Source organism: Pseudomonas sp. RW10S2 (assembly GCF_014268985.1).
Classification (GTDB): Bacteria; Pseudomonadota; Gammaproteobacteria; order Pseudomonadales; family Pseudomonadaceae; genus Aquipseudomonas; species Aquipseudomonas wayambapalatensis.
Window position 1 is genome coordinate 1 of record NZ_JABWRO010000032.1, and the last position, 44,785, is coordinate 44,785.

General features: G+C 63.2%; 21 protein-coding genes. 10 read left to right on the forward strand and 11 right to left on the reverse strand.

What is annotated here, in order from left to right; all coding sequences use genetic code 11:
- Nucleotides 1-64: 64 nt before the first annotated feature.
- Together zwf and gnd are read right to left on the reverse strand one after the other, a co-directional pair.
- Nucleotides 65-1,570, reverse strand: a complete 1,506-nt coding sequence (gene zwf, locus HU729_RS09570; RefSeq protein ID WP_186709722.1) for a glucose-6-phosphate dehydrogenase — start codon at nucleotides 1,568-1,570, stop codon at nucleotides 65-67.
- The gene (gnd, locus tag HU729_RS09575; RefSeq protein WP_288375576.1) at nucleotides 1,567-2,574 is read right to left on the reverse strand and encodes a phosphogluconate dehydrogenase (NAD(+)-dependent, decarboxylating); all 1,008 of its coding nucleotides are present in this window, start codon (nucleotides 2,572-2,574) and stop codon (nucleotides 1,567-1,569) included. The genes zwf and gnd overlap by 4 nt, the downstream gene beginning before the upstream one ends.
- Nucleotides 2,575-2,754: 180 nt before the next feature.
- Here gnd and HU729_RS09580 point away from each other — a divergent pair, with 180 nt between their 5' ends.
- The 8 genes from HU729_RS09580 (at nucleotide 2,755) to glgX (ending at nucleotide 14,795) form a co-directional block, all read left to right on the forward strand.
- Nucleotides 2,755-2,922, forward strand: coding sequence for a DUF6026 family protein (locus tag HU729_RS09580; RefSeq protein WP_186669448.1), 168 nt, complete (start codon nucleotides 2,755-2,757; stop codon nucleotides 2,920-2,922).
- 178 nt (nucleotides 2,923-3,100) lie between these two features.
- On the forward strand, nucleotides 3,101-3,559 hold the full coding sequence (locus HU729_RS09585; protein ID WP_186669457.1) for an SgcJ/EcaC family oxidoreductase: 459 nt from the start codon (nucleotides 3,101-3,103) through the stop codon (nucleotides 3,557-3,559).
- 445 nt (nucleotides 3,560-4,004) lie between these two features.
- Entirely contained in the window at nucleotides 4,005-5,564 is a 1,560-nt protein-coding gene (gene glgA / locus HU729_RS09590) for a glycogen synthase GlgA (RefSeq protein WP_186669459.1), read from the forward strand.
- 15 nt (nucleotides 5,565-5,579) lie between these two features.
- On the forward strand, nucleotides 5,580-7,322 hold the full coding sequence (treZ, locus tag HU729_RS09595) for a malto-oligosyltrehalose trehalohydrolase (RefSeq protein ID WP_186709730.1): 1,743 nt from the start codon (nucleotides 5,580-5,582) through the stop codon (nucleotides 7,320-7,322).
- Nucleotides 7,319-9,388 (forward strand): 4-alpha-glucanotransferase, encoded by a 2,070-nt coding sequence (gene malQ, locus HU729_RS09600; RefSeq protein WP_186709732.1) that lies wholly within the window; start codon nucleotides 7,319-7,321, stop codon nucleotides 9,386-9,388. The genes treZ and malQ overlap by 4 nt, the downstream gene beginning before the upstream one ends.
- On the forward strand, nucleotides 9,385-12,159 hold the full coding sequence (locus tag HU729_RS09605) for a malto-oligosyltrehalose synthase (RefSeq protein WP_186709734.1): 2,775 nt from the start codon (nucleotides 9,385-9,387) through the stop codon (nucleotides 12,157-12,159). The genes malQ and HU729_RS09605 overlap by 4 nt, the downstream gene beginning before the upstream one ends.
- A gap of 17 nt (nucleotides 12,160-12,176) precedes the next feature.
- A complete protein-coding gene (locus HU729_RS09610; protein WP_186669466.1) occupies nucleotides 12,177-12,440 on the forward strand; it encodes a DUF2934 domain-containing protein in 264 nt (87 codons plus the stop codon).
- 201 nt (nucleotides 12,441-12,641) lie between these two features.
- The gene (glgX, locus tag HU729_RS09615; RefSeq protein ID WP_186709735.1) at nucleotides 12,642-14,795 is read left to right on the forward strand and encodes a glycogen debranching protein GlgX; all 2,154 of its coding nucleotides are present in this window, start codon (nucleotides 12,642-12,644) and stop codon (nucleotides 14,793-14,795) included.
- A 105-nt stretch (nucleotides 14,796-14,900) separates the two neighbouring features.
- On the opposite strand, the gene HU729_RS09620 is transcribed toward glgX, so the two are convergent.
- The 5 genes from HU729_RS09620 to HU729_RS09640 all read right to left on the reverse strand — a co-directional run bounded on the left by HU729_RS09620 (nucleotide 14,901) and on the right by HU729_RS09640 (nucleotide 33,116).
- Complete coding sequence (locus tag HU729_RS09620) at nucleotides 14,901-20,051, reverse strand: SpvB/TcaC N-terminal domain-containing protein (RefSeq protein ID WP_186709736.1); 5,151 nt, start codon at nucleotides 20,049-20,051, stop codon at nucleotides 14,901-14,903.
- 217 nt (nucleotides 20,052-20,268) lie between these two features.
- On the reverse strand, nucleotides 20,269-23,379 hold the full coding sequence (locus tag HU729_RS09625; RefSeq protein WP_186709737.1) for a hypothetical protein: 3,111 nt from the start codon (nucleotides 23,377-23,379) through the stop codon (nucleotides 20,269-20,271).
- Between the two features lie 130 nt (nucleotides 23,380-23,509).
- Nucleotides 23,510-23,872, reverse strand: coding sequence for a hypothetical protein (locus HU729_RS09630; RefSeq protein ID WP_186709738.1), 363 nt, complete (start codon nucleotides 23,870-23,872; stop codon nucleotides 23,510-23,512).
- On the reverse strand, nucleotides 23,862-28,460 hold the full coding sequence (locus HU729_RS09635; protein ID WP_186709739.1) for a neuraminidase-like domain-containing protein: 4,599 nt from the start codon (nucleotides 28,458-28,460) through the stop codon (nucleotides 23,862-23,864). Before HU729_RS09635 ends, HU729_RS09630 begins: the two co-directional genes overlap by 11 nt.
- A 42-nt stretch (nucleotides 28,461-28,502) precedes the next feature.
- Nucleotides 28,503-33,116, reverse strand: coding sequence for an Ig-like domain-containing protein (locus tag HU729_RS09640; protein WP_186709740.1), 4,614 nt, complete (start codon nucleotides 33,114-33,116; stop codon nucleotides 28,503-28,505).
- A 486-nt stretch (nucleotides 33,117-33,602) separates the two neighbouring features.
- Between HU729_RS09640 and HU729_RS09645 the strand changes: the two genes are divergently transcribed.
- A complete protein-coding gene (locus HU729_RS09645; protein ID WP_186709741.1) occupies nucleotides 33,603-34,679 on the forward strand; it encodes an autotransporter outer membrane beta-barrel domain-containing protein in 1,077 nt (358 codons plus the stop codon).
- 45 nt (nucleotides 34,680-34,724) lie between these two features.
- Here HU729_RS09645 and glgB read toward each other — a convergent pair whose 3' ends face one another.
- From glgB to HU729_RS09660, 3 genes are all read right to left on the reverse strand, one after another.
- Nucleotides 34,725-36,935, reverse strand: coding sequence for a 1,4-alpha-glucan branching protein GlgB (gene glgB / locus HU729_RS09650; RefSeq protein ID WP_186709742.1), 2,211 nt, complete (start codon nucleotides 36,933-36,935; stop codon nucleotides 34,725-34,727).
- 193 nt (nucleotides 36,936-37,128) lie between these two features.
- A complete protein-coding gene (gene treS / locus HU729_RS09655; RefSeq protein ID WP_186669480.1) occupies nucleotides 37,129-40,440 on the reverse strand; it encodes a maltose alpha-D-glucosyltransferase in 3,312 nt (1,103 codons plus the stop codon).
- A gap of 146 nt (nucleotides 40,441-40,586) precedes the next feature.
- Nucleotides 40,587-42,620 (reverse strand): alpha-1,4-glucan--maltose-1-phosphate maltosyltransferase, encoded by a 2,034-nt coding sequence (locus HU729_RS09660; RefSeq protein WP_186709743.1) that lies wholly within the window; start codon nucleotides 42,618-42,620, stop codon nucleotides 40,587-40,589.
- 139 nt (nucleotides 42,621-42,759) lie between these two features.
- Between HU729_RS09660 and HU729_RS09665 the strand changes: the two genes are divergently transcribed.
- Nucleotides 42,760-42,921 carry a hypothetical protein gene (locus HU729_RS09665; RefSeq protein ID WP_186709744.1) on the forward strand — a complete coding sequence of 54 codons (162 nt, stop codon included), beginning with the start codon at nucleotides 42,760-42,762 and terminating at the stop codon, nucleotides 42,919-42,921.
- Between the two features lie 54 nt (nucleotides 42,922-42,975).
- Here HU729_RS09665 and HU729_RS09670 read toward each other — a convergent pair whose 3' ends face one another.
- The gene (locus HU729_RS09670; protein ID WP_186709745.1) at nucleotides 42,976-44,637 is read right to left on the reverse strand and encodes an AMP-binding protein; all 1,662 of its coding nucleotides are present in this window, start codon (nucleotides 44,635-44,637) and stop codon (nucleotides 42,976-42,978) included.
- Nucleotides 44,638-44,785 lie beyond the last annotated feature (148 nt).

The following is a 44,785-nucleotide window of genomic DNA, read 5'->3' on the forward strand; positions in this document are numbered from 1 at the left end:
GCCAGCCCGCTCCCACAGGGATTGGGCTGGCCTCTAGATTGTGAACAAGACGCTCAGCCGTCTTTCAGCCCAGGCGGTGCCACTCGCGCTTGTCCCGGCTCAGCAATTCATTGCCCTCCTCGGGCCCATCCTCACCCGCCTCGTACTCGTGCACTTCGCCCCCCTTGGCCCAGGCGTCGAGAAATGGCTGTACCGCACGCCAACCATTCTCGATATTGTCGGCCCGCTGGAACAGCGTCTGGTCACCGGTCAGGCAGTCGTAGATCAAGGTTTCGTAACCGGTCGCCGGGGTCATCTTGAAGAAGTCCTTGTAGGCAAAACCCAGCTCGACGTTCTCCATCACCAGTTCAGGCCCGGGGCGCTTGGCCTGTAGGTCGAACCACATGCCTTCATTGGGCTGAATCTGAATCTTCAGGTAGTTGGGCTTGGGTCGCTCCAGCTCCGACTCGCGGAACTGCGCGTAAGGTGCAGGCTTGAAGCAGATGGCGATTTCGGTGTCGCGCACGCTCATGCGCTTGCCGGTACGCAGGTAGAACGGCACACCCGCCCAGCGCCAGTTGTCGATCATCACCCTGAGCGCGACGTAGGTTTCAGTGCGGCTTTGCGTGTCGACATTGTTTTCCTCGCGATAACCGGCCAGCCGCTTGCGCCCCTGTTTGCCCGCCACGTACTGCCCCCGCACCGAGTTCTTCAGCGCCATCTTCTGCGACCAGGGGCGGATGGCACCGATCACCTTGGCCTTCTCGCCGCGAACGGCGTCGGCGCCGAAGGCTGCCGGTGGCTCCATGGCGACCATCGCCAGCAACTGGAACAGGTGATTGGGCACCATGTCACGCAAGGCACCGGTATTGTCGTAGAACGCGCCACGCGTCTCGACACCGACCGTCTCGGCGGCGGTAATCTGCACGTGGTCGATGTAGTGGTTGTTCCAGAACGACTCGAACAGGCCATTGGAGAAGCGGCTGACCAGAATGTTCTGCACCGTCTCCTTGCCCAGGTAATGGTCGATGCGATAGATCTGCCGCTCGCTCATCACCTTGAGCAGGCAGGCGTTGAGCGCCTCGGCACTGGCAAGATCGGTACCGAACGGCTTCTCCACCACCACCCGGCGAAAACCGCCCGCAGACTCGTCGAGCAAGCCAGCCTCGCCCAGGCGCTGGGCCACCTCTGGGAAGAAACGCGGCGAAGTGGCCAGGTAGAAGATAGCGTTGCCGTGACGGGTCTTGGCGATGCGCTTGCCGATCGCCGAATAGGTCGCAGGGTCCAGGAAGTCGCCGGTCTGGTAGTCCAGGCGCTTGGCCAGGCGCGACCACAGCCCTTCGTCCAGACACTTGCCCGCCCCCTCGCCGCCTTTGTCGCGCTCGATCATGAAGTCGTGCAGGCGCTCGGCGAACTGCTCGGCGCTGGCGTGATTATGGTCGACCCCGACAATCCGCAGGTTGCGGTCCAGCAAACCGTCACGGCTGAGGTTGTACAGTGCCGGCATCAGCAGGCGCTTGACCAGGTCGCCATTGGCGCCGAACAGAAACAGCGTGCAAGGCGGCGCTGCGGGAATCGTCTGTTTGCTCATGAACCCTTCTTCTCGACATGGCCGCCAAAGCCCAGGCGCATGGCAGACAACACCTTGTCGCCGAAGGTGCCTTGCTGCTGGCGTGAGCGGAAACGGGCAAACAGCGCGCTGGACAACACCGGCACCGGCACCGCCTGCTCGACCGCCGCATCGATGGTCCAGCGCCCTTCACCGCTGTCGGACACCGAACCGCTGAACTGGGCCAGGTGCGGATCGGCAACCAGCGCATCGGCGGTGAGGTCGAGCAGCCAGGAAGTGACCACACTGCCACGCCGCCAGACTTCGGCGATCTCTGCCACATTCAGGTCGAAACGCTGGTCCTCGGGCAGCTCGGGGCCGCCCTTGCTGCGCAGCAGGTCGAAACCTTCGGCATAAGCCTGCATCAGGCCGTACTCGATACCGTTGTGCACCATCTTCACATAGTGCCCGGCACCGGGCGGGCCGGCGTGAATGTAGCCATGCTCGGCACGCCCAGGCTCGCCCGTGCGCCCCTGCGTACGCGCAATGTCACCCACACCCGGGGCCAGCGCCTTGAACAACGGCTCCAGCCGCTCGAACACACCCTTCTCGCCGCCAATCATCATGCAATAGCCGCGCTCCAGGCCCCAGACCCCACCGGAGGTGCCTACGTCCAGATAGTGCAGGCCACGCGTTGACAGGTGAGCAGCGCGGCGCACGTCATCCTTGTAGAAGGTGTTGCCGCCATCGATGATCGCGTCGCCCGGCTCCAGCAGCTCGGCGAGCTGGGTGATGGTCTGCTCGGTGGGCTCACCCGCCGGCAGCATGATCCAAACGGCCCGAGGCGCCTTGAGTTTCTGTACCAGCGCGCCCAGGTCGTGGGCGCCAAGGGCACCCTCGTCGCTCAAGGCGCTGATGGCCTCACGGTTGCGATCATGTACCACGGTCTGGTGGCCTGCGCGCATCAGCCGTCTTGCGATATTACCGCCCATGCGGCCCAGCCCGACGATTCCCAGTTGCATGTGCCGATGCTCCCCTTGCGAAATGGATGACGAACGCGATTCAGGTGTTCAGGTTAGTCCAGCGTACCGCACGAGGGTTCACCGACGAACGGCGTGACCACCATAAACAAAAAAGTTCCCAAGGGCGGGGAAAGAATTCAGAATGCGCGCCGCACGAAGCGTCTACGCTTGTCACTGTCACCAGCCAAACTGCGAGGTGTGCTCATGGGTACCTACATGCCTGCCACTCCCCCCCAGACCCTCTATGTCACCGTGCGCCGCGACGAACTGCGCCAACTGAAGGACGAGCGCGACCAACTGCGGCAACAGGTGGCCGAGCTGAACCTGTTGCTCGAACAGGCCCGCCTGGGCAACAAGGCTGCCGGACGCTGACCTTTCGCCGCACCGCGCAGCCCCTGCGCACGCGACGCCCTGTCGTACCCCGCCTCCTTAACCAGCGAAAATGCCTTCAAAGATAGTCGCCTGTTCCTATATAGGTCTCATCTCAGGCTACCTAGATTGAGCGACGCCGCGGGCCCATTCCGGTGCCTGCTTCGCGTGGAAAACACCCATGAACAAACTGACGTACTGGCTCCCGCTCGTTTTGCTGGGAAGCCTCAGCCTGCACGCGCACGCCGCGCCGCAGCCGTGCCAGCAGCTCGACGAGAAACAAGCCCTGGCGCTGTTCGAACGCTGGAACGACAGCCTGCGCAGCGGCGATCCACAGCAAGTGGCCAAACTGTACGAAAACGATGCGGTGTTGCTGCCGACGGTCTCCAGAACCCCACGCCTGACCACCGTCGAGCGCCTCGACTACTTCAAGCACTTCCTCGCCGACCAGCCCTCCGGCAAGCTCGACACTCATCACCTGAGCCAGACCTGCAACAAAGCCACACTGGCCGGGTTGTACACCTTCGACTTCGCCAAGACCGGGCAACAGGTCGCTGCGCGCTACACCTTCACCTACCGCTGGGATGGCCAGCAGTGGCTGATCCACCACCACCATTCCTCGCTGCTGCCGACCACCTGACACTGCCCGCATTCCCCGCCCAACGGATGCCTGTTGCGCCGCAGCAACGCAATGTCGCTGCGGCTTTGGTGCGCCAACGTTTGCGCAGATCAACGGTCATGCAAATTGTGACCAGCGGGTCATCCTGCCTACCTTTCGTCCCCTACACTGCGGATTCGGCCCGTGTTTTGCTCCGAAAACCAGTGACGCAATCAAGTCGAACTTTCCGAAACACGGGCAGGTCAGGAAGTAAGTAGGCCACGCAAAGGGACTTCCTCACGCGTCAGCCCGCCCACCCCACACTGTCCAGGCGCCTGTTCGGCCGGAATGCCGCTCGCGCTGTGCCTGCGCGCACGACCATGGGGCAAGGAATGCACTACGAAGATGCTGAAAGCCAAAGCGAGAACAGATACGAGATAAACGTAACGGGTGCCAGCACCCGCATGAACAAGGGACGGAGAGAAGTATGATCAGTGCCGCTGTCGAGCCTCACGCAGAATCATTCAACCTGGAAAATCGCGAGCCTGTTGCACCTGGCTTCGCCACGACAGGCAAGGCACCCGCTACCACGCGCCGCAACAACCCGCACAAGCGCAAGGTGCTGTTCGTCACCTCCGAAATCGCCGACCTGGTCAAGACGGGGGGCCTGGGCGATGTTTCCGCCGCCCTGCCCCGGGCGCTGTCACACCTGCACGATGTGCGTGTGCTGATCCCCGGCTACCCGCAAGTGGTCGATAGCGACAACCCCATTCACATCGTTGGCGAACTCGGTGGCCATGCTGCGCTTCCGCCGTGCAAGATCGGGCGCATGGACCTGCCGGATGGCCTGGTCATCTACGTGCTGATCTGCCCCGAGTTGTATGAGCGCGAAGGCACCCCATACGGTGCCAACAATGGCCGTGACTGGCCGGACAACCACATCCGTTTCGCCCGCCTGGGCCTGGCCGCCGCAGAGATCGCCGCAGGCGATGCAATGGCGCACTGGCGCCCCGATCTGGTGCACGCCCATGACTGGCCAGCCGGTCTGGCGCCTGCCTACATGCACTGGCGCGGCCTGAATACACCGACTTTGTTCACCATCCACAACCTGGCGTACCAAGGTGTCTACAGCCGAGGCTGCAGCCCGGAGCTGGCCATTCCCGACCATGCCATGCAGCAGGAAGGCATGGAATTCTACGGCAAGCTGTCGTTCCTCAAGGCCGGGCTGGCCTACTCGAGCCACATCACCACGGTCAGTGCCACCTACGCCCGAGAGATCACCACGCCCGAGTTCGGTTGCGGCCTCGACGGCTTTCTCGCCAGCAAGGCCCAGCAAGGCCTGCTGGGCGGCATCCCCAATGGCATCGACGAGAGCTGGGATTCGGCCACCGACACCCATCTGCTGCACAACTTCAGCATCAACGACTGGGAAGGCAAGGCGCGCAATGCCGAGCAGGTCCGCGAGCTGTTCGGCCTGGAGCCGTCCGAAGGGCCGCTGTTCGCCGTGGTCTCGCGCCTGGTCTACCAGAAAGGCCTGGACCTGACGTTGAGCGTGGCCGCCGACATCGTCCAGCAAGGCGGTCAGATCGCGATCATCGGCCGCGGCGAGCCGGAAGAGGAACAGGCCATGCGCGATCTGGCCCTGCGCCATCCTGGTCGCATCGGCGTGCGCATCGGCTTCAACGAAACCGATGCCCGGCGCATGTTCGCCGGCAGCGATTTCCTGCTGATGCCCTCGCGCTACGAGCCCTGCGGATTGAGCCAGATGTACGCACAGCGTTTCGGCTCACTGCCGGTGGCACGCAATACCGGTGGGCTGGCCGACACCATCGAAGATGGCGTCACGGGTTTCCTGTTCAACGAGTCGAGCGCCGAGAGCTACCGCGAAGCCTTGAACCGCGCCTTCTACGTACACGGCAAGAAAGACCTGCTCAATGCCATGCGCTGCCTGTCGATGACCCAACCGTTCAACTGGTGCCAGGCGGTGGAACCCTACGCTCGCCTCTACGAGGAACTGGTCTGCCAGGCACGCAGCCGCCACTACTGAACGAGGGCTACGAAGATGCACAGGCATGGCGCACAGCAACTGGACGCCACGTCGGCGCGCTTCGCCCTCTGGGCGCCGGATGCGCGCAACGTGAGCGTGGAAATCGAGCGGCAGCCGTCTGTCGAGCTGCTGTCCGAGGGAGATGGCTGGTTCAGCGGTATCGCTCCCTGCCAGGCGGGTGATCGCTACCATTTCAGGATCGACGGCCACCTGAAGGTGGCCGACCCGGCGTCGCGCTACCAGCCCGACGGCGTGCACGGTCCCAGTGAAGTCGTCGATCTCCAGCGTTACGGCTGGCAGCACCCTTGGCGCGGCCGCCCATGGCACGAGGCGGTGATCCAGGAACTGCACGTGGGCCTGCTCGGCGGCTATGCAGGTGTTTCCCAGCAGCTGCCACGCCTGGCAGAACTGGGTATCACCGCCATCGAGCTGATGCCGATCAACCAGTTCCCCGGCGAGCGAAACTGGGGCTACGACGGCGCCCTGCCCTTCGCCCCGCACAACGCTTACGGCAGCCCGGATCAATTGTGCGCACTAATCGACCAGGCCCATGGCCACGGGCTGATGGTGATGCTCGATGTGGTCTACAACCACTTTGGCCCTGACGGCAATTACCTGCCGCAGTACGCCAGCCGGTTCTTCCGTGAAGACCGCCAGACCCCCTGGGGCGCCGCCATCGACTTTCGCCGTGCAGAAGTACGCGAGTTCTTCATCCAGAACGCCCTGATGTGGCTGTGCGACTACCGCTTCGATGGGCTGCGCCTGGACGCCGTGCACGCCATCGACCAGCCGGACTTTCTCGTCGAACTGGCCCGCCGCGTGCGCGCCGCTGTCGAGCCGGGCCGCGAAGTGTGGCTGGTGCTGGAGAACGAACACAACCAAGCGGCGCTGCTTGAGCAAGGCTTCGACGCGCAGTGGAACGATGACGGCCACAACGCCCTGCACGTGCTGCTCACGGGCGAGACCGAAGGCTACTACGCCGACTACAAGCACCGCCCGATCGAGCAACTGGCCCGCTGCCTGAGCGAAGGCTTCGTGTTTCAGGGCGAGCCCAATCGCCATGGCACACCCCGTGGCGAGCCCAGCGCTCACTTGCCACCGAGTGCCTTCGTGCTGTTCTTGCAGAACCACGACCAGATCGGCAACCGCGCCCTTGGCGAGCGTCTCAGCCGCCTGTGCCCGCCCCCGGCGCTGCGGGCCGCCACCGGCCTGTTGCTGCTGGCGCCGATGATCCCGCTGCTGTTCATGGGTGACGAAGAAGGCAGCTGCCAGCCGTTCCTGTTCTTCACCGATTTCCACGATGAGCTGGCCGATGCCGTGCGCGAAGGTCGGCGCGGCGAGTTCGCCCACTTCGCAGCCTTCGCCGACCCCGAGAAGCGCGCGCACATACCCGACCCCAACGCCCTGCAAACCTTCGAAGCGTCACGCCCGGTCAACACACAAGTGCTCGCTGGCTGGCACGGCCTCTATCACCAACTGCTGGATATCCGCCATCGCCAGATCGTCCCGCGCCTGGTGGGCAGCCGCGCACTGGGCGTCGAAGTGCTCGGCGACAAAGCCCTCAGCGCCCGCTGGCGACTGGGCGACGGCTGCGAGCTGCGCATCGATTTGAACCTTGGCGCATCTGCGCAGCCCATTACTTTGCCAGGCATAGATACACGCCTGTTCGACAGCAGTGACAACGCCCATCCAGACTCCACCCTGGCCGCGTACAGCTGCGTGGTCAGCCTGCTTCCCTCTCGCCTGGAGACGCCATGAGCGAAATGCCCCTGCACCGTCTCGCCGCCCGCGCGGGCCTTGCCCGCGACTGGATAGACGCGAACGATCGTCCCCAGCAGGTATCTGACGAGGCTCTGCGCCGGGTTCTGCAAGGGCTTGGCCATCCCGCCGAGGATGACGCTGCCATCGCGCGCAGCCTGGCCGCCCTGGAGCAGCTCGAGGACAGCGAGCATCTGCCGCCACTGCTCACCGCCGACCTTGGCCAGCCGCTGGCCCTGGCACGCTGGTTCAGCCCAAACAGCCCGGTACGTTGCACCCAGGAAGACGGCAGCGTGCACGCGCTGACCCTCGACCCACTGGCACAACTGCCCGGCGAACTGCCTATCGGCTACCACCGCCTGGAAATCGATGACCGACAGGTCACCATCGCCGTCGCGCCGCCGCGTTGCCACAGCCTGCAGGACGGCACCGAGCAACACCCTCCGCGTTGCTGGGGCCTGGCCGTGCAACTCTACAGCCTGCGCCGCCCTGGTGACGGTGGCTATGGCGACTGCCTGGCCCTGGAGCAACTGGCGCGCAGTGCGGCAGAGCGAGGCGCCGATGCGCTGGCGATCAGCCCGATCCATGCGTTGTCGATGTACGACCAACAGCACTTCAGCCCCTACTCACCATCCAGCCGCCTGTTGCTCAACACCCTCTACGCCAGCCCCTCGGTACTGCTCGGCGAGCGCGAGGTGCGCACGGCGGCCAAAGCTGCGGGCCTGACCCAGAGCCTCGAAGACCTGGAGCAGACGTCGCTGGTCGACTGGCCGCGCGCGGCCGATGTGCGGCACAAGCTGCTCAAGGCGCTGTATGCAGATTTCAGCCAGAGGGAACACCCCCTGCGCCCGGACTTCGACAGCTTTCGCCAGTCCGCTGGCCAAGCCCTGGAGCACCATTGCCATTTCGAAGTGCTGCAGGCCGAAGCCGTGGAGCAAGGCCTGGGCGCCGACTGGCGCGCATGGCCGGACGCCTGGCGCAGCCCCGAGGAGCCGGAAGTGCAGGCCATGGCTGCGGCCTACCCGGCGCTGGTGGAGTTTCATGCCTTCTGCCAATGGCTCACCGAGCGCAGCCTGCAACGCGCCCAGGATGCCGCGCGCAGCAACGGCATGGGCATCGGCTTGATCGCTGACCTGGCGGTGGGTGCCGACGGTGCCGGCAGCCAGGCCTGGAGCCGCCAGGACGAACTGCTGGCCGACCTCAAGGTCGGCGCGCCGCCCGACATTCTCAATCGTTCGGGCCAGGACTGGGGCATCTGCGCCTTCTCGCCCGACGGCCTCAAGCGCAACGGCTATCGTGCCTTCATCGAAATGCTGCGAGCCAATCTCGCCCACGCCGGCGGCCTGCGCATCGACCACGTGATGGGGCTGCGCCGCCTGTGGCTGATCCCGCGCGGCGCCAAGCCGAGCGAGGGGGCGTATCTGAACTACCCCGTCGAAGACCTGCTGCGCCTGCTGGCGCTCGAATCGACACGCCATCAGGCGGTGATCCTCGGCGAAGATCTCGGCACCGTACCGCCCGGGCTGCGTGAGCAACTGGCGGACAAGGGCGTGCTGGGCATGCGCGTGCTGCCGTTCGAGCAGACCTCGCCCGGCCACTTCAAACCGATCCTCGACTGGCCCGATACCGCCCTGGCCACCACCGGCACCCACGACCTCGCCCCGTTGGCCGGCTGGCTGCGAGCACGGGACATCGACTGGAACCACCGCCTGCAACTGATCGACGCCGCCACCGAACTGCACTGGAGGCATGAGCGCGAGCAGGAGATTCACGGCCTGCGCCGCAGCCTGGAAGCGAACTATGGCCCTTTGAAGGATAACGACGCCTTGATCGACACCGCCATCCGTTATGTCGGCCACACCCGCGCACCGCTCGTGCTGGTCCCACTCGAAGACCTGCTCGGCAGCGACGAACAACCCAACCTGCCCGGCACCACCGACGGCCACCCCAACTGGCGTCGACGCTTCGCCCTGCCCGTCAGCAAACTGCTCGACGACGAGGATGCCGCACGTCGCCTGGAACTGCTGGCGCAGGCCCGCGAACAAGCCTGGGAGCGCGACCGATGAAGCCCTTGACCGCCACCCAGCGCCTGCAGTTTCACAGCGACTTCACCCTCGACGATGCCGTGCCACTGGTGCCCTACTTCGCCCGGCTGGGCATCAGCCACCTGTACGCCTCGCCCATACTCAAGGCCCGCGCCGGCTCCCGGCACGGCTACGACGTGGTCGATCCGACCCAGGTCAATCCCGAGCTGGGCGGCGAAGCGGCGCTGCAGCGGCTGGTGGCCGCGCTGCGCCAGCACGGCATGGGGCTGATCCTCGACACCGTGTCCAATCACATGGCCGTGGGCGGTGCCGACAACCCCTGGTGGCAGAGCCTCCTGGCCTGGGGGCGGCGCAGCCCCTACGCCGAATTCTTCGATATCCAGTGGCACTCCAGCGACCCGCTGCTGGCTGGCCAGTTGCTGCTGCCGTTCCTGGGCAACGACTATGGCATCGCCCTGCAGAATGGCGAGATTCCGCTGACCTTCGACGCTGAGCACGGGGTGCTGCAGATCGAGCACTACGAGCACCGTTTCCCGATCTGTCCGCTGGATTACGGACGGATCCTCAGCCAGAGCGATGCCCCCTCGCTGCAGGCGCTGGGCATGCGCTTCGGCGCCTTGGGCGACTCCACCGACCCACTGACCGAGAGCCTGCCATTGCACGCGGAACTGGCCCACCTGGTACGCGAGGGCGCCCACCTGGAGCAGGCCCTGGCCGCCTTCGACAGCCACAGCGAAGCGGGCTTCAAGCGCCTGCACCTGCTGCTCGAGCGCCAGACCTATCGCCTGGCCAGTTGGCGCACCGCCGCCGACGACATCAACTGGCGACGTTTCTTCGACATCAACGAACTCGGCGGCCTGCGTGTGGAGCGAGCGACGGTGTTCGAAGCGACCCACGCAAAGCTGTTCGAGCTGATCGCTCGCGGCCTGGTCGATGGCCTGCGCATCGACCATATCGACGGCCTGGCCGACCCTCGCCGCTACTGCCGCAACCTGCGCCGCCGTGTCGATCACTTGCTGGTCCTGCGTCCACCAGAAGCGGCACTCGAGCATTTCCCGATCTACGTGGAAAAGATCCTCGGTGCCGACGAGCACCTGCACCAGGACTGGCTCACCGACGGCACCACCGGCTACGAGTTCATGAACCAGGTCTCGCTGCTTCAGCACGACCCGTCCGGCGAAGTGCCGTTGACCGACCTCTGGCGCAACGTCAGCGAGCGCCCCGAGTTCGACGAGGAAGTGCGCATCGCAAGACGTCTGGTACTCAATGCCAGCCTGGCCGGTGACTGCGAGTCGGTGGCCCAGGCGCTGTTGCAGGTCGCCCGCGACGATCTGATGACCCGCGACCTCACCCTCGGCGCAATCCGTCGTGCCCTGCAGGCGCTGGTCGAGCACTACCCGGTGTACCGCACCTACATCAATGCCTGTGGCCGTCCCCAGCAGGATGAGGCGTTCTTCCAGCGCGCCCTGGAAGGTGCCCGGCAATCGCTCGGCGAAGCCGACTGGCCATTGCTCGAACACTTCGAGCGCTGGCTCGGCGGACAGCCCTGGCGTCAGTTGCCTGTCGGCCGTGCCCGCAAGCACCTGCGCCATGCGTGCGTGCGCTTCCAGCAACTGACCGCACCCAGCGCCGCCAAGGCGGTCGAGGACACCGCGTTCTACCGCAGCGCCCGCCTGCTCTCGCGCAACGACGTGGGCTTCGAGGCCGAGCGGTTCAGCACCACACCTGCGCAGTTCCACAACGAAGCGCAACGCCGCCTGCGTGACTTCCCGGATAACCTGCTGGCCACTGCCACCCACGACCACAAGCGCGGCGAAGACTGTCGCGCGCGCCTGGCGGTGCTCAGTGAACACAGCCAGTGGCTCGCCAGCCGCGTCGAGCACTGGCGCGAACTGGCCGAGCCGCTGCGTGAAACCCTCGAAGACGGCCCGGCACCCAGCCCCGGCGATGAGTTGCTGCTGTTCCAGACCCTGCTCGCCAGTTGGCCCATGGAGCTGGGCCGTGACGACCCGAAAGGGCTCGAGCAGTTTGCCGAGCGCGTGCACCAGTGGCAGCAGAAAGCCCTGCGCGAAGCCAAGCTGCGCAGCAGCTGGGCTGCCCCCAACGAGCGCTACGAACAGGCCTGCGCCCGCTACCTCGATGGCCTCTTGCTCGACAGCGAAAACCAGCAACTGCGCCACTCGCTCGCCGACGCCGCCGCGCGCATCGCCTGCCCCGGTGCGCTCAATGGCCTGGTCCAGTGCCTGCTGCGCATGACCACGCCGGGTGTTCCCGACCTGTACCAGGGCAACGAATACTGGGACTTGAGCCTGGTTGACCCGGACAACCGCCGCCCAGTGGACTACCCGGCAAGACGCGCCAGCCTCGACGCCAGCCTGCCCGAGGCCGAGCTGCTTGAACACTGGCGCGACGGACGCATCAAGCAGGCCTTGATCGCCCGCGTGCTGGACCTGCGCCAAGCGCATCCCGAGCTGTTCCTGCGCGGCGCCTACCTGCCGCTCAACGCCCAGGGTCGCCACGCCGACAAGGTGCTGGCCTTCGCCCGCCTCGGTGAGGGCGAGCGTGCCATCGTCATCGTGCCACGGCTGGCCAGCAGCTTGCTGGACGCGGCCCCGATCCCCCTGATCCCAGCACAGAACTGGGACGATACCCGGCTGATCCTGCCGTTTGCCTTGTCGCCTGCCACTTGCACGGGACTTTTCGCACACACCGCTGTCAGCCCTTCTAGGGAGCTGATGCTGAGCAATGTGCTGTCGGAATTTCCGCTCAACCTGTTGATTGAACATGCATGAACTTCAGGAGCGTCGAAATGAGTGTCGATGAAAAGCGTATCCGCGAATTCGCCTACCAGATCTGGGAGTCGGAGGGTAAACCGGTAGGCCAGGAAGAGCGCCACTGGGAGATGGCCCACAAGCTGGCCGAAGCCGAGGCCCTGGCGCCCAAGGCCGCACCACGCAAGAAGGCCCCGGCCAAGCCCAAGGCACCTGCCGAACCCAAGGCCGCCGCGCTGCCGGCGGGCAAGCCTGTGGCCGAGAAGAAACCACGGGCGCCACGCAAGCCCGCCGCCGGCTGATATCCGCCTGCAGCTCAACCCATGACCTGTGGGAGCGGCTGTCTTGTTAAACATCCAAAGGCCAGCCCCTCCCTGTGGGAGCGGGCTTGCCGGCGAACACGGGCGTAGCCCGTGCCAGGCAGCGCAGTGTCTTTTTCGCGGGCCAGCCCGCTCCCACAGCGCACTGCCGAATTTAATTCACCTGGCCCGACGAGGACTGCCATGAACCCACGCACGCCGAAGAAAACCCGTTCCGTCGCGCCCACCCGGATTCGCGAGGGCCTGCCCTTCCCGCTCGGCGCCACCTGGGACGGACTGGGCGTCAATTTCGCGCTGTTCTCCGCCAACGCCACCAAGGTCGAGCTGTGCATCTTCGACGCGACCGGCGAAAACGAGCTCGAGCGCATCGAGCTGCCCGAATACACCGACGAGATCTACCACGGTTACCTGCCCGACGCGCATCCGGGGCTGGTCTATGGTTATCGCGTGCAGGGCCCCTACGAGCCCCAGAACGGTCACCGCTTCAACGCCAACAAACTGCTGATCGACCCCTACGCCAAGCAACTGGTGGGCGAGCTGAAATGGTCCGAGGCGCTGTTCGGCTACACCCTGGGGCACCCCGACGACGACCTGTCGTTCGATGAACGCGACAGCGCCCCCTTCGTGCCCAAGTGCAAGGTCGTCGACCCGGCCTTCACCTGGGGTCGCGACCAGCGGGTACAGATTCCCTGGGAGCAGACCGTCATCTACGAAGCCCACGCCCGTGGCATCAGCATGCGCCATCCGGCAGTGCCCGAGCATCTGCGCGGCACTTTCGCGGGGCTTGCCAACGACGCGCTGCTGGCCCACATCAAGGACCTGGGCGTTTCCAGCATCGAGCTACTGCCCGTGCACGCCTTCGTCAACGACCAGCACCTGCTGGACAAGGGCCTGAACAACTACTGGGGCTACAACACCCTGGCCTTCTTCGCCCCCCATCCCAAATACCTGGCCAGTGGCAAGATCGCCGAGTTCAAGGAGATGGTCGCGCACGTCCACGAGAAGGGCCTGGAAGTGATCCTCGATGTGGTCTACAACCACACCGCCGAGGGCAACGAGCGTGGCCCGACCCTGTCCATGCGCGGTATCGACAACGCCTCCTACTACCGCCTGATGCCTGACGACAAACGCTTCTACATCAACGATTCGGGCACCGGCAATACCCTCGACCTGAGCCATCCCTGCGTACTGCAACTGGTCACCGACTCACTGCGCTATTGGGCAGGCGAGATGCATGTGGACGGTTTCCGCTTCGACCTGGCGACCATCCTGGGCCGCTATCACGACGGCTACAGCGAACGTCACAGCTTCCTCGTCGCCTGCCGCCAGGACCCGCTGCTGCGCAGCGTCAAGCTGATCGCCGAGCCCTGGGACTGCGGCCCCGGCGGCTACCAGGTGGGCAACTTCGCCCCCGGCTGGGCGGAATGGAATGACCGCTTCCGCGATACGGCTCGCGCCTTCTGGAAAGGTGACGAGGGCCAACTGGCCGATTTTGCCGCGCGCCTGACAGGCTCCGGCGACATGTTCAACAACCGCGGCCGGCGCCCTTACGCCTCCGTCAATTTCATCACCGCCCACGATGGTTTCACCCTGCGCGACCTGGTCTCGTACAACGAGAAGCACAACGAGGACAACGACGAGAACAACCAGGACGGCACCAGCAACAACCTGTCCTGGAACTGCGGCGTCGAAGGCCCCACCGACGACCCGCAGATCAATGCCTTGCGCATGCGCCAGATGCGCAATTTCTTCGCCACGCTGCTGCTGTCCCAAGGCACGCCGATGATCGTCGCGGGTGATGAATTCAGCCGCACCCAGCATGGCAACAACAACGCCTACTGCCAGGACAGCGAGATCGGCTGGGTCAACTGGGACCTGGACGAGGACGGCACGCAACTGCTGGCCTTCGTCAAGCGTCTGACCCGGCTCAGGCTACAGTACCCGGTGCTGCGCCGTACGAGCTTCCTGGTCGGCGACTACAACGAGGCGATCGGAGTCAAGGACGTCACCTGGCTCGCTCCCGACGGCAGCGAGATGAGTGTGGAACAGTGGGAAGACCCGCACGGGCGTTGCCTGGGCATGCTGATCGACGGCCGCGCGCAAGTCAGCGGCATTGCCCGGCCAGGAGCGGAAGCGACGGTGCTGCTGATCGTCAATGCGCACCATGACGTGGTGCCGTTCAAGCTGCCGAGCGTACCTGAAGGCGAACACTGGAGTTGCCTGGTCGATACCGATCGGCCGCAGTTGCGCAAGGCACAGCACCTGGCGTTCGAGAGCCTGTTCGAGGTACAGGGCCGCTCGGTGCTGTTGCTGGTGTTGCAGCGCGAAGAGGAATGACCAGCCAGCGATACCCGCCCCCGCCCGCGTGACCATTGCCGATGGGCTGCCCGGCAGCCCATCGGCACGTTGCTCGAGCCACATCGATGGCCCGAGGCCGGCGCCTCAATGCAAAGTACTGCGCGCCTTGAGCCGTGCCCGCTCGATGACCTCCTGCCAGGTATCGTTTTCGTCTTCCGATACCTTGAACCAGGGGTATACCTGCACGCGCTGCTCGTAGTTCGCCCACTCGCCTTCGACATCCTCGCCATTGGCGCGCACGATCCTGCATTGGCGGCCCAACGCATCGTAAAAGTGCGTGTCGGCATAGATGCCTTCACGCGCACTGTCGTCGCTGACCCAGCGCCAGTCGTCGAGGTAGAACGGCAACCACATTCGAACCGCCTGCCCTTTGTTGTCGAACTCGGTCTTGCCGGTGACCGCCCAGCGCACCTCGGTGTGAGCCGACACCGCGTGCCCATCCTGATCCTGGGCAAGGCCTCCTTCCTCGGTACGCACGAACGCCTCGCCGCCCGGATTGAGGATGGCGACCTGCAACAACTGCGAGCCGCCTGTCAGCGACACCTGCACGCGCACCTGTTGCTCGGGATCGTTGTCATAACGGTCGGGCTGGATCTGGATCACATGGGGTGGCGTGCGCCCGGCCATGAACAGCTCGCCAGACACCTCTATGCCATCCCGACGCAAACGCTGCGCATCCCGCTGCCAGGCCAATGCACCGCAACGGCGGGTGCCCACGACACGACCATCGGCCTGCAGCGCCAAAGGCATCCAGCTGTCGACCACGGTGGTGAATGCCATGGCCACCGGCACCCCTTTGCTCTCGTTGAGGGCCACGGCCTGCTCGACCGTGCGAGGGGGCGTGAAGGCAGCATCGGGGGAGAAGCCGCTCATGACGGCTTCATCGCTGCCTGCCGGGGTTTCAGTACCATAGAAACGGGTATGCATCACCCGCCCCAGAGCATCGAGGCTGCTGGTGTGGGTGTTGTCATTGGCGTCCTTGATCTGCACTGGCTGCATGAAGCGCCAGTCATACACCTCGACAGTGGAGGTCAGACCGGCAGCATCGGTCACTTTGCACACGGCGATGTCATGGGCGCTGTACTGCAGTTGGCTGGGGCCAGTCACCGTGCTTTCCTGGACGGTGTCGGGCATCCAGAAATGCTCGGCGCCACGATACTCCGAAATGCCGTGGTGGCCGCAGTACGCCTCTTCGACTGGCGGCGACCACGGAATCGACGGCGCGCCTGTATCGGAGGGATCGTGCGGCTCGGCCAGTTCCTCGGCATCCTCCGGTCGGCTCATGGCGACATAGCCGCCACGCTTGAGCAGCTCGGTCAGGGATTCGGCCTGCACCCGGGTGTCCAGCAAGTGCTGGACGTCTACCAACCATGCCTGGAGCTGGACTGGGTGGGATGGATCACCACCGCGCATCGCAAGGTTGGCCAGCACGACTCGCCAGAACACGCTGTCAGCACCGGTCACGGCCAGTCCGTCCGCCACTGCGCCATGCAGGCGCTGCAGATCCGCACTGCCTTGCGCCTGGCCGGCGAACCATGCCACCACCGCTGGCAGGGCCGCATCGGCCACACGGCTCTGCTTGCGCAACGCCGCCTGCAAGCCCTCCGGCAACACCGCAGCGTCGGCCTGGTACAGCCGCTCGCGCAAGGCATCCACCGAAATCACGGTCTTGAGCGCCGCGCGCAGCATCCCGAGCGCCTGCTCGTCCTGGGGCGAGCACTGCAGATAAGCCATCAGCAGTGAGTACGAGGTCGCAACCGCCGTCACGTGCGGCAGGCGATCGCGCACCCGGCGCAGCACTGCCGGGTCGGCATTCGGGTTGGCCAGCGCCTGCTCCACCAGATTGCCCAAGGTCTGCTCGAAGGTCGGCCGCAGGACATCCAGTGAAGCCTTGTCGAGCATCGCCGTGCGGGTATAGGCCAGCAGTGCCTGACGCGAAGGGACCGTCGCGGCGCCTGAGCCATCGGCTTTCCGCCAGATCGCCTTCTCGTAGCCGACCAGCGTCGTCCTCTGCGGATCGGCCATCAGCAGTTCATCCACTGCCAGGTTCTCTACACTGAAACCGTCCATGGGCACGTCGCTGGCCGCCAGCTTGATCACATCCCGGCGCGTGCCATCCGCCAGACCGATGACAAAGTCATCGCCACGGACCAGATTGTGCACGCGGGAGCGGGTCAGATTGACCCAACAGTCGTACTGCTGCTCATCGCAACTTGCCTCGATCAAGCCCGCCGGCAAGCTGTCGGGATAGATCTGCCGCTCACTCTCATCCTTGACCAGGTCCGCCTCGCGCAACTGACGCGGATAGTTGACGACAGCGCTTTGCAGCACGTTGCCATACAAGTCCTGGGCGAGAACGAGCGTCTGGGCGACCACCGGGTCCTGCGGCACCCGTTCGCAGCTGAATGCCAGCTGCTGGATTGGCGTCACCAGCGCGCTCGGTCGCTGAGGATCGGCACTGGCCAAGGCCCGGATCTGCAGGCGCGAGCGCTCGAGGCTGTAGGGGTTGCCGGCACGCGGATGGCCGTCTTCCCCGTACACCTCACTGCGCATGACCTGGCCACGGACCGCGCGGTACAACCAGGCGCGCAGCGCCCCCGTTACCTCGAGCGCCTCCTCTGCATCGTCACGCCATTGGGTGAAACGCGGTGGGGCCTGAGGGAATCGGGCATCCATGTCGACAAAGGCGTCGTCAGCCACCGCATCGAGCGCCTCCACCCCAGTGTAGAACCAGGTGCAGGTACGCGAGGGCGGCGACAGATGGGCGGCCATCGACCGGACCATGTCATGGGTGTCGGTCTGGATCAGGCGCCTGAACCCGGCAAATTCACGTTCGCGGCCATCCCACACGCCGCCGAGATAGGTGGTCTCGCGACCCATGCACAAACCGGTAATTTCATTGATCGTCGTGATCCGGCTCACGGTATGGACCGGGAACGGCAAGTAGCTGACCGGCGTCTGGCCGCGGGCCAGTTGCTCGGCCTTTTCGTCGAGCCAGGCCTGGGCCGAGCTGCGGTACTGCAACTCGGTGCGGTTGCCGATGTTGTCGACGATGGTCGACAGCAACCACGGCCGGTGGTCGTTGAAGCGGTACAGCCAACTGCGGGGTGTTTTTTCAGGGCCATGGCCCGGCACCGTCACCAGCAAGTCGGCAGTCCCCTGGCCACGGATGTCGGCCACCTGCAGCTGGGCTTCATTGTCCAACGTCACCCCCTGCGGCATCTCGATCGCAGGCCCCTCGACGAAACGGTTGCCGCACTGGCTGATGAACACACGGATACGGGCGGGTTCCAGGTAAAGGATATCGGTGGTGCCCGCACCGTCGGTATCGGCGAGGAACACCCGCGAGGCGTTGAAATCCTCCACCTTGAAACCCGGGATACTGATGGCCTCGTCGAACCGGCCATAGCCCAGGGACGGCCAGAGCGTCACACTGTCGCCAGTGATGCGCAGCAGGTGCGACTGGCCACTGCCGGCAGGATCGGCGAAGGCGACCAGTTGCCGGTCGGCCCCATCCAGTGATGGCAGCGCTTCGCGCCCCGCGTACTCTGCAGTGACCGCCGCCAGCCAGCCGTCGGCGCCTGCGGAGGGATATAGCCGTACGCTCCGTGGGCCGAGGGCGCGCAGCATGACCACATCGGAGCGGCCATCGCCGGTGAGATCAGTCATCTGCGCAGCCTGATGGCCATACTCGCTGGGCAAGCCCAACAGCGGTTTCCACGCCCCCCAGATACCGTCGGGCGCCAGCGTGAAACTGCCACGCATTCCCGATTCGGTGATCAACCACTCGGGGCGGCCATCGCCATCCAGGTCGGTCAGGCTGCCGGTGCTATCGGCCGGACGCTTGGGCAAGAGCTGCGGCGCCCCCCAGATGATCGCATCCTGCGCCGCGCCTCGGGCCTTGTCCGGGCGCATCGGCGGCCGGTAATGCCAGGCGCCTCGATCCCGGTACAACAGCCCTGGCACGCCTTCACCCTGCAAGTCGGCCATCTGCCATGCAGGGGCCCAGAAGCCGTCGAGCGCTGGCACCGCTTCCCAACCGGGCGTAGCTCTGCCAGGTCGGGTCAGCTCGAACTCCATCGGCGGCAAGCGACAGTCGGATACGCTCGACAGTTGTTGCACCGACACCAGAATGCTGCAGACCGGGCCGCTGTCGTACTGCAGGTGCAGCCGTGCCACCAGCTCTGGCGTGTCGTCGGCCTCGCCGTTCATGCGTGCGGTGCGGTGCCAGAGCAGCACATCGCGGCACAGCCGGCGGATGCGCACGTTGAACCCATAGCGCCAGAACGAATGGCAGTCGTCGCGCACCGGCCAATCCTGCTCCGGCGCAAGCCCAGGCACCCGCTCGGGGTCGGCGCCGCGCTCGCCATAGTCGAATTGGGTGAAGGTGAGAAAATCCGTCTCGTCGAAGCCGTCCTGGGGAATCAGCAGCGCCTGCGAAGGCGTGGCGTTCATGGCATAGACAGTATCGGCATAGAGGTTGGCGACCTGCGGGTGGGCCTTGAGCTCCTGGTCGCTGCAGCCTTTGTCGTCTTCGGCGCGATAGCGGTACACCAGGTGCTCGCCACGGGCCGAAACGCGCTCCTCCAGGTACCAGCCCGCCACACGTTCAGGGGCTGCGGGATCGCGCAGACGTGCAGAGGCCGACCAGCCGAACAACGAAAGGCTGCCATCGGGCTGCCAGTGCAGCCAGAAACCAGGGTCAGCCGCAGCGCCTTTGACGACCCAATGCTCAAGACGCTGCGATGGCGCGCCGCTGCGCAGGCACCAAGGGGTGACGCTGTAGGTCTCACCACCAGAGGCCTCGGCGAACGGCAAGGCTGTGCGGTCATGGGGTGCACCGGCCTTGAGGATTTCCTCCCCGGACGGGCCGACCATTCGGTCGTTGCCGTCGTATTTAGGGAAACCGAAGCGGGTCATGCAGAAGATCGCCGGCAGGTCGCAATCCCAGCCGGCGCCGAAGGCGCTGTTACCGCCGCCAGAGGAGTAGTACAACGCCAGTTCCGCCGACAGCGCACGACCAGCCGGCGATGGCAGGGGCATTTGCCAACCCGCCGCACCGTCCGGGCCACCCGCCGAGAGCATGCCGCCACCGACCGAGACCGTGCCACCGCCCTTGGGCAGGGCTGGGGGGGTGTAGAAGGGAGCGCCGCCCTCTTCCCTCGCGGACGCGGGGGCCTGACCCGAAGCAGCAGCCTGGTTTTCGTGTGAATACCCATCCAATGAGTCGGGCATGAGCCCCTCCTGTGACCAGTTCCAATCTACTTATGTATGACGCGCAGCATTAAACTGCACAGTCACTTCAGAACTCCCGACCGCCCATAACCCAAAGGCGAGCTGTTTAGCAATGCCTACAAAACATCACGTAACCAGGACAACAATACGGCATCGAGCGCTCGTCACGTGTCAAAACACTCAGGGCGGCTTTTGCAAAGACACCTTAAGCGAATCGTTATAACGGTACGCCATATGGCACGTTAACCGGGCATGGGAAGTCGTCTCCTCCAACGGTCAGCACCGAGACCGTTCTCGAAATAGGGCCCAGGTTCCACAATAGAGCTGAGGCACCTTTCAGCTCCCTAGCCACTTTGAATCCTGGATCTGGCACGAACCCTGGATCTGACTTGTTAGTCCACAACGATAATGAATACGACTTATCGGCAACGGGACTACCCTTAACAGCGGTGACAATAAGAATCATGTCCCCTTCGGATGACGCGATTCTAATTCTTAACTCTTTCGCACCGGTGTTGGACAGCATCAAAGACGGCACGAGCGTTATCGGGGTATCGAAGCCGTCGACATAAACTTTCAAGTTGAAATAACCACTGGCCTCCCGGCCTCGCGTGTTCCAACTCACCCCTGCCTCTGAAAGTCTAATTTTTGAGCCGAACTCGGGCACTGACCCCATGTCGCCCTCTTTCAGCGTCTGCGGAATAAATTCCATGCTCGCCGATAGCCTGGCAGCAACCAACGGACTTCCCGCCTTGGCCTTCAATGTGAATGACAGATACTCCTCGCGATAGACTACCGTGGGGTCAGGCAGGAAATGAGGTGTATAAGTCACCTCCGCTTCATCTGCCAACTTGCTGGATAACAACACACATGTCGGAATTGTCAGAACGGTCGAAAAACCCGCGATATGAAAAGCCAAGCCGAATTTCCCACTGAGGTCGCCCCCGGTCACCTCCCACTCCAGCCCCTCTGCAGGCATCACTCTTGACACACCAAAATCGGGAGCGGCCGATACATCCCCTTCCTTCACAGTGTCAGCGGAGAGTGTCATCCGTACCTCTTGCTTCAGGTTTGCCAGAGGGCTATCAGGCTTGGGCGCGATCCTGACGGTCTGGCTCACCAAACGCCGAAACACCAACAGGTCGAAGATCAGGTGGCCGCCTACCCTCACATCCACTTCATCTCTCAGGTCTTGCGACAAAGCAATGCCCAACTTCACCGTCAGGGGTGTTGGAAACGCGTCTGTATGAATGGTCAAGCCGAATGTGCCAGAGACTTTGGCGGACAAAGTCCAGGCCAGTCCTGGAATGGATATCGGTCGTTTTTCTTTGTAAGTCGGAAGCGAAATCAGTTGCGCCTGGGGCAAACTGCCTTCGACGTACTCGATCCACGCTTCGCTCAGAAATTCGCGTTCTAGCGGACTGCCCATTTTCGGCACGATAGCCAGCTTGTGCTCTGCGTTGGAGAGAATAGCCAGCGGCTCAACCAGAGGCACCAGATCCAGCAACACGTCGAACTCATCCTCCATACGTAGCGACAGCAGCCAGCAACTGCCCGTGATCAAGGGCGTCGAGAAACCCGGCACTTGGATGGCCAACCCGAACACACCGCTTGCCTGCTTGCCCATCATCTCCCATCGCAACGCCCCCTCCGAGAAGCCCTGCTCAACCTCGTAATTCGGGTGGGCCTCCATGTCCTCCGGCACCAGGTCATCGCCCACAAACGTCAACTTGGCCTTCAAACCGCTTTCAGCCAAGGGACTTCCGGCTTTTGGCTTGACCTCGACGTAGGACGGCACCATGCGCCGGAATATCCAGGTCGATTCGTCCGATCCACGCTCATCGTCATAGACCAGCTCGGCTTCGTCGGTCAGTGCTCGCGACATCAGCAAGCACGTGTCGACGACCATCGGTTCGTCAAAGCCCTGCATGTGCACCTGCACCCCAAAGGTGCCACTCACCTGCGCACCGGTCAGTGTCCAGCTCAACCCGTCTTCCAACATCGCCCGCCGCTCACCGTAATTGGGCGCGGCAACGACACTGGCCGGTTTCAGGCTGCCGTCGGTGAAGGTCAGCCAGGCTTCTGTTTTCATCTTCGCCAGCGGGCTGCCGGGCTTCAGGGTGACCTTCAGCGTCTGCGCATCGTCTCGCCAGAACAGCGCAGGGCTTACCGGCACAGCGTCTGCAAGCGTCAGCTCGATCTCTTCCTCGAGGTTGGGCGATAGGCGCAAGCCTTTGAGTGACAGGGGCAAAGTCAGCGTCGGCGTGACGACTTCGAGCGTGAAATGATCCCGCTCTACACCAGGCATGATGGTCCAACTGACACCAGCAGCAGTCATTTCCTGCGGTTCGCTCGGGCTGAAGGTGATGTCCAGCTGTGGTGTGCCTCCTGGCCAACCCAAGGCCACCTGTTCGCCTATGAAAAAGTTGTCCGCAGACTTGGGCTTCAAGGTCAACGTATGCTCGCCGACGCTGCCCAGCACCAGGTTGACGTCATCGAAATCAGTGATTGGCCTGTCGTCGAACAACACATCGAACTGGGCCGACCACGGTGAGCGGGAGTACACAGGGATAGCATGTAGCTTGTCGCTTTCCGCGCCGAGGCCATCAACGCATCGGGCGCTGAGCTCTGCGGTGTAGAAGTCGACACCATCCTTCGGCTCAGGGGTGAACTCAAGCGTCGACTTGCCCTGCTCATCCGTTGGGACAGTCTTGTAGAGCACATCGTCGATGTACCAATCCACATCCTGACCAACGATCGTTCGCGCTGGCGCGACAAGGTTGCTCAGCGTTGCGGTCAACGTTGTACTGCTATTCCACTCCAGAACCGGCAGCACGCCATCCCAGGCCACCTCGCTCACTTCATAGCGAAAATCCCCCAACTGCGCCTGGAGCTCATGCTTTTCGGCCCGCCAGTAACTACCCAGGCCCAGCGGTAGCGCGCCGGACATCACCTCCTGGGCGGCACTGGCACCCAAGCTCCAGGTACTGGTCCCGGCATCCGGTTGCGGATAACGATTCTCCTCGTCACTGTCGTCGATATTCAGCAACGGATTCGTTGTCAGCCCGTATGTCGTGGGCGGCGTATCGGCATTCCCCGGCCACAGCACGCTCAGCTTTTGCCCCTGCCAGGCATCGGTGACCTGCAGGCTGTACGTGGCGCCATGGCACAGTTTGAACGGCGGCTGGGGTTGCGGAGCAAGCGATGGCTGATCAGGCTCAGGCGACAGCAAAACCTTCCCTTCGAAGGGGGCCAGGTGCACTTCGGAAATGATGTTGCGCAGGCTCAGTTCATCCTGCCTCCCACCCGTGGGGGTTTCGAACGCCACGCGTATTGTCGAGATCCCCTGGGGTATGTCGATGAGCCTGGGCGTCAACGTATGCCAGGTAGGTTCAGCTTCGGGCTTGGGGTTTTGCTCGTCAGCCTGCCCGGTGGTCTCCGGATTCTTGAGCGCTTGCTCATGGATAACCTGGCCTTGCGCCCCCCCCCGAGAGTGCGTAGACCTTGAGCCAGCAATTTTCGGTAAAGTACAGAACGTTGTACTGGCAGCCCAAGGCATAGCCCTGTGCAACCCCCTCGATCAACGTGAAGTCCTGGTAGAGCCTACCCTCTCGGAAAAGTGAAAGGTACGTGCCGTCTCTGGCATCGTTTTCACGCAGCATGAAGCTGTCTTCGCCTTCGTAAATCCATAGCCCTTCGGAGCCAGCGCTTTGCGTTGGTTTCTGGATGAAGGGATCCTGAAGAAAATCATGCCCTTTGGTAAAGTCTTGCGCACGCGTCGAAATCGGCTGGATACCCTGTGCCTCATGACTATTGCTCATGACTGTCTCCTGGTTGGACATGCCCTCGCCGGACCACACCAGCAAAACGTCCGGCCGCTTCTTCGGGCAACAACGCCTCGACTTGCTCCTCGAACAGTGCACCGCCATACAGCGCGAGGTAGCGCACCTCCATGACGATATCGCTCAGCCCTTGGAGCAGTTCGGTTTGCCGGGCAGCTCGCGGAAACTTCAGGTTCCAGTCGGAGACGGCGCCGGTGCCTTCGAACGGCAAGTAACGGTCATCGCTCTCGGGGGCCGTGACCAACCCGATATCCTGCGTAGCCGACGACAGGCAGACCTGTTGGCTGGGCCGCAAACTTCGCATGACGTAGCGCCCATCACCCTCACCCTGGTCAAGTTGCGGCGACAGGTACTTCACCCCTTCGATATCGGCTTTGGTCAACAATCGGCTCTGCGTCTGGGTCAGGGTGGCGCGGATGTCCTGGTAAGGCCCCAGCAACGCAGGTAGCGACAACGCCACACTGTGCAGGCGCCGCAGGTAATGCCCGGGGTAATCCTGGTTGAACAGCGTTTCACTCAGGCTGAAATCCATTTCGCCGTTCTCGACCAGCGTCTCGAGCAGCGCCGGCCAGTCGCCAAGTGCAGCCCCTTTCTTGTCAAATACCTGGCCCTGTTCGATCAGTGCACGCAGCGACACGGTCTTGCGCAGCTCCAGATGACGCTCGTTGCGCAACAAGGCTTCGGCTTCCAGGCGATGCAGGTCCAGGCGCAGTTCGCCTGCGGCATTGAGGCCATGCCGATCTGCCTGCCAGACCGAGGCACGCACGATGCGTTTGTCATAGTTGCCCGTCTCGTACTGCCAGCAAGCTTCGGCACTGTTGCACAAGCCCACCGCGACATCGAACAACGTCGCATGCCAGGCGGTCACCTGCGACCTCAGCCAGCGATACAGCGATACGTTGGTCGATTTGCTCTGGTAGAAGGCGTACATCTGCTGGGCCTGGTCCAGCACCTTGCGGCTGTGATCGAGCGAGTTCCTGGCGGCCTGGGTTGCGCAGGCCTGGGCCTTGACCTGCTCGGCGATGACATCGATATCCTTGCTGGCCAAGGTGGCCTGCAACTGCCATTCCTGTCGGCGACGCTTGTAGGTCGACGTCTCGCGCATGATGTCACCGGAGATCTGCAATGCACTCCCCGCCAGGAACAGCAACTGAGCACCGCTCATGATGGGGGCGGTCGTATCCCCCCTGTCCTGCGCCATTCCGAAGATCCTGGGCGCCATCTGTGTCGCGTAGTAGGCGCTCAATGCGCTGGAACCCCCGCTATTGATAGCCCCACCTGCGTGATGGGCAACCATTGCCGAGATTTCCAGAACAGACATGTCTTGGCTGACCAGCTCGGTATAGTGCGCGTATCGAGTCTGGGCGGCGAGCGCTTGCTTGGACAATACCCCTTCCTGCTGCTCCTGCTGCTCGAGCAACTGCTCCTGGATGGCAATGGTGTATCCGGCGATCTCGGCGGCGTGCTGGTATTGCAACGCTTCAAGCCCGGTGCGCTCCTCCTGCTCCATGAGGCCACGCAGTTGCTCGGAGAACTGGGTCAGGGTCGCCACCACCTCATGAGCCTTGGCGATCAGGGTACGGAAACGATACGGCGGCACCACCGTGCGCTGGCCCATCAGGTGCGACAGGTTGGTACCGCCCCCCATGCGTGCCATAAGCAAGTCGAACGGGTTCGCAGCCGGTGCATACAGTGGCAGCACCATGGGTCGTCCGTCGAGGGTCAGGAAGTGCCGCAGGTTGTAGAAGCGCTCCGCCAGCAATTGCCAGAGGTCCAGCAACTGCCGATTGACCGGCAAGCGGAAGGCCGGATGTGCCGCCACTCCAGCCCAGAAGAAGGTCGACAGCTGCTTGGGCAAGTTGGCCGGGACAATGTCCTGGCCACTATCCGCCAACAGCATGTCGGTCGGCTCGACAGCCAGTACCTCGCTGACCGTTTTCGGTTGCCAGGTATTGATTGCCCGCGCATCCGGCACCTCTCCCATGAGGTCCGCGGCCATGCGGTACAACAGCCAGGCGTGGGCCAGGCCGTCGCGGGTCTGGTAGCGATAGTGCTGGTCGGCTTCGCCGATCAGCATGTTCACGTACTGCACGAACACGGCCTTGCGATAATGCGACGGCGCGCGCAGCGCGATGACATGCGGCTCGATCAGCTCGTGGTCGAGCCCTGCCGCCTGAGTGTCATCCTGAAGCAACCAAGCGCAGTTCCAGTAGTCAGGGCCGGGGATCGCCCTGGGCGGCTGCTTCTGGTAGGGGTTGAAGATCAACCCCAGCCAGCGCCGGGCATCGGCGAAGCGTTCCTCTTCCTGCAGACGCGATGCGATCAGATGGGGGACATGGAAGAACAACTCACGCAGGTAGCTGCCATAGGCATCGAACATGTGCAGCAACGGGTCCGCCGCACTTGGCTGCCACCCCTGATACACCGCGCCGGCCAGCTGCTTGCGGTATGCCGGCTCCTGCCGGTGCTGCGCATCCCAGGCGAACACGGCCTGGGGCGAGGCTTCGGCGCGATTGATCAAATCGGAAACATGCTGGGAGTTCAGCCGCACGGTCAAGGGCGCGCTGGCGCCACCGATGGCATTGAACACGAGGAAGTCGGTACCGTCGGACTGTTGGTGAATATATGGAATCGTTGTATCGGCCAGACTCGAGGTGGCGCCCCAGGTCACCGTGAAGGTGGCGGGCGCTTCACCAGCGGCGGTAACTTCGAAGATTGCCGAGCCCGTTAGAGGAATGTCCTCCAGACGGCTCCAGGTGCTGACGGCATGCTTATTGAGAACCCAGGGCCCCGACCAGCATGTTGTCGATTTATCGCCTTGCCGATGTAGGAGTTCCACTTTCGGCAAACGGATACTTTCAACAGTCCCATTGACTCGGTTTCGCGTGCTCTGCAGCGGCAGGCCCGACGCTTCATCGATAATGACCGTGAAACCCATGCCTTCACGGATGTACTCCTTGGAGAGTGGACGCGAAAGTTCCGGTAACGCGAAATTTGTCATACCCGAAAACATGTTGGGGTACCACGTTCCAGTAAAATCGGACCGTTTCAATACCGCCAGGGTCTTACCATCATGCTGGATTGTGATGGACTCAAAGTTCGGGGCACCATGCGTGACGGCGATAAAATTAAGTTGCGTTTCGCCTCGTGATTCAATGGCGTATAGTCGGAAATCCACGTAAAGACCGTAGTAATCCCAACCAATTTCGTCAAACAACAGGGCCAATGTCTGAAAACGCATGCGCAACTCGCTGGAGCGTGCACGTACTCGCAGTGAAGGCGCCGTCGGGCCCTGCTCGAGTACAGCATCGAGTGCAATATGAGGGTTGCCACTCGGCTTGATGCTTTTCACCGCAGCATCGACCGCTGCAATACGCTGCGAAAAGGCCAAGCGGCTCGCGCTACCTGTGAATCGTCGAGAAAGGGCTGCGCTGTTGATAGGATCGATAGCGGGTGCGGTCCCACGTTTCAAGACATCCCGTTGAAGGCTGAATCTCTCCTCCCAGGCGTCATTGTCCGACGTATCGTGAACAGCAACGAACAGTTGATCGTCATCCCCGTTCACGCGCCCAAGCGCAACCGCCATCACCCTGAAATGTTTCACTTTAGAGGGTATCTGCGACGAGTCGTCAGAACCGGTAACCTCGACGTCGTGCTGCCACAGTCGCTCCGGCGTAGTCCACTGGTTATCGAGCCCAAGGTGAATGATGTCCAAGGTCAGCGCATACGAACGCTTGTTGCTTTCTTCACCATTCGCACCGAGGACCTTTGTCGGTGCAGTGAAGTACCACCAGATCACGTGCAACCGACCACCGAACAACACCGGACACATCTGCAACATTGTCGTGCCCGGCGGAATGCTCACCGGTTTCCATTCCGACCACGCATCGGGCTGGATATAAGTGGAGGCCTGGTCCAGACGTACCTGGACCTTGCGCCAGTAATAGGCGCAGGGCGAGGCATTGTCCTTGCCCAGCAAGTAGTAATCGGCGTTGGCGTAGGCATACCCTGGGAACTGGTCGGCATCACGGTGCCCGTCGCGATAGTCGATGTAACCGGCCTGGACCCGGATGTTGTTCAGAAACTCATAACCCTTCAGATAGTTCAGCAGCGCCTTCTGAACACCCGCATCATCGATTCGTCCCTGCGCCAGGTCGTTCTCGAGGGTCTTGAACAGCTCCGTCTTGTCCAGACGCAGTTCGGCACGGATATAGTTTTCCGGGTAGTCCTCCATCATCTGGTAGGCCGCCCATAACGAGTAGGTCGACATGGCCTGCTGCCAGAAAAGAGTCAACTCGGGGGCGAAATCCTTGCCGTAGCCCTGTTCGATATTGTTGAGGATCGCGTTGACGTAGGTCTGGACACAGGCGATTGCCTCGGCCAACGCGGACGTGGTGACCTTGGCGCTGACCTGGGTGTCGGTCATCAGGTAACGGTCCAGGTGATCGGCCGTCATCATGCTCAGGCTACCGGCCTGCAGCTTGTCCGGTAGTACGTGGTGAATGGCATAGGCACTCAGCGCGTCGCGCCATTGTTCCGCGAGTTGTTGGCTCAATTCAGTCTTCATATGGGCCTCGCTGCAAAAGCTCGAAAGTCGATGGGGCTACAGTCATTTCTGTGCTCCCTTGATCACGACATCAGTCAGGTTCGACGGATAAGTGGCGTCATAGGAGAATCCGAACTTCAGCCCTACATCCGTCTTCAGGCCCACGGGTCGACTGGTGATGGTCCAGGTCACGCCATCTTCGCCCAGTGCGTTGTCGGCACCCGGCGCGGGCGAGATCACCAAGCCCAACGAAGCTGCCGAGTTGCGGCCACTGACGTGAAGAGACATCGGCTGGCCGATCAGCGAATGGCCGGCAGCCACGCGATAGGTCAAGGTGTGCGGCGTTTCCCCTTCGGAAGGCGGCGTAATGACGATCGCCCCCTCCAACGGTTTGCCGTCGAATTCGATCGTCAACCCGAGGGGCTCGAGGAAGGTCACCGGCTCGAACGGCTGGGACTGCGCCTTGCCCCAGCTCGCGGATACCGTACGCTGGCCAGCCGTGGTGCTTTTGAGATCGAAGCGGGCAATACCATCACTGCCTGTCAAGCTGACAGCGGGCTCGGCCACACGCGTGCCGCCTTCACTGACGCTCCAGGTGATGGGGTAGCGCGCCACGGGGATGCCATCGGAAGTGGCGATATGGATGTCATACTCCACCGTGCTGATGCCATCGGCCAACGGCCAGCTCCCCATCTTCCTGTACTGCCGCATCACCGCATCGGGAAGCACGTCGAACGCAAGATCCTTGCTGTGATAGGCCTCTGCGGTTTCATCGGCAGTACTGAGGGTCACGGTCACCTTCACCCGCCCAGCCGTACCGACCTGCAGTACGGCTCGACCCAGCCCGGCTCCATCACTGGTTTTGTCGGCGCTGACCAGTTCGCCCCCTTCAAGCAACCAGGACATCGCCTGGCCAGCGACCGGCTCGCCATCAAGCCCCAGAACCCTGGCCTGAACCGTGATCGGCTCATCCACGACCAACGCAGATTGCAGTACGAGCGAACTGATGTAGGGTCTGTCGGCAAAGCCAATCTGAACCACAGTGACGTCATCGGGCTTGCCTGCGTACCACGCGCGGACCTCGCCCGAGCCTGCCTCCCGGCTTCTTAGCGCAATCCGGCTGTAGCCGGTGTGGTCAGTCAAGGTTTCACCGATGTTGTCCACAAAGTAGCCGATGGTGGTGGACCAGTTGACCAGACGATCCACCCCATCATTGTCATAACGGTCGACGAGCAGGGCAGCCAAGCGATAAATGCCTTGTCCGCCTGCGAGCTCCAGAGGCGCCCTGGCACCTGGTTGTCCCTCGATCCTGATCAATCGCACCGTCTCTTCGTCACAGTCGATCACCACCGGCGGCGCGAATGCCTTGCCATCGAGCAGGTAGCTGGCCTGCACATGGGCACTGCCCAACTGCGTACCGGCCTGCAGTCGCACCTTGGCCACCCCCTCTTCATCGGTGTAGCTGGAATGGGACTGCAAAACCCCCAGATCGGTGGACCAGGTGACGCGAATACCTGAAACCGGCTCGTTCTGCATATCGAGCAGTTTCAAGGTCACCGTGGTTTCCTGATCAGGCGCCCTGGCGATCAGACGTGTCTCACTCACGGTGCAGCGCGTGGCCAGGCTCTGACGCAGCTCTGCCTCGTCCCGGCGTTGCGCGCTGTCACTGTCGAGGCTGCTGAGCATCTCTTGGGCGGCATCGCGGTAGTCCTGTGTGTCTGAATAGGCAGTCAGCTTGCTGAGTTTCATCAGTGATTCAGCGCTCAGCCCCGTGGTCTCGCTGAGCAGCTTGGTGTCGACCACGATGCGCAACTGGGTCAGATCGCGAATGATGCCATCGGGCGAAACCCGGGCCGCCACGTCCAGCACCTCACGGATCCCCCAACCCAACCAGGCCGAGATACGCTGGGCAGCCGCATCCCTGATCAGACGCTGTTCATTCGCGGTCAGGTCATGCAATCCCTCGATTGCCGAGAAATAGCCCAGCAGTTGTGCTTCCGTTTGCTTGGCCAGACGCAGGCCACGGGCGTAGCGATCGAGATGGTAGAGCGTGTGCAAGGACAAGTCGAAGGCGTCGATACCGAACCGTGCGCGGTGCGCGCGCATCAACAAGCTGGAGAACAACGTGGGCGTCAACTCGAAACGCGTCGCGATTTGTGCACAGCGCTGCATCCGCTGCACCAGCCCCAGCATGGCCTTCATGGCATCGGACTGGGATTGCTGCGGGTCGAAGGCCACCGCACTCTCCAGCAGTTGGTGCACTGTGCCCTCGGCCCAGTAGACCATCGGGATCGCCATGTCGGCATTGACCTTCAGAAGCTGTGAAAGACCCTGTTGAACGACGCCCCACTGCTGCGAACGAATGCGCAGGACCACGCCGAGAATAATGCCGGTCAGGCGCTCCTTTTCAGCGCTGTCCATATCGGGCAACTGGCTTTTGCCGGCGCTGGCCAACTGATCGACCGCCGCCTTGATTTCCCGCTCGGCAAATTGCTCGTACTGTTCCGGGTCGAAGTCCTGTTCGGGGTCGCCAGTGTCCGCCAGCAAGCCCTGCTCATCGACGACCTGTACCAAGGCTTTCAACCACTCACCTGCAGGTAGGGCCAGAACACCGGCATCCAGCAGGGCCTGCTCGAAGGCCTGGAAAGGTAGCAACTGAGTCTTGAGTTCGCCGAACAGTGCAGAGATTTCCTGGGGCACCACATCGGGCGTCTCGACCGGCAGCAACTGCTGCACCAGCCAGCTGATCGGCAGGTCCTGCTCCTGACACCAGAGCACGCAGTGGCTGATGGAATGGATGACGCTGAGGGTGTCGGTCTGGGCAAAACTGCGGTACATGGCATTTTGCGGTGCCCCCGCCAGTTGCAAGGCATAAAGCCCCTCGGGGCTCAGGGTTTCCAACAGTGCCAGCAGCTCGATGGTGGTAACCGAAAGCAGACGGGCCAGCATCGCCACACGGTAGAAGGCACTGACCACGCGCACAGAGCGCTGCAGCTTGTCGCCCCCTTGCCCCTGCATCAACACACGCGACAGGTAACGGAACGTCTCCAGGTTGATGCCCAGCCCGCGGCATAACTGGTCAACGGTACGTTTGCTCACGACATCGTCGCCCGAGAGGCTGAAGTCGCTACCGTCGAGCACCAGACGCGACGTGGGATCGCTGTTGAAGACCCGGTCGAAATGGCTCGCAGTCGCGCCAATGCCGTGAACAGCCATATCCGAGAGCAGCACGGAAAAGTCTTCAGCGCTACAGGCGAAGCGCTCTCGCAAGAACTGGAACAAACCCAAGGCCCGATGGGTATTGACCGTCATCCATAACGGCGAGTCATCGGACTTGATGCGCCTGACTTCGGCGACAGCGCGCTTTTCCGCATCAATTGCCGCACACACCACCTGGTCGGCCTGGGCATAGGTCAGATTCAACGCGCTGGCCACGCGCACCAGACGTTGGACCCGGTCAAACCGCATTTCGGACAAGTTTTCGAAGGTGTGCAGCTGTGGGTCCTGCGCATCGCTGACAACCCCAACCGGCGCTGCCTCGCCGCTGTTGATGAAGCGTGCGACGAACAGGGCCGGCGAAACCTGCTCGGCCAGCACATTGCTGGTCACGTTGTCCGAACGCGTGGGTGCATAGGCCGCCAGGCCGAACAGCGACTCCATCTCATCCTGACTGATCTGCACCGCCTGACAGAAGGTCACCACCTTTTGCAGGTACATGGCATTCGGCACTCCGAAGTTGTCCTCGAAGAACGCCTGATGCCGCTCCCCGGGCTCATCGGACTGTGTCTTCAGCCCACGACTCTGCGCCGCTGTGCCGAAGTAGGGTGGCTCGATCAGCAGGGCACGCAGCAGCGGGCCTAGCGTGGCTTCCTGCTGCAGCGCGGCATCGGACCAGGGTGAATGCGCACCGGGCTGGATGAAGTAAGGGTTGTCGATGTCCGACAGGCGTGCCACATCACCCATCAGCAGCGAGTTGTGCGACAGCACGGTACGGATCTGCGCCCAATACGCTTCATAGGGAAACTGCTTGATGGGATAGCGAACCTTGAGCAGCTTGTCTTCTGTGGCCGTGCGCTCACTGTCCGCTTGCTGGCGATGTTCTTCGATCAACTGTTCCAGGACATGGATGATCACCTCGACCTGCGGCAGTTCACGGTTCATGAACGCCTCATCGATCAGGCGCTCGAACAGATCAGGGCGCCGGGTTTTTAGCGTCAGGATCAGATCCGCATCGCCCTGGGCCTCGACGTGATCCTGGATGAACGTCAGTAGATCGATGAGGTAGGCCACTGGCGAGGTGGTGGCATCCACCGCCTGCGGATGTGCGTTGTTGCCCCAACTGGGCAAGAACTGATTTTCGAAGGTCGGGCCTCTGGATAAGTCCAGAGGGCCCTTTAGCTCATCTGAGGGGCGGCGCGCCCCGGCAATCAGGCGCTTTTCCCGGAAAGTACGCATCATCGCCGCTGCCGCAGCATTCAGACGCCCCTTCAGTCGCTGGGCTTCGTCGCTGTGCAAGCTCGGATAATGCGCCATCAGCGCATCGGTCGTCTTGCACTGCAGGCCAATGATCGAGTCTTGCTCCAGGGTCGCTGGGGTGAGTTTGACTTTGATTCCCGGCTCGGTGTCCAGCAGTCTGTCGAGTAGGCCAACTTGTTTGCGGCTCTGGCGTTTGGCCATGGTTTCCCCCTGGCGATCCTTGGCGTGAGCGAGCGAAGCGGGCCTGCGTTGCGCTGGCCCTTTCGTGGGTGTCACTGGATGCTAGGTACAAATACGCCCGAGCGAAACTGACAGAATTAGCAGGTAGCCAGTCGATCAAAGGGCCGCTAATACAGCCAAACCTGGCTAGCAATGTTTTGGCATAACCAAACCCAGACAAAGAACCCACATTACTAACCGAAGGACAATCACACGCTTATTCAACGCGTTACCCGTCACAACACAATTTTCTGATCGCACCAACCTTTTCTTGACGCAAGGCGCCAGCTCTCCTTAGCTGAACATATCGCCCACTGCGAAAACTTCGCGCCGAGCTCTCTGGCCCGCGTCTTTACGCGCGCCAGCAAACTCCGCGTGCTGGTTTGTGTCGCCCCCTGTTTCGTGTCGTACAGCTCGTGACACCAGGCCAGGCCTTGGCTGTTACCCACAAGAAACAGGAGATCCGCCATGAAACGAGCATCGAATCCTTTGCGCTTCGACCGGCTGTTCTGTGCGGTTTCCACGTCGCTGCTTCTGGCAACCCCGGTGGAAACGTTCGCGCTCGACCTTGACGAAGAGACCCCTTTCGCCAGCCCGTTGCAGCCACCGGCGATACCCCTGCTGTCGCTCAATCCTGTGAGCGCCAGTGGCCTGGGGATGGGCACCCTGCAGGCGTTCTCCGAACGCATGAGTGCGCGTCACGGGGATGTGCCGATGGGCATGGTCGCCAGCCAATGGGCACAGTTCTTCCCCGGCGCCCCGCACCCGACCTCCGTGCCGCCAGCGCGGCTTGAGGCGCCCAGCCAGCAGTTGACGATCGGCCCGGACCTCTTCGTACGTGAGACCGCCGGCGGTAACGTGCACCGCGCCGGGGTGTTCGTCGGCCACAACAACCTACAGAGCAGCTTCAACGGCATGCGCTCCCTGCTCGGTGACAAGCAGCGCAACGCGGTCAACCTCAGCGGCGAAAGCCTGGGCGTTTACTGGAGCATGACCCACGACCAGGGCTGGCATGTGGATGCAGTGGCCATGGGCACGCGCATCGATGTCAACGGTCGCAGCCAGAGCGGCCAGCGCCTGGATGACAGCGGCCATGCCATGACCTTCTCGGTCGAGGGTGGCTTCCCCATCGGCCTGGGCAACCACTGGGTGATCGAGCCGCAGGCGCAGTTGATCAACCAGCAGTTCTTCCCCGCCGGCCAGGCCCAGGCCGAGACCCTGCAGGCGTTCGACAGCCAGCCGAGCTGGAGTGGCCGGGTGGGCGCGAAACTGTCGGGGCGCTACGAAGTGCGGGGCATGCCAATCGAACCCTATGTGCGGACCAACGTCTGGTACGACTTCAACAACAGCGATGCGGTAAAGCTGGATCAGGTCGACAAGATCTCCAGCTCGCGCAGTGCAGCGACCGTGGAACTTGGCCTGGGTTTGGTGGCGCGGGTCACGCCGACGGTGGCGCTGTTCGTCAGCGCCGACTACAGCAGTGATGTGGATGACAACGATCTGAATGGGCTGATCGGAAGCCTTGGGGTACGGATGCGCTGGTGATCAGCGCATGCGGCGCATCCCCCTGCAGGAGGATGCGCCGTGACATCAGGCAGGTTTCATGACTAGAACGCCCAACGGCGGCAGGTTCAAGGCCAGCGACAGCGGCTGCCCATGACTTGCCACCGCTTCACCGGCCACCGCCCCGAGGTTGCCGACGTTGCTCCCGGCATACAGCTCGGCATCGCTGTTGAGCAGCTCGATCCAACGCTCGCCGAACGGCACGCCGATACGGTAACCCTCACGCGGCACCGGGGTGAAGTTGGCCACCACCAGCAGCGGCTCGCCGGCGCTGCTCCAGCGTAGCCAGGCATACACGCTGTTGACGGCATCGTCGCCGATCAGCCACTGGAACCCTTGGGGCTGGCAATCCTGCTCGTGCAGTGCCGGCAGCTCGCGGTATAGCCGGTTCAGGTCACCCACCAGCTTCTGCACGCCCTGGTGCTCGGAATACTGCAACAGGTACCAATCCAGTTGATGGTCGTGATTCCACTCGCGCCACTGGCCGAACTCGCAGCCCATGAACAACAGCTTCTTGCCCGGGTGCATCCACATGAACGTCAGGTAGGCACGCAGGTTGGCGAATTTCTGCCAACGATCGCCGGGCATCTTGTCGATCAGCGAGCGCTTGCCGTGCACCACTTCATCGTGGGAGATGGGCAGGATGAAATGCTCGGAGTAGGCGTAGATCAGGCCAAAGCTCATTTCGTTGTGGTGATGGGCACGGTGTACCGGATCGTTCTGGATGTAGTGCAAGGTGTCGTGCATCCAGCCCATGTTCCACTTGTAGGCGAAGCCCAGGCCGCCCTGCTGCGTGGGTTGGCTGACGCCCGGCCAGGCCGTGGATTCCTCGGCGATGATCAGCGCACCGGGCGCCTCGTGCATTGCGATGTCGTTGAGCTGACGAATGAAGTCGATCGCCTCGAGGTTCTCACGCCCGCCATGGCGGTTGGGCACCCACTCGCCGGCCTTGCGCGAATAGTCGCGGTACAGCATGGAGGCCACGGCATCGACACGCAGGCCGTCGATATGGAAATGCTTGAGCCAGTGCAGCGCCGAGGCGAGCATGAAGCCTCGCACTTCGTTGCGGCCAAGGTTGTAGATCAGCGTGTTCCAGTCCTGGTGAAAGCCTTCGAGTGGGTTGTCGTACTCGTACAGCGCGGTGCCGTCGAAGCGTGCCAGGCCGTGTTCGTCGGTGGGGAAATGCGCCGGCACCCAGTCGAGAATCACGCCGATGCCGCCCTGGTGGCAGGCATCGATGAAGGCAGCAAAATCCTCCGCACTGCCGTAGCGGGAGGTTGGCGCGAACAGCGACAGCGGCTGGTAGCCCCAGGAGCCGCCGAAGGGATGCTCCATGATCGGCAGCAGTTCGATATGGGTGAAACCCAGCTCTTGCACATAGGGCACCAGGCGTTCGGCCAGCTCGCGCCAGTTGTGGAAGCGTGCGACCTCACCGGCTTCGTCCAGCTCGCAGCGCCAGGAGCCGGCGTGCAGTTCGTAGACCGATAGCGGCGCACTGTAGGCATGGCGCTGGGCCCGCTGCTCCATCCACTGCTGGTCGCGCCAGTCGTGGCTGAGTGCCCCTGCGACCTTCGAGGCGGTGCTCGGCGGCAGTTCGGTGGCGCGGGCCAGGGGGTCGGCCTTCAGCGGCAGCACACCGTCCGCCCCCAGCACTTCGAACTTGTAGGTTTCGCCCACGGCCAGGCGCGGGATGAACAGCTCCCACACCCCGGCATCGTGGCGCAGACGCATGGGGTGACGACGGCCGTCCCAGTTGTTGAAGTCGCCCACCACCGAGACACGCCGGGCGTTGGGCGCCCAGACCGAGAAGCACACGCCGTCGACGCCGTCGACCTGGATCGGCTGGGCACCGAAGCGCCCTGACAGGTCGCGATGATTGCCCTCGGCGAACAGGTACAGATCCATGTCGCCAAGCTGCGGGCCGAAGCTGTAGGGATCCTCGGTGATCTGCTCGCCACCGGCCCAGCCAATCTGCAGCAGGTAGGGCTGGCGCTCGTCCAGGTATGCGCTGAACAGGCCCGGCAGGCTGCCCTGCTCCATCTCGGCGAGAATGCGCCCGTCGTGACGCGCCAACACCCGGGCGTTCAAGGCGCCTGGCAGGAAGGCGCGGATGACTTCGTCGCCCGCCCCGTCGACGTGCGGGCCGAGCACCGCGAACGGATCTGCGTGCGCGGCGCTGGCCAGGGCGTCGAGATCGCGTTGGCGAAGGCCGCCGTTGCTACGCATTGATGCATTCATCTCACTGCCCCTTTCCATGTATTTGTCAAAGTAACGCAGTGCCTGGCACGGGCTGCGCCCATGATCGCGGGACGAGCCCGCTCCCACAGGATTACCAGCGCCCCCCGCCTGCACCACAGTACCTGTGGGAGCGGGCTCGTCCCGCGATCATGGGCGCAGCCGGTGCCAGGCAACACCGCCTTCCCTACAGAGCTCATGCTTCGCCCCAGGTACTGATCAACCCATGCAGACCATGCAAAGGCACGGCCAGCCAGCCGGGTCGGTTGTCGGCTTCATAAGTGATTTCGTAAGCGGCCTTTTCCAGGCAGAACAGCTCCAGCGCGGCGCGCTCGCCCTCGGCGTGCTGCCAGGCATGGGCAATGGCGGCGGTGGCCAGGCCATAGGCTTCGACGAAGGCATGACGCGACTGATGCAGGTACTGCCGGGCAACCCGTTGACGGGCCTGGCGCGCGGCATCGGACAGGTCTACCGCCGAGGCGCTGCGCAGGATCATCGCTGCAGCATAGTCGAACGAGCGCAGCACGCCGCTGACATCCTTGTACGGGCTGTGCTTGGCCCGGCGCTCGTCCAAAGGCCGCGCTGGCTCGCCTTCGAAATCGATCAGGTAGGCATCGCCTTGCACCACCAGTACCTGACCCAGATGCAGGTCGCCATGCACCCGCATCAGCAAGCCGCCCTGGGCCTGGCGTGCGAGTGTATCGATGTGCTGGGCAAGGCCTTCGCGTTGCTGCTGCAGGTCATCGACCAACGCCTGGCTTTCGCCGTCCAGCTCCTCGCGATGCTCGGCCAGCAGGTCGAGGGCATGACTGAGCTCGGCATTGATCTGTCGCCCCCAGCGCTGGCTGTCCTGGCTGTCGCTGGGGCGCGGTGCAAAGGCCGGGTCGGCGGTGGGCGCGGCCAGCAAAAGGTGCATCTCACCCAGGCGCTGCCCCAACAAGGTGGCAAAGCCCGAAAGCTCCGACAAGGCATCGGTGTGCGCCTCGGCACTGGTCTGCGTGGGTTCCATCTCGTCGCGGATCGCTCGCTCCAAGGTGTTCTGGGTCCACGACCAGGCATCGCCCTGGTTGCTCAGGTAACCCTGGGCAATCATCAGCAGGTGCGATTGCGCCTGCTCATCCACACGACTGACCCAGGCCAGCAACGGCGAGATATTGGCAAAGCCGGCCGCCGTGAGATAAGCGCTCATTTCCAGCTCCGGGTGAACGCCCGGATTGACCCGCCGGATCAGCTTGAGCACCACACGTTCACCGATCACCACCGAACTGTTGGACTGCTCGGCACTCAGGTAGCGCACCTCACTGTCCTCACCCAGCGCCAGGTCAGCCAGTTGCCCGGTGCACTCGAAGCGCAGCTCGCCGGCACTTGAGGGCAAGCGGGTATCATCCTCGCAGGCGCGCAACACCGCCCGCACGAACGACTCCTGCACGAAGGCATCGGTGATCAGCCCGACCTGTCGACCTCGGCGTACCCGCGACAACGCCAGCTGCTGAGGCAAGGCGCTGTGGATCTGCTCTTCAGGCAGCAGGCCGAACGGCAGTTGGTAGTGGCTGGTCACGCCGTCACTGAGCACCTCCAGCTCGCTGAGCAGCACCGGGGTGGCCGGCGTGCCGAAGCGCACGCCATAGCGAATGCGCACCGCATCGATCGGTCCTTCCTTGCCGGCGAACCAACGGCGCTTGGGCAGGTACTGCGGCAGGATCGACGCCTGCAGGGTGTCCACCGACGGCGCTTCGAGCAACTCCTCCAGACGCTTGCGCAGCACCAATGTGGTCAGTTCAGGCAAGCCTTCGGCAGGCTGGATATGCCAGCTGGGCATGCGGTCGTGGGAAGCCAGCAGGAACCAGTAGAAGGCATACGGCGGCAGGGTCAGCAGGAAGGGTAACTGGCCGATGGGCGGGAAGGCGCTGCCACCAAGCATTTCCACCGGCACCCGCTCGGCATACTGCGACAGGTCCAGTTCGGCGGCCTGCGCCGCGCGCGAAACGTTGGCCACGCACAGGATGGTCTCGCTGTTGCCATCGGCATCGGTGTATTCGCGCACGTAGGCGAGGATGCGCCGGTTGCTCGGGGTCAGCATCTTCAAGGTGCCGCGACCGAAGGCCTTCTGTTGCTTGCGCACCGCGAGCAGACGCCGGTTCCAGTTGAGCAGCGAATGCGGGTCGTGGCTCTGGGCCTCGACATTGACCGTCTGGTAGCCATACAGCGGGTCCATGATCGGCGGCAGCACCAGGCGCTGCGGGTCGGCCTTGGAGAAACCACCGTTGCGGTCCGGCGACCACTGCATTGGCGTGCGCACCCCATCACGGTCACCGAGATAGATGTTGTCGCCCATGCCCAGCTCGTCGCCGTAGTACAGCGTCGGGGTGCCGGGCATCGACAGCAGCAGGCTGGTCAGCAGTTCGATGCGCCTGCGGTCGCGCTGCAACAGCGGCGCCAGGCGTCGACGGATACCGAGGTTGATGCGCGCGCGGCGGTCCTCGGCGTAGTAGTTCCATAGATAGTCGCGCTCGCGGTCGGTGACCATTTCCAGGGTGAGCTCATCGTGGTTGCGCAGGAAGATCGCCCACTGACAGTTGGCGGGAATCTCCGGGGTCTGGCGCAGAATGTCGGTGATCGGAAAACGGTCTTCCATGGCCAGGGCCATGTACATGCGCGGCATCAACGGGAAGTGGAAGGCCATGTGGCACTCGTCGCCATCGCCCTCGCCGAAATACGGGCGGGTGTCTTCCGGCCACTGGTTGGCCTCGGCCAGGAGCATGCGATCGGGGTAGTTGGCGTCGATCTCGGCGCGGATCGCCTTGAGCACGTCGTGGGTTTCGGGCAGGTTCTCGTTGTTGGTGCCGTCGCGTTCGATCAGGTAGGGGATCGCGTCCAGACGCAGGCCATCGACACCGATGTCGAGCCAGAAACGCATGACCTCGATCACCGCTTTCATCACCTGCGGATTGTCGAAGTTCAGGTCCGGCTGGTGCGAGTAGAAGCGATGCCAGAAATACTGACCGGCGACCGGGTCCCAGGTCCAGTTGGACTTCTCGGTGTCGAGGAAGATGATCCGCGTGCCGTCGTACTTCTGGTCGTCGTCCGACCACACGTAGAAGTCCCGCGCCTTGCTGCCGCGCTTGGCGTGGCGGGCACGCTGGAACCAGGGGTGCTGGTCGGAGGTGTGGTTGATGACCAGCTCGGTGATCACCCGCAGCCCCCGCTTGTGCGCCTCGGCGATGAAGCGCCTGGCATCGGCCATGCTGCCGTAGTCGGGGTGCACGGCCTTGTACTCGGCGATGTCATAGCCGTCGTCACGACGCGGCGAGGGGTAGAACGGCAGCAGCCAGAGGGTGTTGACCCCAAGCTCGGCGATATAGTCGAGCTTGCTGATCAGGCCGGCGAAATCGCCGATACCGTCGTTGTTGGCATCGAAGAACGACTTGATGTGCAACTGGTAGATCACCGCATCCTTGTACCACAGCGGGTCGTCGATGAAGGCTGCCGGGCGGGAACGCTTGGCCATGTGCGACTCCTTTCAAGATCGAATTTCGGCGTGAGGCTGTCGGGACCGTTCTGCGGTCCTTCGCGGGTAAACCCGCTCCTACAAAGGCGGCGCAAAACCTGTGGGATCGGGCTTGCCCGCGAAGGGCCGCAACGCGGCCCCTGCATTTACAAGGCTTTCTCGATACGCCAGATCCCGAACGGCTGGTGCCAGGGCTCGATGCGCATCCACTGGGTCTTGCCATGCCAGGTCCAGCGGTGGCCGGTCATCAGGTCCTCGCCTTGCGTATCGGCGTTGTCATCGAGCCCCAGCTCCCACAGCGGCAGTTCGAAGTGCGCCTCCTGGGCGTTGTACGGATCAAGGCTGATGGCGATCAGGATAAAGTTGTCGCGCTCGGGCGTGCGCTTGGCGAAATACAGGATCTGGTCGTTCCAGCAGTTGAAGAAGGCCACGCCCAGATGCGTCTGCAAGGCGCGGTTCTGTCGGCGAATACGGTTGAGTTGGGCAATCTCGGCGACGATGTTGCCGGGCGCGGTGAAGTCGCGCGGGCGGATCTCGTACTTCTCCGAATCCAGGTATTCCTCCTTGCCCGGCAACGGGGTGCCCTCGCACAGCTCGAACCCCGAGTACATGCCCCACAGCCCCGAGCCCATGGTCGCCAGCGCCGCGCGAATGAGAAAGCCGGCGCGCCCACTGGTCTGCAGGAAATAGGGGTTGATGTCGGGGGTGTTGACGAAGAAGTTCGGCCGGTAGCACAGGCTCCACGGCGGCTGGTTGAGCTGCTCGAAGTATTCGCGCAGCTCCTGCTTGGTATTGCGCCAGGTGAAATAGGTGTAGCTCTGCGCGTACCCGACCTTGCCCAGGCGCGCCATCATCGCCGGGCGGGTAAACGCCTCGGCGAGGAAGATCACATCAGGGTACTGGCTGCGCACATTGGCGATCAGCCATTGCCAGAAGGGCAGCGGCTTGGTGTGCGGGTTGTCGACGCGGAAGGTGCGCACACCCTCCTCGACCCAGCCGACCACCACATCGCGCAGTGCCAGCCACAACGAGGGGACAGCGTCAGGCGCATAGAAATCGACGTTGACGATGTCCTGGTATTTTTTCGGCGGGTTCTCGGCGTAGCGAATGGTGCCGTCCGGGCGCCAACTGAACCAGCCGGGGTGCTCGGTAAGCCAGGGGTGGTCCTGGGAACACTGGATGGCGAAGTCGAGGGCGATTTCCAGACCATGCTCGGCGGCGGCGGCGACCAGCCGACGGAAGTCTTCGCGGCTGCCCAGTTGCGGGTGGATGGCGTCATGGCCACCATCGGGGCTACCGATGGCGTAGGGGCTGCCCGGGTCGTCGGGGCCTGCCTGCAAGGCATTGTTGCGCCCCTTGCGGTGCTGCTTGCCGATGGGGTGAATGGGCGGGAAGTACAGCACGTCGAAGCCCATGTCGCGGATCATCGGCAGGCGCTGGTGCACATCGTCGAAGGTGCCATGGCGCGCCGGATTGTCGGTGATCGAACGCGGAAACAGTTCGTACCAGCTGGCAAACAGGGCGCGCTCGCGGTCCACGTCCAGCGGCAGCTCGGGGCTGCGAGTCAGGTAAGCGCGGTGTTCGGCCTGACTCATCAGGCTGGCGCTTTCAGGGCTCAGCAGCAACGCCACCTGATCGTCCGGTGCCAGCGTCGGCAAACGCTGTTGCAACTGTTCGAGCTGCTCGCGCAACGGCCCTTCGCTGCGCTCGATGCCCTTACCCAGCAGCAGCCTGCCCTCCTCCAGCTCCAGCTTGACCTCGACACCGGCGTGGTACTTCTTCTCGAGGTCGTGGCAATAGGTGGCGTAGGGATCGATCCAGGCTTCGATGCCGAACAGGTGCAAGCCCAGTTCCACTGGCGTGAACTCGGCAACCCACAGGTCATTGCCTGCCGACGTCATCGGCACGCCATGCCAGTGGCGGCTGTGGGCCTGGCGCCAGTGCAAGACCACCGCCAGGCGGTCATGACCGTCGCTGTAGACCTTGCTGGTCACCTGCACGGGCTGTCCGCTTACCGCCTTGGCCGCGAAGGTGCCACCGTCGAGTACGGGAGTGGTGTCCTCGATCACGATGCGTGGCGCCAGCAAGGCCTGGGACAGGCTGATGGCCTGGTCGGGATGATCGTTGGCCTTGGGCACTTGCTCGAAAGGCGCTTTTGCGACGGGCTCATTACCGGACATCGAACCTTGCTCCCCTAAGCTGGTGGCGGTAAGGGTTCAGAGCCGTGGGTGCGCGGCGGGTTCAAAAAAATTGAGCGAATGGCTGGTACGGCAGGTCGAAGCCTGCACAACCTCTTCATCCACTGCGCGAGGTCAGGCCATGAACATTCCCACTCCACCGGAGACGCCCGATCCGAACATCGACGACCCGGCGCTGCCGCCGCCGGTGCCCGAGGAAGATCCGGACGAACTGCCGATCAAGCCGACCGTGCCGCCGACGGTGGGTGATCCGCCGAGCGAGGAGCCGCCGGTGAAAGCTTGAGGATAGCTGCAAGTGGCGAGTTGCAAGCGGCAAGCTGCGCCCGCCGCTTGAACTTTACATCTGCATTTCTTCGATGCTGATCTCGCGCATCCTGAACTTCTGCACCTTGCCGGTCACCGTCATCGGGAACGCTTCGACGAAGCGGAAATGCCGCGGCACCTTGAAGTGCGCGATGCGTGCCTTGCACCAGGCCTGCAAGTCCTCGACCGTGGCGCTGTGCCCGGGGTGCAGCTTGATCCAGGCCACGACCTCTTCACCATAGCGGCTGCAAGGGATGCCGATCACCTGAGCATCGGCAACCGCCGGGTGGGTATGGAAAAACTCCTCGAGCTCGCGCGGGTAGATGTTCTCGCCGCCGCGAATGATCATGTCCTTGTTGCGCCCGACGATGCGCACATAGCCCTGTTCGTCCATCACCGCCAGGTCACCCGTGCGCATCCAGCGCGCCGGATCGATCGCCTGTTGAGTGGCTTCTGGGTTATCCCAGTAACCGAGCATCACGCTGTAGCCGCGGGTGCAGAGCTCGCCGATCTCGCCACGCGGGACGATGGCGCCGTGCGCGTCCACCAGCTTGGTCTCCAGTTGCGGCTGCGTGCGCCCGACCGTGGTCACGCGCAGTTCCAGCTCGTCATCCGGGCCTGTCTGCAGCGACACCGGGCTGGTCTCGGTCATGCCGTAGGCGATCTGCACCTCACCCATGTGCATCTGCTCGATCACCCGGCGCATCACCTCGATCGGGCAGGTGGCACCGGCCATGATGCCGCTGCGCAGGGTCGAGAGGTCCAGGGTGCTGCGCGACGGGTGGTCGAGCATGGCGATGAACATGGTCGGCACGCCATAGAGGATGCTGGCACGCTCTTCGGCCACGGCCTGCAGCGTCAACTCGGGATCGAAGGCGTCGTTGGGGTAGATCATGGTGCTGCCGTGGGTGATGCAACCCAGGTTGGCCATGACCATGCCAAAGCAGTGGTACAGCGGCACCGGGATCACCATACGGTCCCGTTCGCTCAGGCCCAGGCTTTCGCCGACCATGAAGCCGTTGTTGAGGATGTTGTAGTGGCTGAGCGTGGCGCCTTTCGGCGCGCCAGTGGTGCCGGAGGTGTACTGGATGTTCACCGCCTGGTCGAACTGCAAGCCCTGCTGCCTCGCCTGCAACGCCTGGGCATCGACCTGCCCTGCCCGTTCGGCCAGTGCATCCCAGGGCAGAAAGCCTTCGGGCGGGTGCGACGACAGGCTGATGACGCCCTGCAGGTCCGGCAGGCGTTCACTCGCCAGCGGCTGCGCACCCAGCTCGGGCAGCATTTCCTGGACCATCGCGTGATAGTCGGACGACTTGAAGGCATCGGCACACACCAGCCAGCTGCAGCCGGACTGACGCAACACATACTCCAGCTCGCCCACCCGGTACGCCGGGTTGATGTTGACCAGGATCGCGCCGACCTTCGCCGTGGCGATCTGCAGGATGCACCACTGGGCGCAGTTAGGCGCCCAGATACCGACGCGATCGCCACTGGCCACGCCCAGGGCAATCAGGGCCCTGGCATGCACCTCGACCTGCTCGGCCAACGCGCGCCAGCTATAGCGCAGGCCTTGGTGACGCACCACCAGGGCCTCGCGCTCGGGCCAGCGGGCGGCGGTGGCATCGAACGCCTGGCCGATGGTCTGGGTCAGCAGAGGCCGGTCCTGGCGGCCGCGGGTGTAGCTTGGTTGACTCATGAGTGTCCCTTCTTGTGGTTGTTCTGGGCATGACTGAAGCAAGCGGCAATTACTCTGGCGCAGATTTACGTTTACGTAAAGGTGATGTTCCAATTGACAGCCCGGAAAGGCAGGTTTACGTTAACGTCAACCACGAGCACCGACCCTG

What these genes read in the sequence shown, in the direction of transcription:
- zwf (WP_186709722.1), bottom strand. Translation starts at nt 1,570, where the DNA reads ATGAGCAAACAGACGATTCCCGCAGCGCCGCCTTGCACGCTGTTTCTG.
- HU729_RS09580 (WP_186669448.1), top strand. Translation starts at nt 2,755, where the DNA reads ATGGGTACCTACATGCCTGCCACTCCCCCCCAGACCCTCTATGTCACC.
- HU729_RS09585 (WP_186669457.1), top strand. Translation starts at nt 3,101, where the DNA reads ATGAACAAACTGACGTACTGGCTCCCGCTCGTTTTGCTGGGAAGCCTC.
- glgA (WP_186669459.1), top strand. Translation starts at nt 4,005, where the DNA reads ATGATCAGTGCCGCTGTCGAGCCTCACGCAGAATCATTCAACCTGGAA.
- treZ (WP_186709730.1), top strand. Translation starts at nt 5,580, where the DNA reads ATGCACAGGCATGGCGCACAGCAACTGGACGCCACGTCGGCGCGCTTC.
- malQ (WP_186709732.1), top strand. Translation starts at nt 7,319, where the DNA reads ATGAGCGAAATGCCCCTGCACCGTCTCGCCGCCCGCGCGGGCCTTGCC.
- HU729_RS09605 (WP_186709734.1), top strand. Translation starts at nt 9,385, where the DNA reads ATGAAGCCCTTGACCGCCACCCAGCGCCTGCAGTTTCACAGCGACTTC.
- HU729_RS09610 (WP_186669466.1), top strand. Translation starts at nt 12,177, where the DNA reads ATGAGTGTCGATGAAAAGCGTATCCGCGAATTCGCCTACCAGATCTGG.
- glgX (WP_186709735.1), top strand. Translation starts at nt 12,642, where the DNA reads ATGAACCCACGCACGCCGAAGAAAACCCGTTCCGTCGCGCCCACCCGG.
- HU729_RS09620 (WP_186709736.1), bottom strand. Translation starts at nt 20,051, where the DNA reads ATGCCCGACTCATTGGATGGGTATTCACACGAAAACCAGGCTGCTGCT.
- HU729_RS09630 (WP_186709738.1), bottom strand. Translation starts at nt 23,872, where the DNA reads ATGAGCAATAGTCATGAGGCACAGGGTATCCAGCCGATTTCGACGCGT.
- HU729_RS09635 (WP_186709739.1), bottom strand. Translation starts at nt 28,460, where the DNA reads ATGAAGACTGAATTGAGCCAACAACTCGCGGAACAATGGCGCGACGCG.
- HU729_RS09640 (WP_186709740.1), bottom strand. Translation starts at nt 33,116, where the DNA reads ATGGCCAAACGCCAGAGCCGCAAACAAGTTGGCCTACTCGACAGACTG.
- HU729_RS09645 (WP_186709741.1), top strand. Translation starts at nt 33,603, where the DNA reads ATGAAACGAGCATCGAATCCTTTGCGCTTCGACCGGCTGTTCTGTGCG.
- glgB (WP_186709742.1), bottom strand. Translation starts at nt 36,935, where the DNA reads ATGAATGCATCAATGCGTAGCAACGGCGGCCTTCGCCAACGCGATCTC.
- treS (WP_186669480.1), bottom strand. Translation starts at nt 40,440, where the DNA reads ATGGCCAAGCGTTCCCGCCCGGCAGCCTTCATCGACGACCCGCTGTGG.
- HU729_RS09660 (WP_186709743.1), bottom strand. Translation starts at nt 42,620, where the DNA reads ATGTCCGGTAATGAGCCCGTCGCAAAAGCGCCTTTCGAGCAAGTGCCC.
- HU729_RS09665 (WP_186709744.1), top strand. Translation starts at nt 42,760, where the DNA reads ATGAACATTCCCACTCCACCGGAGACGCCCGATCCGAACATCGACGAC.
- HU729_RS09670 (WP_186709745.1), bottom strand. Translation starts at nt 44,637, where the DNA reads ATGAGTCAACCAAGCTACACCCGCGGCCGCCAGGACCGGCCTCTGCTG.